This is a genomic window from Terribacillus saccharophilus (genome assembly GCF_046592595.1).
GTDB classification, from domain to species: domain Bacteria; phylum Bacillota; class Bacilli; order Bacillales; family Amphibacillaceae; genus Terribacillus; species Terribacillus saccharophilus_C.
In genome coordinates this window covers 56,375-111,634 of record NZ_JAWVPF010000005.1, presented here as the reverse complement: position 1 = coordinate 111,634, position 55,260 = coordinate 56,375, and the positions used below count along the sequence as shown (strand labels likewise).

Genomic DNA, 55,260 nt, shown 5'->3' with positions numbered 1-55,260 from the left:
CACCTTCATCTATGCCGGTAATTACGTCGTTGAACTTATCACTATTCTTATCATCTATTTCATCGCATCCTGGTTATTAGACAAAAAAGTAGAGGTGTAGAGCATGACCGATACATTTCAATCATCCCAGCCGATATATCTGCAGCTGGCTGATCGGCTGAATAGACAAATTGTCAGCGGCGAATTGAAGCCTGGCGACAAGCTGCCTTCCGTACGGGAAACGGCAGTTTCATCGAAAGTAAATCCGAATACGGTACAGCGGACGTACCGCGAACTGGAGGCATCGGGAATCGTGGAATCACGCAGAGGACAAGGAACATTCGTGACGGAAAATAAGGATATTCTGCTTTCTATACGAGAGAAGCTGAAGCAAGAGCAAATACAGAATTTTATTCAAGTTATGCATGACATGGGTTATCGAAATGAAGAAATAACAAAAGGGCTGCAAACCTATCTGGAAGGGGACACAGCAAATGATTGAATTCAAAAATGTGTCAAAGCGGTACATGACGAAAACAGCATTGCGCGATGTAGATCTAAAACTTGATAAAGGAAAGATCATTGGCCTAGTCGGGTTAAACGGGGCAGGTAAATCAACGACGATGAAGCTGATCGCGGGGCTGATCAATCCAACCAAGGGGTCCGTAGAACTGGAAGGTGAAAAAGTGACGCGCCGGATCGCGTCAAAAGTCAGTTATTTATCTGAGCTGGATGAGTATTACTCCTTCTATACCGTCCAGCAGACAATTGATTTCTTTGCGACCCAATTCCCTGATTTTAATATAGAAAAGGCAGAAGAAATTCGTGCATATATGAATCTGGACGCCAATACAAAAGTGAAACATCTGTCCAAGGGAAATCGAGGCAGGCTGAAAATCATCCTCACGCTGTCCAGGGAGGTGCCGGTCCTGTTGATGGATGAGCCGCTTTCAGGGTTGGATCCGCTTGTGCGGGATTCCATTGTAAAAGGTCTTATCACTTTCGTGGATACGGAGAAGCAGCTTGTGCTCCTTTCCACGCATCAAATCATGGAAGTAGAAATGATTCTTGATGAAGTGATTGCTATCAAAGATGGTGAGCTAGTGGATCATAGGAACGTAGAAGAACTGCGCTATGACGAGCAGAAGGGCATATTGGATTGGATGAGCTCAATCTATGAGTAAAGAAGCATTGCAACTCTTATTACAAGCAAAGGAGCGAAAAAGCATGCAAAAACAGCCAGCAGTTGAAATCAAGCAGGTTACCAAAGTGATACGTGGACGAAAGATTATAGACCGTATCAATTTTTCCATCTATCCTGGTGAGGTGTTCGGCTTTCTAGGGCCGAACGGCGCCGGTAAAACAACGACAATCCGTATGATTGTCGGGCTAATGGGCATTACAGATGGAGATATTCTTATCAAAGGAAACAGCATTAAAACGTCGCATGGTGCTGCCATGAAACACATCGGTGCCATTGTGGAGAACCCGGAGATGTATAAGTATCTCTCTGGTTATCTGAATCTTGTGCATTTTGCGAGAATGAGTGATGGTGTAGATAAGAAGAGGATCGATGAAGTTATCGAGCTTGTAGGCTTGAAGAATCGGATCAACGACAAGGTGAAAACATATTCCCTCGGAATGAGACAGCGTCTCGGTATTGCACAAGCGCTGCTGCATCGCCCGGATGTACTTATCCTGGATGAACCAACAAATGGATTGGATCCAGCTGGGATTCGAGAGATGCGGCATTATATCCGCAATCTGGCTGAAAAAGAAGGCCTTGCCGTTATCGTATCCAGCCACTTGCTGAGTGAAATGGAATTGATGTGTGACCGAATCGGGGTCTTGCAGCAGGGCAAGATGCTTGGAGTGCAGCAAGTTCATGAAATGTCGAGTGAGCAGACACAAATGGTCAGCTTCCAGGTAGAACCATTGGAACAGGCAGCGATTGTCCTCCGTGATATGGGCAGCAAGCAGCCGCAGATCAAGGATAAACAAGTCTTTGTCGAGCTGACGCGTGATGAAATTCCAGCGGCTGCTGCAAAGCTTGCCAAGGAAGCAATCAGCATTTACGGTATCCAAGCAGAAACAAAGACATTGGAAGATACATTCCTGGAATTGACTGGAGGGAAGGAAATTGTCTAAATTCATCGGGTTGGTCCGAAATGAACATATGAAAACATTTCGCCGGCTATCGACGTGGATCATGCTGGGAATTGCAGCTGCTTTGCTGATTACGATTGCAGCTTTTACAGCGTATTATGCTGAGGACAGCAGCGGAGACTGGCGAGCGGATACTGAACAGCAGATGCAGGATTTACAGACGCAAGTTGAAAATGGTGAAATGGACGCCGCATCTGTACAACAGGATCTGGCTGCCATGCAATATCAGCTGGATCAAGACATCGCACCAGTGCAAAGTGATTCACTTGCTTCTTATGTGGAAAGCGTCATGTATTATTGCGCACCGCTTCTCATCCTTTTTATCGCTATCATTGCAGGGGGACTTGTTTCTACAGAATTTGGTACAGGGACAATAAAACTATTACTTACTAAAACTCCTTCCCGTTTCAGTGTGTTAACTTCCAAGTATGTAAGTATGTTCATCACGACAGTTATCTTCTTTGTATTCTTTATTGGATTTTCCTTTATTGTCGGCGGTCTCTTCTTCGGATTCAATGGATTTGACGCGAAAAGTGTGATTTTTGATAATGGAGAAGCTGTGACGAATAATATATTGGCTTCTACCATGAGAGATTACGGACTGAACTTTGTCCAAACATTCATCTATGCAACTATTGCATTTGCTCTATCTACCATCTTCCGTAACACAGCCTTGGCAATTGGATTTTCCATCTTCATTTCCATGTTCTTCCCGACCATCAGTTTCATACTTTCCAGATATGAATGGTCGAAGTATATCTTATTCAATAACGTGGATCTGACAGTATATAACCCAGGTAATACACCAATCGTGGACGGCATGACACTGGGCTTCTCAGTTGCGGTAATGGCAATCTATTTTGTCATTATCACTTGCATAACTTGGTTGAGTTTCATGAAACGAGACGTCACAGCTTAAGCACTTCAGTTGCTTTATGTTTAAATTAGCGGTAAAAAGGAATTAGTAATACTGTATGCAGTTTTTTCAAACTAATAAACGAAATAGGAGTGAATTAACATGAGTGACGTATTATTCACATCTCACGCAAAAGCAACTGGCGGTCGTGAAGGCCATGTAAAATCTGACGATGGTTTGATCGATCTTGACCTTGTCCAACCGGGAAGCAAGAAAGATCGCGAAGGTTCCAATCCGGAACAACTATTCGCAGCGGGCTACTCTGCGTGCTTCGACGGTGCTTTCAACCATGTTGCAAGACTAGAGCGCAAACGCGTTGAGACAGAAACTTCTGTTGATGTCAGCCTATTGAAAGATGGCGAAGGTTTCAAAATCGCTGCTGCTATCACTGTAGACGTAAAAGGTGTTTCCCAGGAAGAAGCGGAAGATCTATTGGAAAAAACACATCAGTTCTGCCCTTACTCCAAAGCAACTCGCGGCAACATCGATGTTGATTTGAAAGTAAATGTTGTAGAATAACAAGCAAAAAACCACTTCCTATATAGGAAGTGGTTTTTCTATGCTCATTTTTTTCGCTGGAATAAAAACTTAGCCAGCAATGTCTGACAGATGACGAATATTCCGCCGACTGCCCAGTAGAGCGGCAGTACAGCTGGGGAACTGAAGGAAATAAAGCCGATCATGAGCGGAGATATGAGGCCGATCATACGGGCTTGCTGCCTTCTGGCTGGATCTACGCCAATTTGGGAAACGCGATATTGCAGCCAATAGACGGCCATTGCGATACCCATAAGAGCGATATCTGGTGTTCCAAGATTAAACCAGAGGAAATCATGTGTCGCAATTTCAGGTGTATTCCGAATAGCTGAATAGAAACCGAATAAGAATGGCATCTGGATCAGCAACGGCAGACAGCCCATTGCAGAAAATGGATTCATGCCGTGCTTCCGATAAAGTTCCATCATTTCCTGCTGCTGCTTCTGTTTGGATTGCGCATCCGTTTTGGTTTTGTATTTCTCCTGCAAAGCATCTAATTCTGGTTTGAATAGCTTCATCTTTTCTTGCGTTTCATACCCTTTTTTCTGCTGCATCAGCATGAAAGGCATCAATATGAGACGCACCGCCAACGTGATCAGAATGACACTGATCCCGTAATCGTCATTGAAGTTACCAGCAATCAGTTTGATCAAGTAAGAAAATGGACTGATAAAGTAGTGATTAAAGAATCCTTCGCTAGATGCGCCCCCGCTGCTGCTTTGGCATCCTGCAAGCAAGACTATCAGAGTGATGGAGCTTAAAATAATACCGTACTTTTTAAAGAATGTGGATACAGATGTGCGTTGCAAATCGTTTTTCCTCCTTGTTGTATCGATTGGTTATCTGGATACAAACAAGAAGCTGCTTCGCCATCATCATCCGGACCATCCTTCCGCATGGTAGTGCGAGCGAGCCAATGAACGATCGGCCTGCTGTAAGAAACAGTAGTAGGAGTATGCGATTGCCAGCTGTCTAAAGTACAGACATGCTGCCATTGCATCGCATCACTAGCACGAAAACGACTCGTAACTTTCGTTGTTGTTCTATGCGCCAGGATAAACGTCATTGTCAAACCAATATAAAAGACCAACGACGTAAAATCATCGGCGAACATATTCCAAAAAGCATACAGCATCTGTATACACCTCCTTCCGTTCCTTCTATTTTCCTATAGATATAGAAAGTTGTCAAAGCTGCGCAGGTATTTCCGTTTGTTTGGAGAAATGGCTAAGAGAAGCGTTTTCTCTGCTAACAGCGGTTTATTTGAACAGTTTTATGACGGAGGGGGACGAACATGATAAACTGGTTAACAAGACTACAAGCTGCAGAGGTGAAACCGATGTTCAAGATACGCGAAGCAAAGGTCTCGGATTATGACCAAGTCGCTGTTCTGTACAAGGAACTATACAATACGCATTACACAAATCAGCCGGAGCATTTTGCCAAAAAGGCAGAACCGCTGGATCAGCACGTGTTTGAGAGCAATATATACTTAGATAACAAAAAAGTATTTCTAGTAGAAAAATCAAAGGAAGTAATGGCATTCGCCACGATACGGGTAACGAATGAGACTATCTCGCATAATGCACACATATTTATTGAAGAATTCTGCGTTCGCTCCGATATGCGCGGCAAAGGGATCGGCGGTCATCTATTTGAAAAGATCAAGCGCTACGGAAAGAAGATTGGGGCATCGGAAATAGAGCTGAATGTTTGGAACTTCAACAACCGGGCGGAAGATTTCTATGTCAAAATGGGTATGCAAACACGCTCTAAGCGCATGGGAATTACATTGAAATAAGCAGATAATTGTCGAATCAGCCCCTCGTTCAGAGGGGTTTTTCTATGTCAAGCAAAAAAGTTTAACTTTTGTAAATATTTATGTAGCCAAGCTTATTAGCTCCACTTATAATAATCTGGAATTACATAAATATATTTCCAGGAGGATACATACGTGACAAAGAAGCTATTGGTTGGAATAATCATGGTTTTGCTTTGCCTGCAAGCAGTAGCACCACAGACAGCATTTGCTGCTATTAACCAAAAAGATCTGGAAGCCTATGCGGCTGAGTTTGGTACAGATGTGGAAGGCTTGAATCGCTATCTAGTAGATTTTGAGTGGGGAACAATTGAGGAAATGGAAGCGAGCTCCATCGATGAATTGCGTGAGTCGCTGGGAGACCCTGTAACAGATGAAAACTTACAGTTGTTCTTTGATGAAACTGGTTTTACTATAGACCAATTGAATAAGAGATTGGAAAAAATGGGTCTGGCAGACAAAGGATATACTGCAAATGATATCTTACTTTATTCCGATTTATACTGGGTAATGGGTGAGCCAGTGAATGCTGAGAACTTGCAGTTCTTAGCAGAAGAAGTTGGTTTATCAGAAAAGGAACTTGCGGATTTGTTCAGTGAAAATGGATTGGATCTTTACAGTTATGAAACGATGGAAGATATCTATGAAGTAATTTACAACGATATAAATGGTGTATCATTGTATTTCCTATTGCAGGAAGTAGACATGACCCGGGAAGAGCTGGACCAACTATTAACTGCCAACGGAGTTACTATAGAGGACTTTTCCAGCTATGATGAATTAGCGTCATTCATCTACACAGAAAGTGGTTATGAGTTTGAGATGGAATGGGAGTCAGTGGGTTCATTCTTACAAGCAATCGGTATAAGCAAAGATGAATACCGTAACTTTTATGACCATCTTAATAAGGTCTTGAGCAATATGGACGATGCGTTCTTTGAGAGACTTTTCGAATTGTATGAACGCTTAGAAGCATTTGTTGACTTCGAAACAATCAACGAATTAGATGATACGCAACGTGGTGAAATTGTATCAATCTGGCACGAAGTCATGGACCTATTCGAACTAGATGCTAGATTCTATTTGGTTGATGGGGAAACTAAAAAAGAAGTCTCCATTGAGGAATTATCTCAGATAACGGATATCTCGAATCAGATCCTGTTTGTCGAGCTGTATGACTCCGAAGGAAATCTATTAATGAACTTCTCTTTAACAGGTGAACAAGTAAATCAAGATATTTTTAAACTTCCGACTGCTGTAGAGCAACCGAAGCCAGTTGCAGAAAAGCCGGCAGCAAATCATGAAGCTCCAATAAAAGAAAAAGTAACAGTCACTCCAACGAAAACAGCGACAGAGACAGTAAAAGAAGAAGGCAAACGTCTTCCGGATACAGCTTCTCCTGTTGGTAATATTCTCGTGACTGGTGCTGTATTAATGGCTGCTGGAGCAGCGTTATACGCATGGAACCGACGTAAGAAACATAGTAATTGATAACGAAAGCACCATGGATCATTTGATTCGTGGTGCTTTTTCTATATAAAAATGAAACAATATGACAAGGTGCTCCGTACATATTATGGAAAGTGGCAAAATTGTTACAGGGAAAGGGTGAACGAAATGACAGAACCGGCGATGCAGCTGATCGGCCTGAAGAAGCAGATCGGCTCTAAACTGATTGTGAAGGGATTGGACTTTGACATTCAGCCGGGTGAGGTATTCGGATTCCTCGGACCAAACGGAGCGGGTAAGACAACGACAATCCGGATGATGGTAGGCTTGATCCGGATTACGGAAGGTGACGTGCGGATTCAAGGAAAAAGCATCAAGACGGACTATAAAGAAGCAATTCGGCATGTTGGTGCAATTGTCGAGAATCCGGAGTTATATGGGTTCATGTCCGGGTACAAGAATCTGCTTGTTTTTTCAAGGATGATTCCCGGGATATCGAAGGAACGCATCGATGAAGTGGTGAAGCTGGTAGGGTTGGAGAAACGCATCCATCAGAAAGTAAAGCGGTATTCCTTAGGTATGCGTCAGCGGCTAGGTATTGCACAGGCATTATTACATAATCCATCTATCTTGATATTGGATGAGCCGACGAATGGATTGGATCCGTCAGGAATCAGGGAAATCCGTCAGTATATCCGCAAACTAGCAGAACAAGAGAATGTGGCCGTCATTGTCTCCAGTCATTTGCTCTCGGAAATGGAGCTCATGTGTGACCGTATCGGCATACTGAAAAATGGAGAACTTGTCAGCATCCAGCGAATCCAGAATGCCGAAGAAGATACACCGGCTGAAGTAGTGCAAATTGATTGTCCGGCAGTACATCACGAAAAAGCACAGCGTCTCTTGCAGGAGCAATTCGGGGTCACAGCAATGGCGAGCGGCGAGAAATTGACATTCCCGATAACGCGGGAGGAAATCCCATCCATCATTAAAGCGCTGGCTGTAGCCGATATCGAGCTGTATGGTTTCGCGGTGGAACGGAAGACGCTAGAGGATAAATTCTTACATGTGATTGGAGAGAATGTCATTGAGTAACTTTTTCCAGCTTGTTCGAAACGAACAAACGAAGCTGTACAGCCAGCTGTCGACATGGATCATGCTCGGCATTCTTATAGTGGTAGTACTTGGCTTTGCAATTTTGATGCGGACAGCAGATGGCTTTGTATCAGATTATGATGATGCGACGTGGAAGCAGCAATTGCAAGAGGAGAACGAATCACTTGCGGAATTCGACCCTGCTGACTCGAATATCCTCATCAATAACTACCGGATTGAGAATGACTTAAAGCCTGAAGGAATGACGGCTTGGGAATTCCTTTACCAAGGTAATCTAATTACAAGTGTGCTCAGCTTGCTGACAATCATAGTTGCTGGCGGGATAATTGCCAATGAGTACCGTTGGGGAACAATCAAGCTCTTATTAATCCGTCCGGCAACGAGGACGAAGATTTTCTTTGCTAAGTATACAAGTGTTTTGCTATTTGCCTTGACTGCATTGATTGTCTTATTCATCTTCTCTTGGTTGTTTGGCATGTTGTTCTTCGGTCTGGGGGGCGACGGTTCCATGCTGCAAGTGAAGGATGGAGAAGTTGTAGAGATCTCTGTATGGACGCGAATAGCGCAGGACTATGGCCTGCAGCTGGTGAAATTGGTTGTATGGGCAACGTTTGCCTTCATGATCTCAGCCGCACTTCGCAATGGTGCTTTGGCAATCGGAACGGCTATATTCCTTATGTTCGTCGGAAGCTCAGTCATTCCGTTCATTTACGATAAGCCATTTGCAAAATATGTTCTATTCTCGAATCTGGATTTGACTCAATTCACAACGGGTATGAAATTAATTGACGATTTAACGCTTACATTCGCGGTAGTGACCATAATTGTGTATTATCTTATCTTTTTGGTCGTAGGATGGGTATTATTCGCTAAACGCGATGTAGCAGGTCATTAAAATAAGAGAGGGGAATTGAAATGGTAAAAAGAACAGCAGAAAAAGTTTTAGTAATCATAGGGGCAGTAATATTTCTCATTTCATCAATCACAACGGCAATTGGATTAGGCGCATCAGATACATCAACCGCCAATCAGCTTTCAGAACTGGGTTATACGCAACAAGAAGCTTCACTCGTTGCGGATTTGGCTGGCGGACTCTCAATCTGGTTCCTCATTGTCTTTATCATTTGTGCCATCCTTGGATTTGTTTCCTTGCGTATGCTCAAACCTGACAGACAGGCAAAAGGTGCAGGTATTTTGCTTATTATAACTGCAGTGCTTGGTACAATCCTGACTATCTTCACTGGCTTCATCAGCGGGATCCTTTACTTGATCGCAGGTATCATGGCGATTGTGCGAAAGCCTGTTGAGCAATATAATGATAGAGGAGAAACGTATTAAGAAGTAACGCAGGAAGGAGGGTTGACATGTTGAAACGAACAGCGGAGAAGGTACTTGCCATCATTGGTGCAATTGTCTTCCTCATTACTGCGGTCATGACAACAGTTCAGGTTGCTACATACGATCCAGAGGCTGCCCGTGAACAGATCCTGGAAAGCGGAGTTAATCAGGCAGTTGATACTGGTATGATTGCCGATATCGCAGGTTCCATTGGAATTTTTGTCATTATCGTGAGTGTCATTAGTTCCATCTTAGGCATTTTGGCAGCAGTTAAGCTAAAGGCGGATCGTAGGCAGACTGGGCTTGGTGTCATGCTTATAATCGTGGCATTAGTAGGTTCTATTGGTACTTTCCTATCTGGCTTTATCGGCGGGATGGTTTATATCATCGCGGGCGTCATGGTGCTGGCGAGAAGACCTGCAGATGAAGGCAGATAGTAAAAAGGAGAGAATCTTGTGGTAAACCGTACTGCAGAATTGGTTTTAGGGATTATTGGTGCTGCTTTTCATGCAATAGGTGCTATTTTGGGAATTATCTATATCTTTGCAGTTGATGAAGCGGCAGAAAGAGACTTATATAATAATCCAGAAGTATCGATGGAAGAGGCGGATTCAGCTAGCTTTTTAGCAGGAGCTATAGGATGGTATTTCGTGGTGGTTTGTATTGTTGCAATCATCATGGGCGTTATAGGAGTGATTATCCTTCGGCGGAACGGAAGATCAGTAGCTTCTGGAGTTCTATTCATCGTGGCTGGTGTTTTGTCATCTGTGCTGTCCATTTTCCTGTTGATAGTACCAGCAATTTTATATATTGTTGCAGGTATCCTTGCAATAGTCCGAAAACCAATTGACACAAACGATAACACGATAGAGAGCTATTAAAATGTAAAAGGAGCACTGCGGAAAAAAGCAGTGCTCCTTTTTATATGGATAGTGCCAGGAAAGCGAACAATATGCCGATGATATAACTGCTCACCAGATAAGTGATTGCCAAGGCGATTCTCTTTTTGCTTCCCAAATTAGCTATTTCCAGGAAAAAAGTAGAGAATGTCGTAAATGAACCGAGAAATCCGATAGCGAGGAAATTCTGCCAGTTCATCCCCCAATCAGCCCGAAATACAAGCCCGATTAAAAAGGAGCCTGTGATATTGATCAGGAAGGTCCCGAGAGGGAAGGCCTTCTGCCATGATGTCTCTACTCTTTTGCTTATTTCGTAGCGGGAAATTGCTCCAAGCCAGCCGCCCAGAAGTATACAGAGAATACTCATATGGATTGCTCCTTTTGGACGGGACTCGGAGAAATATGAAGACCGATCAGAATTGCACCTAAACCACCTGCTGTACTGCAGGCGAGATAAATTAATCCGATACGTGTCATGCCATCTTGGACGAGAAGCGCAGTTTCCAGACTGACTGTCGAAAAAGTTGTAAATGCTCCGATCATGCCAGTCGTCAGTGCTTTGGCAAATGCGGATTTATCCGCAAAGTAACGACGCTTCAGAAAGTTGGTCAAATAACCCATAGCGAAACAGCCAATAATATTGATGCAAAGCGTGCCCGACGGAAAACTGCCTGTATGCGGCACCAATGTTCCAATCAAATAACGAAGAAGCGCACCAATACTGCCACCGCAGCCAATTGCAAGATACATTTTCATACACAAACCTTCTTTTTCCGCATATAATGCTCTATGCCTGTATTATACCCCATTATCTGTGTTACGCTAATAGGACTGATTCAGAGGAAAGGTAGTTTGATTATGATGAAAAACGCGGCGATTCTAAGTGAGGAATATTTTTTATCTTACTTTCGTCTGCTGATGAATACGCGCGGCTGTACTGCAGAAGAAGCTTATCAGCTTACTGTCGAGCAGATTTTTGAGGGGGATATCAATCTCTTTGGCGAAGATACCAAAAAGAATTTCAAACTTGCCTATCAAGCAATCAAAGGAAACTGACGCTTCCTGACATGCTCTATTTGACATTGAGAATGGTTATCAATTAAAATGGGAGCAGATGAAGGGAAGTGAATGAAGGTGGCAAGTGTACTGATAGCATTCACCAGTATGTCAGGCAATACGGAAGAAATGGCTGACATTATGGAACAGACGTTGGAAGAAAAAGGAGTCGAGGTGACGAAACTCCAAATTGATATAGATCAGTTAGATGTTTTTACGATGACCGACTATGATGGCATCTTAATGGGCACCTATACGTGGGGCGATGGAGATATCCCATACGAAATCGAGGATTTCTACGATGAGCTCGATGACATCGAATTGGATGGCAAACCGGTTGCCCTTTTCGGATCTTGTGATTCTATCTATGCAAGCTATGGTGCTGCAATTGATACATTCCAGGATAAATTCAAGGAGCGCGGAGCGGAAATCGTTCTTGAAACTTTGAAGGTTGACTTATCTCCTGAAGATGAGGATATCCGTAACTGTCAGGAATTCGCTGCATCGTTTGCATCGGTAGTGGATAAAGAGCATAGCATTTAAAAAGCAGTCTGCTTCATGCAGACTGCTTTTTATTTTTTTATATATAAAGGTTTATGTAGAATAATGTCGAATAAATTCGGGTATAGGAACGGATAGGGGGTAGGACTATGGACATATTTCAGGTAGTAACAAAGAACCATGATGATATGATTGAGATAACTGATTCCATTCAGCGCTATATCCAATCAATTGGCGTACAAGAAGGGATAGCAGTGATTTCCTCTTTGCATACGACTGCGGGTATCACAGTAAATGAGAATGCTGATCCAGATGTGAAGCAGGATTTTCTCCGCAGGCTCCGGGAGGTATATCCTTGGGAACATGAATTGGATTTGCATGCAGAGGGAAATACGGCGGCCCACCTCAAAACAAGTACAGTCGGACATGCCCAGACAGTGCTTATCTCAGAAGGCAAGCTCGTATTAGGAACATGGCAAGGCATTTATTTTTGTGAGTTCGATGGACCGAGGTCGCGGAAATATGCAGTTCAAGTTCTCCCGTCCGGAAGGGAGGGTGCATGATGGAACAGCTATCTGTATGTGCAATGTGCGGGACAGTCCTTGATATACCGGAGAAGGGTGAATTGCTGATGCGGTCACCAGTATCATATACGAATCCATCCCTCGGCAGTCCGCTTGAACAGGAAGATACATATACGATTTACCAGTATTTCAGTTTACAGCAGCTAGAGCAAATGCTCTTGTCCATACGCAATCAAAGTACAACCGGTGTAAGGTGCACCGTTGCAAAGAAAGTAACCAACAGCTACCCAATGGTATCGGTCGAGGAGCTTCTCCAACGCGTACAATTTCCGCAATTCACCGAAATAATCCAAAAGGGGGCATTTCAATCTTTTCTGCAGCCAATCATATCCATGAAGGATGAGGGAATTTTCGGATATGAGCATTTGCTGCGTGCAGACAAACGGGAAGTTTCACCTGCTGCACTGTTTAATTTTGCGGCTGAAGCAGGACTCACCAGCATGCTCGACCAGCGAGCGAGAACGTCTGCAGTAAGGAAAAGGGCACAGGAAGCTGTACCTGCTGGAGTAAAGAGCTTTATCAACTTCCTGCCATCAACCATTTACAATCCAGACTTCTGTCTAAGGCAGACGTTCCGTACAGTCGATGAATATGGAATAGATCCGAAAGACCTTGTATTCGAGGTGGTTGAAACAGAGAAACTGGATGATGTTGCCCGCCTGCAGCGTATCTTCAAACGGTACAAGCAAGAAGGCATGATGGTAGCCTTGGATGATGTTGGGGCAGGTTACTCCACGCTAGAACTGCTCAAAGAACTTGAACCAGATTTCGTGAAAATAGATAGAGCATACATATCCTATTGCGACAGTGATCCACAGAAACAAGAATTCCTGTATAAAGTAATGAGTGTTGCCGGTCTCCTAGGCACGAAGGTGCTGGCCGAAGGAATCGAAAGACAGGAGGAACTGTCTTTCTGTAAGCAGATCGGCATGGATTTGGCCCAAGGTTACTTCATTGGGAAACCGAGTTCTAATGCTGACTCAGGAGGTTTACTGTTTCCTTCGAGGTAAAAATAGTTATGACAGTTACTCCATTATCGATCGGAATAAATACGATCGATAATGGAGTTTTTTGCTTTATTTACAGAAAAACAGGTCAAAATATTTGACATTTCATAAAAATCACTTCAAGTTCCTTAAACCCTGCCGATATATTGAAAGTCATTATACAGAGTTGAATAGCTGTGTAATAGCTATTATCAGGGGGATACTGAAATGAAATTATTAAAGAATGTGAGAATCAGGACAAAAATGCTTATTTTAATCCTGGTTGGAGCAATTGCTCTCGGTATTGTAGGGACAGCTGGTATATTTTACACACGAGAAATGGCAAGAGAGGCTGAATTGATGTACAAAGATAAGCTGCTGCCTAACTTATCTTTAAGCCGAATCAGCGAGAACAATCAAGCAAACGATGCATACATTTTGGAAATGATGCTCACCTCAGACGAATCAAGAAATGATGAGTTGAGTAACATGCTTACTTCATCCATTGTGGAAATTGATAAAGAAATGGATAAACTGGAGCATAGCTATATGTCCCCAGAGGGAAAGGAAATATTTGAGAACTATAAGAAAGAGCGAGAAGGTCTACACGAAATCCGAAACCGTGTTATGCAATTTGCACTAGAAAATCAAAACGATGAAGCGTATGAGCTCTTTGTCGATGAACAAATACCGCAGCGTACAGTAGTCAATGATATTCTAAAAGAATTGCAAGCGCAGAATACGAAAGAAGCAGAGGAATCTTATGAGCAGGCAACGAAGGATGTAAAAGAGGCCACTATTATATTGGCATCCGTTATAGGTGTAGCTTTAGTACTTTTGATTGCAATCGGAATCCTAATATCGAAGCTGATCGTCTCTCCGGTAAAAGAGCTTCGCAACTTATTGGGCAAAGCGGCAGATGGAGATTTCAGCTCGGATGGTTCGTACCAAGCTAAGGATGAGATGGGTGAATTGACAGCCTCTTATAATGCTATGGCAGATGGTATGCGGTCTATCATCCGTGTGGTGAATGATACATCCCAGCAAGTGGCTGCATCTGCAGAAGAATTAAGTGCTAGTGCGGAACAAAGCAGTTCATCTTCTGAACATGTCGCGAAAACGATGCAGGAGCTGGCAGAGGGTTCAGTCCAGCAGCTTGAGCTTGTTACAACGGCTACAGGAATAGTCGGGAATATGGAACAGCATACGAGTAAGCTGGCGTCCAATGCCCAGAATGTAGAAGAAGCAGTAAAGAAGACATCTGAACTATCTGTTCAAGGGGGACATGCAATCAAGGATGTAAATGAACAGATGAACACGATCACTTCCCATGTGCAGGAGCTGTCTGCTTCCATTGACAGTTTAAACAAGCGGTCTAGGGAGATCAGTGCCATTACGAGTGTTATTACGGATATTTCTGCACAGACAAACCTTCTTGCATTGAATGCAACGATCGAGGCTGCTCAAGCCGGGGAACATGGCAAAGGCTTTGCGGTAGTCGCGGATGAGGTGCGTAAATTGGCTGAGGAAACAAGGGGAGCGGCAGGGCAGATTGCTGCTTTGGTCGGCTTTATCCAGCAAGATACGACGAGAACCATCGACCTGATGCAGCATGCAGCAGAAGAGGTGCAGGCAGGCACGAGGGTTGTGGACCAAGCGGGCGGTTCTTTTCATCAGATTGAAACTGCAGTTGCGAGTCTGGTTGATGAATTCAAAGAAGTGAGAGTTGCGTTGGAAGGTATGATCGCAGGCACAGATTCAGTCAATATGTCACTTGGGGATGTGAACGGAGTGGCAGAAGAAGGAGCAGCCTCAACGGAAAGTGTGTCAGCTGCGACAGAACAGCAGCTGGCGGCTATGCAGGAAATAGCGGCATCATCCAGTTCCCTTGCATTTATGGCAGAGGAGCTTCAAACCGCTATTGCTCGTTTCCGTGTAAGTTAATTGACTAAAAAATAGTAAGCGATAAAGGATAAAATAATTAGCAGGAAAACATAAATCATCCATTTCACATGGAACCCTCCTCTAAGAAGTAGACGTATACTTCCTGGAAAAGGGTTCATTTTTTTACATTGTTTTCATTCAAGCTGTGCATACTACTTGCAGTATGTACAAAGGAGGCAATGTAATGGATGCTTTTCAAGCAGGAGAGATCGTCTATGTGATTATCCGCAATCCCCATGCACAGGGAGTAGCCAATATACAAGAGGCAGCGGTTGTCCATAACCCGGAGAAACCAGGAGAACTGGCATTGTTTGTGTATGAAACCTATTATCCGCTCAATGATGAGGTGGCGGTTTACCAGGATCTTGGCGAAGCGGAAGAAGCATATGTGTCCGCCTTTGGCCTGACTGATGGAGGCTATTATGGTTAAGCCGTTTGTGCCGCAGCTTGTGTATATAGAGCCTAGGGCATTGGAATACCCGCTTGGTGTGAAGCTTAGGAATAAATTCAGGGATATGGGAGTTGAGATACGTGAGACAACTTCCCATAATCAGGTCCGCAATCTTCCTGGCGATAATGATTTCCAGAAGTATCGTACCGCCAAATCGACTTTGGTCGTCGGTGTGCGGAAAACATTGAAATTCGATACATCCAAACCATCAGCTGAATATGCGATTCCATTTGCGACAGGCTGCATGGGGCATTGTCATTATTGTTACCTGCAAACGACAATGGGATCCAAACCTTATATCCGCACATATGTAAATACGGATGAAATATTTGATGCTGCAGAGCAGTACATGCAGGAAAGAGCTCCTGAAGAGACGCGGTTTGAAGCTTCCTGTACGTCAGATATCGTTGGTATTGATCACCTGACACACACATTAAAACATGCAATTGAATATTTTGGCCGTTCCAAGCACGGACAGCTGCGCTTTGTAACGAAATTCGCCCATGTGGATCATTTGCTGGATGCAGACCATCAGGGACGGACGCGTTTCCGTTTCAGCATCAATGATGATTATGTGATCAAGTACTTCGAACCAGGCACATCACGATTGAAAGATCGTATCGAAGCCGCAGTGAAAGTGGCAGAGGCTGGGTATCCGCTCGGATTCATCGTCGCTCCGATTTATTTACATGACGGCTGGCAGACAGGTTATCCGGAAATGCTCGAGCACCTGGAAGCTGCATTGCCTGCCCATGCGAAAAAGAACCTGACCTTCGAGTTGATTCAACATCGATTCACAAAGCCGGCAAAGCGTGTTATTCAAAAGAATTACCCGATGTCGAAGCTGGAGCTGGATGAAACCAAGCGAAAATACAAATGGGGACGTTATGGCATCGGCAAATACGTCTATCAGAATGAAGAGCAAGAAGAAATTAAAGATGTAATAGGAAGTACAATTTATAAGATGTTCCCGCAATCCAGAATAGAATATTTCACGTGATTCATTGGTTGACAATCACATCTGTGCATGTGATAGTTAAGGGGACAATTGAATTTTGAGGAAGTCCACTAGGGGTGCCATTAGGCTGAGATAAGAGTGATCTTGATCCCTTTGAACCTGATCTGGTTAACACCAGCGTAGGGAAGTGGAGCCGGATTCGTGTATTTTCTGAACACATGACTATACGAGTCGCTCCATACTTCTGGAGCGGCTTTTTTATATGGCCGGCGCCAACCCCCCTTCCGACGGGCTTTCTCCAATAGGAGGAGAAAAACATGTTTTCTGCACAATTGAGAGAAGAAGCAAACCCGGTATTTGAAGCGATTTATGCACATCCCTTTGTAGAAGGAGTGGCGAGTGGTCATGTGCCGCGTGAGGCATTGATCCATTATGTGAAAGCTGACTATGAGTATTTGACCGCATTTGCCCGAATCTATGGCTTGGCAGTCAGCAAATGTGAAACGCGTGAAGAGATGGAGTTCTATCAGTCCCAAATTCATTTTGTCCTGCACAGTGAGATTCATCCGCATAACGTCTTTTGCAAAGTCGCAGGTGTACGGTACGAAGACCTGCAGCGCATGACTCCTCCTCCAGCAGCTGATCATTATATTTCACACATGATGAACAGTGCTGTACAAGGAGATATCGGAGAGCTGATGGCAGCGCTTCTGCCTTGTCCATGGACGTATCAAGCACTGGCATCTCATATTATGGAAACAAAGAAACCGGATGCATCCAATCCGTTTTTGGAATGGATACAGTTTTACAGCAGCAGGGAAGATGGCATGCCGGATGTGACAGCAGAGCTTAGCAAGCGACTGGACAAGTGGGCCGAGACAGCGGGATCTGCTGCAAAAGAACGTGCACGGAAAGCTTTTCTGAAAAGCTGTATGCTGGAGCATAGTTTCTGGGAGATGGCTTCCGCCCAGCAGGACTGGATGATTCCGTTGAAAGGGGCGTCCGTTCATGCCTGATATCAAGAGCGCTTTGACAATAGCTGGAACAGACCCTTCAGGAGGAGCCGGGATCCAGGCAGATCTGAAAACATTCCAGGAGCTTGAAGTATACGGAATGAGTGTGGTCACCTCACTCGTTGCCCAAAACACGACAGGAGTGCAGGCGGTTCATCATATTCCAGTCGATTTCCTGGAACAGCAGCTCCAATCGATTTTCTCTGATATTACCCCTGCGGCTGTAAAATCAGGGATGATTGCATCAGAAGAGATGATGCGCTGCGTAGCTGCTGCGCTTACTAAATCAAAGGCTGCTTATGTGATGGATCCTGTTATGTATGCCAAAAGCGGACACGCACTCATGGGAGAGGATTCCCGTGATGCACTGAAAACACATCTTGTTCCTTTAGCTGCACTTATCACACCCAATATACCGGAAGCAGAAGAACTTACGGGTATCCATATTGAAGATGAAAACAGCATAAAAGCAGCAGCTAAAATAATCGTCCGTGAGTATGGAGCAAAAGCTGTCCTGATGAAGGGCGGTCATATGGAAGGGGCATCAGCAGCAGACTGGCTCTACGATGGAAACAGCTTCACCGCTTACACTGCTGAACGTATTCAGACAAAGCATACCCATGGAACAGGATGCACATATTCCGCAGCGATAACCGCAGAGCTGGCTAAAGGCAGATCTCTGCAAGAAGCAGTCCGGGTTGGTAAGGATTTTGTGACAGATGCGATTATGTATTCGCTTCAGCTCGGAAAGGGAAATGGCCCGACAAATCACTGGGGATACCGTCTGCAAGGTGTTCCAGTCCAGGAGGAACAGCATAATGAAGTATACTGATGTGATAAAGCACGTCCGAGAAGTGAATCCATTGATTCACTGCATTACCAATCAGGTTGTGATTAACTTTACGGCAAATGGTCTGATTGCACTTGGTGCTTCCCCAGTGATGGCGTCAGCTAAGGAAGAAGCGGCGCAAATGGTGCAGCATGCGCAGGCGCTGTTAGTGAATATCGGTACATTAGCCGCAGCAGATGTAGAGGCGATGATTTTAGCCGGTAAGGAAGCCAACAGACTTGGAATACCAGTCATATTCGATCCCGTCGGTATAGGTGCCACAGCGTATCGGACAGAAACGGCCCGTCGCATTTTGACTGAGGTGGATATCGCTGTCATCCGAGGAAATGCAGGTGAAATCTCTGTTCTTAGCGGCACGTCAGTCAAAGTGAAAGGTGTAGACGGTTCGGAAACTGGTATTTCACCTGGAGCTGTGAAGCAGCTGGCCAGAGAATTGGATACGATTGTGATTGCAACAGGGGAAATAGATATCCTTTCAGATGGGAACCATACGTATAGCGTTGCTAACGGGCATAATATGCTCAGTAAAATAACTGGATCAGGCTGCTTGCTTGGTGCCGTTGTAGCAGCATGTGCAGGAGTAGCAGACAATATACTGGAAGCATGTATCGGTGCTCTTGCCTTCTATGGGATTGCAGCGGAGGAAGCTGCCAAGATCTCAGAAGCTCCAGGAAGTTTCCAGGTCGCATTTCTAGACCAGCTTTATTTGCTGGGAGATCAAATGATTGATTCGGAAAAGGTAGAACGATTCGAGGTAAAAGCATAAAGAAACAATCAGCAGGAGTATGCCTGCTGATTGTAGGTTTCTACTTCTCTGGATGAGGGTGGGGGCCATGCCGATGCGGCTTTGGTATAAAGCCATCCTGCTCTAATTGTTTGAACCTTTGATCCAAATGCTTCTCGATTTGGTCTGCTTTTTCTTCAGAGAAGACACCATATTCGACGTACTTCTCGATAATTTGCTTTTCTTGCTCTAATGCCTGTTTTTGCAAAGCTGCTATTTCCTGCTTCTGTTCAGCTGTCAGCACATCGGCAACAGCCTTATCAGCAGCAAAACCAGCAGCTGGATTGGTAACAACCAATCCGACACATAGAGCGATTACTACAGCCCCGGCTTTCATCCATTTCAACTTTATCATCTCCTTGTTCAAAGCTTGGGCTTACTTTACGCAGTTTTGGGATTGCTATCCACCTTCCACACTTTTTCCTAATTTAGGAGCATGTGATATCAACCTGAGGATTGAGAACTTATTCGACACATAATGGGGATGTGAACGTCTTAAATGGAAAAGGAGTAATAAACATGAAAGAAGAATTGGAGCTATATTTCATCATGGGCAGTCAAAATTGCCAGGATAAGGATCCGGAGGACATACTGGAACAGGCGCTTGAAGCTGGTATTACCATGTTTCAGCTTCGGGAGAAAGGTGAAGGGGCTGCGACTGGACAGGAAAAAAGACAGCTGGCTGAACGTTTGCAGGCCAGATGTCGGGCACACAGCATCCCATTCATCGTTAATGATGATGTGGATCTTGCGATCGAAATAGGTGCAGATGGCGTGCATATCGGACAGACAGACGAAGCAATGCAGCAAGTAAAGGCGCGCTGTCCAGAGCATTTCATTATTGGTGTGAGTGCTCAAAATACCGAGGAAGCTAAAAAAGCGATTCAGGACGGAGCCCACTATATCGGAGTTGGGCCAATTGCCGCTACTCGCACAAAGATTGATGCTGATTTCCCGATCGGCCTGACAGGTCTGCGGGAGATCCGGAAACAAGTCGGTGACTTTCCGATCGTCGCAATCGGCGGTATCAATCAGAAAAATGCTGAAGCTGTCCGGCAAGCAGGGGCGGATGGTATCTCGTTCATTTCTGTCCTGACCAAAGCGGCGGATATCCAGCGGGCAGTAAATGAATTAAAAATGAAGATGGAAAAGGTGCACAAGTGAGTGCATCTTTTTTAATTTGGCGGAATTAAAATGTAAGGATTTGGTCACAATTCGTTCTATACGCTATCTGTATTCTCTTATACGATGAAAGGGACACTTAAAAATTGGAGTGGTAAATTTGAAGAAGCCAATGTTGGTCTTGCTGGCATTGTTCTTATATATGCTGCCGCAGACTGTGTCCGCCCATGCAGTACTGACGGCATCGGATCCAGGACAGGGTGATACAGTGACAGAGAGCATGGATGCCTTCACTCTGACGTTCAATTCGGATGTGGAGGATGTAGTTGAGACGAAAATAAACGTCGATGGACAAGCTCTCGCCACTGACTCTGCAGTCATTGATGGGACAACTGTTACTGTTCCATTAGCTCAGGAAATGATTGATGGAGAATATGATTTCAGCTATAAAGTGATTTCAGCAGATGGGCATGAAGTCGGGAATACAGTCTCCTTTACAGCAGAAGGACTTGTTTCCGCTGAAGATAGTGATAACAGCGTAGAAGAATCAGCCGGAAATAGCGAACAAAATACACAAGTGAACGAACAGAATCAAGCAGCTGCAGAAAAATCACATGAAGAAGAAGGTTCCGATACAGGTTTCATCACGACGGGATTGGTAATCATAGCCTTGCTTTGTGCCGCTGTATTGTTCTTCACTTATCGTAAAAAGGACTAACCTGCCGTGATTCTAGTTCCATTGTTGGAATTGCTGTCGTATATCGCTTTTTCTTTTATTGCTGGTCATCTTGTTTTTCGGTTAATACGTAAGGAGAAAGCAGCAATCCAGACACCGCGAAGTGACGTATTAGCTGCAGCAGCCTCTGCTGCGCTCGTTACGAGCGGCCCTGTTATTAATCTTGTTTCCCTGATCGGTGCACAGAATGGTTATGGACAGGCATTGAGCCAAGTGTTATTCCATTTCACAGCTGGAAGAGTCTGGATCGGCATCTTTCTTCTGGCTATCTGTGTATGGCTGCTGCTTTATTTCAACAAATCTCCGTTTCTCACGCTCATCTTGTTCCTTGGCATGCTATTTCTTAGTGCGTATGGCAGCCATACAGCAACAGAGGGTGGTGTAATCGGTGCTTTTGTGCATTTTGTCCATTTTGGGGCTGCTGTTTTCTGGGTCGGTGTACTGATTCATGTTTGTTTTTATGCACCAGAACAATTCAGTTGGGAAAGTTTCCTGAAGTGGTTTACGCCATTTGCCATGCTGCTTGTAATGCTAGTCATAGCCAGCGGTATAATGGTCATGCTGTTTGCGATGGATATTCGAAACTACGGAAATGCACTGATGCTGACATATGGTCAGATGCTGTTTGTGAAGCACATCGTTTTTATTCCGGTACTGGTATTTGCTGTTATCAATGGTATTCTGGCACGAAAAGCTTATCGTGATCCTGCGTTTCGTCCGCTTCATTGGATCCGCGCCGAAGCGGTCCTGCTCGCAATTGTGTTTATCTGCACAGCGATACTTGGTAATTCTGCTACGCCAGCAGATATTCCAGCAACCCTAAGCAATGAGGGTGCTGCGCCGATATTCGGCAGCATTTTTCCTGCTGTGACTGCTGGAAGTGTCGCAACCTGGCATTGGGGTGTGCTTGGAGTTGTGTGCTTTATCGGATTTGGCTTGTTTTTGGCCAGTATTGTTTATCTTTTCAAAAAAAGGGCTGCAGCAAGCTTTGCATTGGCAGCCGCGTTTGCTGCTTCGGCACTTTTGTACGCTGCCATAATGACTAGTTTGCAATTTTGATAGAATCATATAAAGGCATTATTCCTCCTTTGGTCACGGAAAGTTTACGCTAGGCAAACATTCTGCGGGAAAAAGGAAAAAGAAATTGGGATAATGTCTTTTTTTGTGTGCCATTGTCGTCTGTTTTCCCAATACATTTCCAAGTTGGCCTATGCTAGATTAACTGTAATAGTTTCTGAGAGTCTCAAGGACAGAACGCCCGGACTCCACTTCAGTGACTATAAAATCTAGCGAGGTGATCGAATGAAAAGAAAACTGGCAAGTGTTGCTGCTGTCGCAATGATAGGATTATCTGTGTTCCAGCCGTTACAAGCTGCAGCCGCTCCTGATGAAACGGCAAAGAATCAGGAAATCCGCGTTCTTGTTAAGCAGAAGGACGGTGTGTTTTCCACTCAAGCTACAGATAAAGTCAAGGAAGAGCATGGTGTTCGCAATAGCTTCGGTAAGGAAGGGTTTACTACGGAGGTATCCAAAAAAGACCTTAAGGAGCTAAAAGCTGACAAAGCCTTGGAAGTAACGGAAGTAAGTGTATATACGAAGCAGGAAGTATCTGAAAAACGGGATGTTTCGGCACAAGCGGTTTCTGATCGCACACCGTGGGGAATTCAAGCAATTTATAATAATCCATCCATTACTAGTACAAGCGGTGGAAATAATATCAATATCGCTGTGCTTGATACTGGTACATCTGTCAACCACCCTGACCTTGCTGCCAATGTGGAGCAATGCGTCGACTTTACCCAAGCATCCAGCGGACAAGTGAATGGTACTTGTGTCGATCGTGATGGGCATGGTACGCACGTTTCTGGTTCTGCACTTGCCAATGGCGGAAATGGTTCAGGCATCTTTGGTGTGGCACCGCAAGCAGATCTTTGGGCATACAAAGTACTCGGTGATGATGGACGCGGCTATTCCGATGACATCGCAAACGGCATCAGGAAAGCTGCCGATGATGGAGTCAACAGCGGCGAGAAAGTCGTCATTTCGATGTCCCTTGGCGGCGGCCAGGATTCTCTCATCTCCAGTGCAGTACGCTATGCGAACAGCAGAGGTGCACTAGTTATCGCAGCATCTGGTAACTCAGGTCCTTATGAAGGCTCCATCGGCTATCCTGCTGCACTGCCGGAAGCTGTTGCAGTAGCCAACCTGGAGAACCGTCAGCAAAACGGTACATACCGAGTTGCCGATTCCTCCTCCCGAGGCTACAGTCGAACAGATGGTGATTATGCCATCCAGACAGGTGATGTGGAAGTATCTGCTCCAGGATCAGCGATTGTTTCCACTTATCTAGGAAACACGTATGCGTCTCTGACTGGTACATCCATGGCAACACCGCATATCTCTGGTCTGGCAGCAAAGATCTGGTCCGAAAACACTAGCCTGAGCAGTTCTCAAGTAAGGCAAACATTGCAGTCACGTGCTCGTGCCAATGATATCCTTGGCGGCTATGGTGCTGCCAGAGGCGATGATTATGCCTCTGGATTCGGGTTCCCGCGTGTGCAATAGTCCAGCAGAATGATCGAAGAAGGCCCCTATAGCAGGGGCCTTCTTTTTTATAGTTTCTCAGGTAATTTCCATACAAGCAGACAGGAAACGCTGGCTATACACCCTCCGATTACAATGGTTGCACCTATGCCTAGGGACTCTGATAATAGACCAGCACAAACAGAAGCAACTGGAAGCAAGGTAAACGTAATGAAGCGGGATGTGGATTGGACGCGACCTAGCAAATGCAATGGTGTATAGCGCTGCCGAATTGTTTTGATGATCGGGTTAACGGCACCAGCTGCTGCTGTTCCAATCATATTGAAGCAGGCTGCCAGCCAGATAGTATCTGTCAGCCCGACACAGATGATAGATAAACCGCCAATTATCTTAGCAGCAAATAATATCTGTCTGTAAGTAGAGAAGCGATCAGCAAAGAAACCTAGAGATGTACCTAGAATGGCTCCGATTCCACCAGCAGATAATACAATGCCAAGCAGCAATGGATCTTTTGTGAGTTGGTTGACATAGATGACCAGCAAAACAATGAGAAATTGAATGCCGAAGTTGGAGATTAGTGAAATAAGATTGGTGTACCAAATCTCTTTCTGTTTATAGATGAAAGAGAATCCTTCCTTCAGCTCGTGTATGTAAGAGGATGGGGAAAATGTTCTTGAGCTCGAAGTATGTTTTTCGTAAGGCAGCAAGAGAACTAGCAAAACGGCAAGCAAGGATAATCCGCTGACTGTCAGTAAGCTGTAAGAGGTACTGAAGAAGAGGATTACACCGCCAATACTCGGGCCGATCACGATAGTAAGCTGAAGCAGGATGCTTTCTATACTGTTGGCATAGTGAAGCTGCTGTTTGGTTACTAGATACGGAATGGCGGTGAACTGTGCTCCTTGATAAAATTGCCCAGCTAGACCAATACACATGGATAGGATACTGATAATCAAAATACTTAACTGCCCCGTAACAGCGAGGACGCTTAATAGAAGAAAACAGAGAAAGCGGACTAAGTCAGCAATCAGCAGCACATGCTTCCAATTCGAACGATCGAGCAAGGGACCGATAAGGGGCTGCAGCAGCATTGTCGCCCGTTCAGCTGCGACGGCAATCGTTACGGCTATAGCGGAAGAAGTCACTTCCAGTACAAGCAGCGGCAGCAGGATGCTGTAAACTTGTCCAGCCAAAGAAGCCATTGTGGTGCTCATCATCAGACGTGATAGCGGGTGAGTCAGTGTTATTTTCTGCATGGTGCTGTAATCACTCTCCTAAAAATGACTGCAGCTCATGATCCAGGGAAGCAATACTATCTTTATTTGCGTAATAGGTTTGTTTGTTTGATTCAATTAATCCAGCGGACTTGAGCATTTTCAAGTGATGGTGCAGTGTGGATTTCGCGATGGAAAGCTGCTCGGTTAATTGCTGGAGTGTTTGTTCACCGTCCATTAATCGCTTCAGCAAGTTCAGTCTGGTTGCATCACCTAATGCTTTATACTTTCGCACAAGCATCGTATCGGGGTTATATCTATTATCAGGATCGATGCTATTAGCATGAATTGGGTAATAGAAAACCTTGGTACCGGGAAGGTCTGCGCTGACGGTCCATGGTCTGTAGTAGAAATGAGGGATAAACAATATCGTATCTATAGCATCTTCTGGCTTATAGCTTGTACTGTTTGTCACCCATCGTATGAAGGCTGGTTTATCCATTGCGTCCAGCTTTTGTTTTTTATTCGAGATATCTCGTTCCAGCATATCCTGCAAAACCTTTTCCTCTGGTCTGATTACTTCTTCCATCCATTTTTCCATAACAGAAATCAAGTGTTCTTTCAGGCAGGATATATCTGCATTGGCTATAAAAGCGATATAATCTGAGAAGAAAGGGTTATCTGCGGTTACTTCTTGCAACGTGGCCAAAGAGCTTTCATTACCCTGAGCAGCCAGTGTTCGATGTTTCTCGAATGCGCTTCCGATGTAGGGAAGACTTTGTTCTCGTAATATCTGTTCCGGCATATTGGAGACCAAAGCTGACCATTCCTCTAAGGTTGTGGCATTTGAGTGGTGTAGCAGCTGAAGCAGCGTCTTCCAGGTGTTGCATTGATGAATCTTTTCCAGTTCGACCTGAAGCCCATCCGAAAAGCCATTTTCGGGTTCATCCCACATTCTTTCCACGTGCTCAAGAGTCCCTGCCAAGGAGTCATTCGTAACAGCAGCAATGCCTAACGCAGCTTCCCACAGCAACGACGTTTCAAATAGAATGGTATAATCATGCTTTGCTTTAAAACCTGTCTGAATTATCTGCACCTCTATCACCTCATAAATATTCTATATTATTAGAATATTAAATTCAACAAAAATCGAACAAAGGATTTGATACATGTTGAACTATCATCGCGCATTTGGTGTATACGCTGTTATCCATAATAAGGACAAACTGCTTGTCATCCAGAAAGGCAGTGGTCCATATATAAATCGCTTTGATTTGCCAGGAGGAAGTCTGGAAGCAGGGGAAGGTTTGTTGGACGCTGTCATTCGTGAAGTCAAGGAAGAAACGGGCTTGACCGTTCTAGTGAAGAAGCAGATTGGTGTTGTCGATTTTAAGCTCCCGTGGCAGTGGAAAGGATTTACGCATGTGCATCATACAGCTGTTTTTTATACAGCACAGGCAATTGGGGAACTGCGGGTGCCAAAGCAGTTTGCAGGGCAGGATGCGGTAAGGGCAGAATGGATCCCTATTATTAAGATGTCGATTACGAACAGCTCACCATTGGTTATGCAGGCAATCCAATGGCTGCTGACGTCTGAAATCCCCTTAGAAACAGTTGTCTATCCAGAGTGGGAAATCAAAGAGGAAAGTTTCCGGGAAGGAGATCAGGGTATTAGATAAAGAAAAAGAGGGTGCAGCTTAGGTGAAAAAAGCAGGTTTGTATGCATTCAGTTTGTTGTTAATTGTGGCTGGTATTTTGCATTTTGTATTGGATGATGGTTTTGTTGCCATGCTGCCGGCATATGTGCCGCTGCGCTACACATTGATTTATCTAACCGGCATAGCAGAGATTCTCCTGGCTATTGGCTTACTCGTACCTGCTACAAGGAAATTAACTGCTATCGTCACCGTCATTTACTTGATTGCCATCTTTCCGGCGAACATTTACAGTGCCGTTTATGATATTCCGATGCCGGGCTTTGAGGAGACAAACCAAGCACTTCTTTATGCTCGCCTTCTTGTACAGCCGGCACTTATCTGGTGGGTTTGGAAGGTGACAAGATAAAAACAAATCTTGCAACTCGACAAAAGGCTTTGCATATAGTGGGAATATCATGTATGCAGAGGTGACCTATGCGCTCCATCAGTTTGTGTATGATCGTCAAGAATGAAGAAGAAGTACTGGCTGGCTGCTTGGAAAGCGTTCAGGATTTAGTGGATGAAGTCATAATCGTGGATACAGGCTCCACTGATCGGACGAAGGAGATCGCATCAAATTACACGTCACATATTTTTGATTTCGAGTGGGTAGATGATTTTTCGGCTGCACGCAATTACAGTTTTGATAAGGCGACGGGAGATTATATTCTTTGGCTGGATGCTGATGATATATTGCTCCCGAAGGATCAGGAAGCTTTCCGGACTTTATGGGGTGATTTGACAGACGAAGTAGACGTTGTATCGATGTATTACCATACAAGTTTGGATAGTGAAGGACGGCCCCTATACTTGTATAGAAGAAATCGAATTGTGAAACGGAGTAAGAACTTCCGCTGGCGTGGTGCAGTGCATGAGTACTTGGAATTTGGCGGAAATATCGTAAATTCAGAAATAGCTGTCACGCATCGCAAGAACGATAAAACGTTCACGATTTCAGATCGCAATTTACGGATCTATGAGTCCTACGTCGCTTCCGGCAGGGAACTCACACCACGCGATATGTTTTATTATGCAAATGAATTGAAGGATCATGGAAAGTTCGAGCTGGCTAAGTCTTATTATCTAGCGTTTCTTCAATCAGAGAAGGGCTGGGTCGAGGATAATATTCGGTCATGTCAATATCTGGCCGATTGCTGCAAAGCCGAAGGAGATTCAGATGGTTATCGTATGTACTTGTTTGAGTCTTTTCGGTATGATCGCCCGCGGCCGGAATTCTGCTGTTTGATCGGCGACTTACTGACAGAGGATCGAAACTATGATGCAGCAGCCTACTGGTATCAACAGGCATTGGATTATGAAGGGAAGGAGCTGCCGGGCTTCAGTGTACCAGCTTATACGACATGGTATCCGTATTTGCAGCTGACGCTTTGTTACTCCCGGATTGGTCTGCTCGATAAAGCGGAATCAGCGCACAAAAAAGCTGTGTCATATAACCCGGATCATCCAAGTATCCGTCATAATACAGCTTTCTTTGAGGAGCTCAGTCTTTAATTTCCTTTTGGTGCTTCCTATGTCATAATACGTACTATCAAGGAAAGATATGGAGGATTAGATGTGGCATTGGATATAATTGCTTGGGTTATCATTGCGGTGGCATTCATCGCTAGTTTTGCAGGGATTGTTTATCCCGTCATTCCATCTCCGCTGATGCTATGGATTGGATTCCTGGTTTTCCAGTTTATGCTTAGTGATGGGGATTTATCTGTATTCTTCTGGATAGCGATGGTTATCCTGACGGTGGTATTGATCATCTCGGATATTATTGCTAACAGTTATTTCGTTAAAAAATTCGGCGGCAGTAAATGGGGCGAGCGAATCGCAGCGATTGGTGTAATTGTTGGTTCCTTCATCATCCCGCCTTTTGGTATCATTGTCGTACCGTTCGTTGCTGTGCTTGTCACGGAACTTGTACAAAAAAGAACACCGAAGGAAGCCATCTATTCTTCCATCGGCTCATTGCTTGGCTTCCTTGGCGGATCAATCGCTAAGATCGTTATTCAGTTGATTATGATTGTATGGTTCTTTATAGCGGCGTTTGTATAAAAGAAAAGCGAGCATCTCTGCTCGCTTTTTCTTATGCGTATTCTGTTTTTTGTAATCTCATATCGAAGATGTAATAACCGAATGGAATAACGGATGCAAGCAGGGCTAGGATTGCCCATTTCAATCCCCAGCCAACCTTTAAGGTCGTGTAGCCGGTCCAAATGACATACAGGACGAATAAACCGCCATGGATGGCACCTATGTAGGTGACGAAAATCGGTATATCCATCATGTATTTTAAAGGCATTGCCATGAACAATAACAAAAGCAAGGAAGTCCCTTCGAGAAATCCGATAATACGGAACCATTTCAATGTCGCTTGCATGAAAGCCCTCCCAAAAACTATTTGTAATTAGTATAAGCAAGCTTGCCCCTATTTACCACTCTTCGAGAGAACTTGTCATAACATTGTCAAAATATCATTTCACATCATAGATGGACGGACGTCTGTCCTGGAATACAGGGATGCGGCTTCGTACGTCATCCACTTGATCAAGATCTGCTTGGCCATACAGGATGGTCGGTTCCTCGCCGGCTTCAGCGATGATTTCGCCCCATGGACCTATAATCAGGCTGTGCCCGGCAAATTCATTTGCAGGGTCACTTCCTGCGCGATTGCAAGCAACTACATAGCACTGGTTTTCGATTGCACGGCTGAGCAAAAGCGCACGCCAGTGATCCAGCCGCGGCTTCGGCCACTCCGCAACGACGAAGAGCACTTGCTGATCGTGGATCATATGCGTACGGATGAATTCAGGAAAACGGATGTCATAACAGATGACACCAGCTGCTCGTTTATTTCCAATGGAAAAGGAAGCAGATCTGTCGCCTTGGCTGAGAAATTTCTCTTCATCCATCAGTCGGAACAGATGCGCCTTATCATACTCATGGAGCAGCTCACCTGCTGGTCCGAAGACAAGCATCGTATTATAGACACCTGTGTCGGTCTGCTTGGCAATGGAACCGGCGATGATGTATTTTTGATATTTTTCAGCTAATCTGCTGATGAAGCGCTTGGTCGTTTCGCCCTCTGCATCACTGATGCTATCAAGCCTTGTCAGGTCATAGCCGGTTGTCCAAAGCTCAGGCAGCACGAGGACATCGGCATGTTCCTGTGCTTCATTTATTAAATCTTCCACTTTGCTGTAATTGGCTTGGGGATCACCAAAAACGATATCATGCTGAATTAAAGCGAGTTTCATTGTGTCACTCCTTTATTTGCCGCAACGAATGTCTCGACACTTCGCATAGCTTCCATCACTTGATCCGAATCGGAGACATGCATGAAATGAATGGATTCCCCCGGAGCGACAGCGCCGTCTGCAGCAACTTTCATTGCTTTATCCAGATTTTCCTTTACACCAAGTTCTTTAAGCACAGTTGGCAATCCGAGCTTTTGATAGATCGGAAGCAAAGTACGAATCTCTTCGAATTTTTCTTCTAGTGCAAGCTGAACCAGGATACCGTAAGCAACTTTATTTCCGTGCAGCTGCTCATGCGTTTCTGCAAGTCTTGTCAGTCCGTTGTGAATGGAATGAGCACCTGCGATTCGCCCATACTCATCTCCGAAGCCGCCAACCATACCGCCAGCCATGATGATTGTTTCTGCAACACGCAAAAATGTACTATCAGCACGTTTGCTTTGCAAAGAACAAATAGCTGCATCTCCTTCGGCAATCAGGATGTCCCTGCATAACTTAGCAGCGTTGCGGGATATTTGGACAGCAAGCGGCTGATCCGTCATGTTTTCAGTAAGTGCATCCGCCTCGTACCATTTAGCCAATGTATCGCCGATCCCGGCAATCAGATAGGAGGCAGGTGTAGTAAGAAGCAGTTTTGGCTCGACTAGCAGCATAAATGCACTGCGTGGGAATACAGTATATTCGACAAAGTTACCTGCTTCATCATAAAAAACGCTGAGTGAGGCCCATGGCGAGCAGTTAGAAACGATCGTCGGAATCAGGATTACCGGCAATCCTGCATCATTGGCTGCAGCTTTGGCGGTATCCAACACTTTTCCGCCGCCGACACCGATTATAAATTGAGCAGCTTCGTCTGCTGCGATACCTGCCAGTCTAGCTGCTTCTGCATGTGTGCACTGGCCGTTATATGCAACTCGTTTCACTGGTAAATCAATCGGATCCAAAAATGGGGAAGCTGCTTTCCAGGATGCATCACCATGGATAAGCAATCCGTTTTTCCAATTCAATTCCGCCAGCCGTGCTGGAAGTGTTTCCAGTATGTTATCCTCACAGACGTAATAGTTCGGAGCGCCTTTTATGTTGATGGTCATGTTGTCACCTCATTGATTTTTTACATAAAAAAACTCTTCCAGACGAATATGGAAGAGGGGAAGGCATGTGTGTAGTCCCCTTATCCCTCAGCGTCTCGCTGTTGGAATTAGCACCGTGTGCAAATGCACCGGTTGCCGGGCTTCATAGGGCCAATTCCCTCCGCCTTCTCTTGATAAGAGTGTGTGATTCATGTATGATTTGTTCATTATCGCATTCTATTTCCAACACTGTCAAGATTGGTAATAGTCAGAATAGGAAGCGCGACACAACAGGAGAGTGAGTAAGATGGATTTTCCGTTTTCGGATGCATTGAAACGATTGCCGGAGCAGTTTTTTGCCGGCTTAGTACATAAGATAGGCTTACTGGAAAAAGAGGGGCACGATATCATCAAGCTCGGACAGGGGAACCCTGATTTGCCGACGCCGCAGCATATCGTGGATAAATTGAAAGAAGCCGCTGATAATCCGGCTTATCATAAATATTCACCATTCAGAGGCTTTGATTTCCTTAAACAGGCAGTATGTGACTTTTATGATCGGGAATACGGTGTAAAGCTAGATCCTGCAACAGAAGTGGCCATCATGTTTGGCTCTAAAACAGGTTTGGTGGAGATCAGTCAATGTCTTTTGAATCCAGGTGATTTGGCACTGCTTCCGGATCCGGGGTATCCCGATTATATGTCCGGAATCGAACTTGCACAAGCGCGGACATCGCTCATGCCATTGACTGCTGAGAATGGATTCCTGCCTGATTATGATGCTATTCCTGCGGGTGATCTGGAAGAAGCAAAGCTAATGTTCCTGAACTATCCGAACAACCCGACTGCTGCAACAGCAGATCGGGAGTTCTTCGATAAAACAGTGGAACTGGCAAAGGAACATAATATTTGTGTGCTGCATGATTTCGCTTATGGTGCACTTGGGTTTGATGGAGAAAAACCGCAAAGCTTCCTGCAATCCGAGGGCAGCAAGGAAGTCGGCATTGAAATGTACACCTTATCCAAAACGTATAATATGGCCGGCTGGCGCATCGCTTTTGCAGTCGGTAATGCATCTGTGATTGAAAGCATCAATCTAATCCAGGATCATGTTTATGTAAGTTTATTTGGCGGCATGCAAGAGGCGGCTGCTTATGCGCTGACGGCGGACCAGACATGCGTGGATGAACTCGTTCATACGTATGAAAGCAGAAGGGATGCTTTCATCGGCCATTTACGTGCAATCGGCTGGGATGTACCCGAACCAAAAGGAACCTTCTTCGTTTGGCTGCCAGTTCCTCAGGGTTACACTTCTGAGGAATTCGCTGATCTGCTGCTCGAAAAGGCACATGTTGCGGTTGCGCCGGGCAATGGCTTTGGAGAATATGGAGAAGGATACGTTCGTGCAGGTTTATTGGATACAGAGGAAAGATTACTGGAAGCAGCGATGCGAATCGAAAAGCTCGGTATCTTCTCAAAAGCATAAGAAAGAGCCAGTCCCGGGGGACTGGCTCTTTTGTTGTCAGCTGGTCACCGCACAGCGATTGGGGCCGGATTCGATATCGGCTTCGTCTGTACTGTCAATGACAGCTTTACCTTGATTGGCTTCCCTTATCAGCTGGTAGCTGTTCGGCTGCTGTGCCGGAATACTATCCAAGACGGAGGAAACAAATTTTCTTGCATCCTGCAGCTGCAGTCTCGGATTTTTTCTGTATAGGTCTTCCATGCGTGCTTGGACTGTGCCGTCACTTCCGATTTCTGTAAGCTCGGAGAAATGGGCAGGGAGGACGATCAAGTCCAGCGACAATAATGGGAACTTTTCGTATAAAGTGTCGTGAAGATCCTGTACCCATTGCTCGGCTTGGCCAGCTAAATCGGGACGGCCAATCGATTCGGTAAAAAGCGTATCCCCAGATAGCAGGAATGTGTCATCAACGACAAAACTGATGCTACCTTCTGTATGGCCCGGTGAAGCAACGCAGCGCATGCCTTCTTCCGGTTTACCAAACGGAATCGTAATCCCGTCTTCTAAAGGAGAGAAGGTGAATGTCACTTCTTTTCCATCAGCAGCAGGGAACCAGTAAGTCGCTCCTGTTTCTTCTGCCAGCTTTCGTCCGCCTGACAAATGATCTGCGTGAAGATGGGTATCAAGTACATGTTTGATTGTCCAGCCGTTTTCTGTTGCGAAGGATGTATAGGCTTCTGTGAACCTGGCTGGATCTACTACGGCTGCTTCTCCATTGGAGACAACCATATAAGAAAGGCAGCCTTTCCCGATCCGCATGAATTGATAAATCTCTCCACCATAAGTTAGATCACCGACTTTTCGAGGACTGATTGTTTCTCCCCAAGCTTGCATGCCGCCGACGACATGGACGATATTGTCCATTCCTGCTGCTTGTAAGAGGGAGACGGCAGTCTGGGCCGATTTGCCTCGATAACACATGACATAGACAGGATCATTTTCTGGCAGTACTTTACGAGCTTGATTTGGATCTGCTTTGATAGCAGCAAATGGAACATCATATCGTTTGACGCTGTCAGCATCAATCGCCCAATCCTGAACGTCTGGCACTTGCCGGATATCAAGCAGATGAACGGTATCTTTCGCTTTTATTTTTTCTGCCAGTTCTGCTGTTTGCAATGGATTCATGCAATCGTCTCCTTTAGAAATCTTTTTTGATTATAGGAAGGAGTAATTTGACTCCTTTCTTATTCACGGGGAAAATCCTGCTGTCAGCTAGCAGGTGGCTTGCATAACCTGCTGTACCGGCAAGCTGGGTGCCGAACAGGGCGGTCTCTTGTTCAAAGAATGTCATCAATATGTAGAAATAGATCAGTCCGATCAAGGTGTGCGTATAGGATCTGTGGGCAAGGAAGGATGCAATCCCAATATAACATCCGCTCATGACTACCCATGTGTGCCCCGTGTACAATCCGGTCAGCAGCACAGCGATGCCTGTAATCAGCAGCATGAACTTCTTATTGATTACGCGGGATAGAACCATAATTCCTGCCCCGATCGCTAATCCGATATAACGATCTTGGCCAAATAAATTCCACATACTATATAGAATGAGCAATAACCCGATAAAAATTGTAATATTGCGGATGGCTTTGTGTGAAAAAGTGATACGGTTAGAGAGGATACCGCCTGTATCCAGATCAGGTACAAGAGCTGCAACGGCTGCTGTACACGTCATTGTCACCGTTACAGCGCCTTCAGCATCCAAGGCGGTGGCACTGGCGAAACCTGCGCCAGCTCCGATTAATAAATGTGTGATTCCTTTCATTCTAGCTGTGCCTCCAAAAGTTAGTCTTTAAAAGCATACTAGAATCTTAATGTCATGGCTATCCGTATTGTTTCTGATGCGCTTTTTTACGGGAAAGATAATCTTCATCTTCTCTTATTTCATCCCACTTTTTTTTGAAGATCTGAGCGGAAGCTGCTTTTTCTTCATTGATTTGCCGGTCGTGCCTTTCTGTCTTGTCTGCATCCTTGTATTTCTTACCGCCTTTATAATTGGCATATCTGCGAGCCCGGGTATAGCCCATCTGAATGTATTTCCTGGCCATATCCATCCCGACAAAATCATCCTGTTCGCGATATTCCTCAAACATTTCTGCAATTTTCCTGCAGGACTCCTCTGCAATTTCCGGAGTCTTGAAGCGCCAATGAGGAAGGATTTCACTTTTATAAGGCTCCACCATCAGGACGCCTTGCTCACCGCGGCCAACACGATATTTATCCGGATGTTTGCGAAAATCGGTCGAGGCGTCAAAATGATCGTAATAGCCCATTTCCATCCTCCTGTCTTTGTTGTTAATGTATATAGTTACCGAATGTGCTGTATGTGAAACGCGATTTTTTCTTATGGTCATAGGAGGCAGCCGTCCTCGTTTGTGATAAAATGAAACCAATGGTCTCACGTCAGAAAGGAATGGTTACAGGTGGGTAAAACAAAAGTAGGAATCGTCTTCGGCGGAAAGTCCGCGGAGCATGAAGTTTCTTTACAATCTGCAAAAAATATTGCCGATGCAATTGATAAAAATAAATATGATGTTGTTCTGATCGGAATCGATAAAGAAGGAAAATGGCAGCTGAATGACAAGGCAGATTATCTGCTGAACGCACATGATCCTAAAAATATCGAACTGAAGCCTTCCGGGCAAGGTATCGCTGTTGTACCTGGTTTGAAGGAGAAGCAGCTTGTCAATCCAAGTCAAGGCGCTGTCCTTGATCAAGTGGACGTTATCTTCAGTATCCTTCATGGTACACTTGGCGAAGATGGCAGCATGCAAGGGATGCTGCGTATCGCCAATCTCCCGTATGTAGGCCCGAACGTACTAAGTTCAGCAGTATGTATGGATAAAGATATCGCGAAGCGTCTATTGAAGGAAGCTGGTATCAGAGTCGCAAATGGTTTCACCTTCAAAAAACGCCAGCTTGGCTCGATCCGTTATGAAGAAGTGGCAAAAGTACTGGGCAGCACAGTCTTCATCAAGCCTGCTAACCAGGGATCCTCTGTCGGCGTAAGCAAAGCGAAAACAGAAGAAGAATTCTACAAAGGCTTGGAAGAAGCTTTCCGTTATGATACGAAAGTTCTTGTCGAGGAAGCAATCGCCGGCCGTGAAATCGAAGTAGCTGTACTTGGCAATGAAGAGCCAATCGCTTCCTTACCAGGAGAAATTCTGCCGAAAACAGAATTTTATTCTTATGAATCCAAGTACATCGACGAATCAGGAGCAGAGCTTGCTATCCCCGCCCAGCTTTCAGAATCTGTTACAGAACAAGCAAGGAAGCTGGCGGTCGAAGTATTCCAGACACTTGATGTTGAAGGGCTTGCACGGGTTGACTTCTTCTTGACGGAAGAAGGCGAATTCGTTGTGAATGAAGTGAACACACTTCCAGGCTTCACGAAAATCAGTATGTATCCAAAGCTATGGGACATCACTGGCATTTCCTACCCAGACCTCATTGACCGTCTGATTCAGCTTGCTATTGAGCGTCATAAACGCGATAACGAACTGAGCAACGCAGCTTTTCAGCAGCTTTGATTGATTCCTGAATAGAAGTCCTAAAAAAAGAAATCTGGACTAGGAGGTATACTCTTCAAGTCCGGATTTCTTTTTGTTTGGGAATGAATTTACATTCTGGAGGCTTATGAGAGCAGAGGATTGTATAAAAGAATTTGAGGATGAATATAGAAGAAAACTGGCTGATTTGGAATTGCTAACAAAGAGAAAGTCTGCTATTCAGCGTAGGAAATACGCGGAGACTCCCGCGGGAGGAAGGCCTAGGTGAGACCCCGGAGTGCGTCAGCACGAGGAGGCACACCAGCCGCCCGCAGGAAAGCTGAGTGTATTTCCGAAGCGGCATTCAGATACTATTTCCGTGGTTTTGACAATTTATTTACTCGTCTTTCCATATGCAATTGTACCTAACTGTGATACAATGAACTGCAGAAAAGAATAAAAAATCCAGGCCATCCTGGGAGAGGTTCTAGCACAACCCTCTATAAAAAACTAAGGAACTATATCCTTGGGTATAGTCTTTTTTATTTTTTTATGGATAATTGGCAGCCTCTTCCTATTGGAAGGGGCTTTTTTAATGGATTGTCTGGAAAAAAGGAGAAACGAAATGAAGAAGGGTAAAGCCATCGTCGTATTCAGCGGCGGTCAAGATAGTACAACTTGCTTGTTTTGGGCTATGGAACAGTTCGAGGAAGTGGAGGCTGTTACGTTCAACTATAACCAGCGCCACAGTTTGGAAATCGAGGTAGCCGAACAAATAGCGAAAGAACAAGGTATCAGACATCATGTATTGGATATGTCTCTATTGAATCAGCTTGCACCAAACGCATTGACAAGAGATGATATCGAAATCGAACAGCAAGAAGGGGAACTGCCGTCCACATTCGTACCGGGACGTAATCTAGTATTTCTATCCTTCGCAGCTATCCTGGCACATCAAGTGGGCGCAAAGCATCTTGTAACAGGTGTATGTGAAACTGACTTCAGCGGCTATCCAGACTGCCGTGATATCTTTGTGAAATCACTGAATGTATCTCTCAATCTATCAATGGATAAAGATTTCGTCATCCATACACCGCTTATGTGGCTGGATAAAGCTGAAACATGGGAACTGGCAGATGAGCTTGGGCAGCTTGATTATGTAAAAGAAAAAACACTTACTTGCTATAACGGTATCGTTGCTGAAGGCTGCGGAGAGTGCCCAGCTTGTAAGCTGCGCCAAAATGGTCTTGATCAATATGAAGCGAAAAAGGCGGCACAAGTATGATTCAGCAAATATATCCGCAAGTGCAGCATGATTACTCTTACGAACTAAATAAGGATCTGCATTTCGCTGCAGCACACAGCATCCAGCATCCAGATGCCGGCAAATGCCAGCAAGTGCATGGCCATACGTACTTCGCCAATGTGACCATTGCCGGAGATGAATTGGATGACAGTGGATTTTTATTCAATTTCTCTACAATCAAAGCATTGATCCATAAGAAATTCGATCATACCCTCTTAAATGACCACACAGATGTTTTCGGAAAAGACGATTTCCCGACAACAGAAGTGATGGCGCGTAAAATTTATGAATTGATTCAACAAGAGCTGGACCAGCTGCCTCATCAGCCCAAGTGCCTGCAAGTTTTCTTGCGTGAGACACCGACCAGCTATTGCGTATATCGACCAAAGCGAGGAACAAACAATGGCAAGTAAATTTCCGGTTTTAGAAGTATTCGGTCCAACCGTGCAGGGAGAAGGAATGGTTGTCGGACAGAAGACGATGTTCGTCCGCACAGCAGGCTGTGACTATAGCTGCAGCTGGTGTGATTCTGCCTTTACATGGGATGGATCAGCCAAAGATGACATCCGGCAGCTGACTGCCGAAGAGATTTGGGACCGATTGGAGGAAGTGGGCGGAGATCGTTTCCGTCACGTAACAATCTCTGGCGGTAACCCAGCACTATTGAAGAATCTAGGAGAGTTTACAGAGCTTCTGAAAAAGAAAGAAGTAAAAGTAGCTTTGGAGACTCAAGGAAGCCGGTATCAGCCGTGGTTCCTTGAAATCGACGATCTTACTATATCTCCTAAGCCGCCAAGCTCCTTGATGAAGACAGATTTTCATCGTCTTGATGAGATAATCAACAATTTGAGAGAAGCGGGACGTCTTATGCATGTGAGTCTGAAGGTTGTTATCTTCGACGAGGAAGACTTGCGTTATGCAACGAATGTTCATAAACGTTATCCAGATGTGAGTTTTTATGTGCAAGTAGGTAATCATGATACTGCTACATTGGATGATGCTGCATTGAAGGATGCTTTGCTGTCCAAATATGAATGGCTGATTGACCAGGTGTCTGCTTCCAATGAATTGAATCATGTGCGTGTCCTGCCGCAGCTCCATACACTTGTATGGGGAAATAAACGCGGTGTATAAACAAAAAGACGAGTGTTATACTCGTCTTTTTTTTATACCCAAGTGTAGGCAGGCACCTCCTATTCACAAGACTAATAGAATACCAAGTCGTTAAATTAATAAAAAATGCTTGAATTTATATTAGTAATAATGCATAATAATTCACATAAATAAATCGAGCATTCAGCACGGAGAGGGAGATTCATAATGGCAAAGGATAAAATCGTACTCGCATACTCTGGTGGTTTAGATACTTCTGTAGCAATCAAGTGGCTGCAGGATAAATATAATTATGATGTTATCGCAGTGGGTTTGGATGTAGGTGAAGGTAAAGATTTGGATTTCGTCCAGGAGAAAGCATTGCAGGTTGGTGCTATTAAATCGTATACAGTGGACGCAAAGGCTGCATATGCTGAGGAATATGTACTTCCAGCATTGAAAGCAAATCTGCTTTATGAAGGAAAATATCCGCTGGTTTCTGCACTTAGCCGTCCTTTGATCGCAAAAGTGCTGGTAGATATTGCAAAAGAAGAAGGAGCTGTGGCGGTAGCGCATGGCTGTACGGGCAAAGGAAATGACCAAGTGCGTTTTGACGTAAGCTTCACAGCGTTGAATCCAGACCTGAAGATTGTTGCTCCAGTACGTGAATGGGCAATGAGCCGAGATGAAGAGATTGAATACGCAGAAAAGCACGGTATTCCAGTTCCTGTTGGGAAAGAGAGCCCATACAGTGTCGATCAGAATCTATGGGGACGCTCCAACGAGTGCGGTATTCTGGAAGATCCATGGGAGCAGCCGCCAAGTGACGCATTCGGATTGACTGTTGATCCTGAAAATGCGCCAGATGAAGCGCAGATTTTAACAATTACATTCGAAAAAGGGAAACCAGTCGCACTTGATGGAGAAGACTATCCATTGGATGCACTTATCTTGAAATTGAACGAAATCGCAGGTAAACATGGTGTCGGACGTATCGATCATGTCGAAAATAGATTAGTAGGTATCAAATCTCGTGAGATCTATGAATGTCCGGCTGCAGTGACATTAATTGCTGCGCATCAGGAATTGGAAGCTTTGACGATGACACGTGAAATCTCCCAATTCAAACCAATCGTCGAGCAAAAACTTGCACAGACAATTTATGATGGTCTATGGTACTCTCCGCTGACTAAAGCGCTGCAGGCATTCATTGAGGAAACGCAGCAGACAGTCTCCGGCAATGTAAAAGTGAAACTGTACAAAGGACATGCACTTGTTGTAGGCAGAGAGTCTGCAGAATCTCTATACAGCTTTGATTTGGCAACGTATAAACCAGAAGATAAATTCGATCATGATGCAGCACTTGGATTCATCCAGCTTTGGGGACTTCCGACGAAGGTTCAGGCAGAGGTTGCGCGTCAGCAGACAGTACCAACGGAGGCTCCCTCACTACTGAAAATCGATAAAAAAGAAGCTGTGAAACAATGAAGCTATGGGGAGGAAGATTCACGAAGCCGACCAATGAGTTAGTAGACGCCTACACTTCCTCCATCGGCTTTGATCAAAAACTGGCTAAATATGATATTCAAGGCAGTCTGGCGCATGTCGCGATGCTCGGCAAATGCGGCATCATCGAACAGGATGAAGCTGAAACGATTGCTGATGGATTGAAGCAGGTGCTGAATAAAATCCAGGCCGGAGAAGCAACGCTCTCGCAGGCGGATGAAGACATTCATATGAATGTGGAACGGTTATTGATTGAACAAATCGGCCCAGTAGGCGGGAAACTGCATACAGGCAGAAGCCGAAATGACCAGGTTGCATTGGATATGCGTCTGTACTTGCGGGAAGCAATTGTGGAGATTATCGGGCTGCTGGGTGCTGTGCAGACAGCACTGACGGAACAGGCAAAACAGCATCTGGATACGATTCTTCCGGGTTATACCCACTTGCAGCGGGCGCAACCGGTGCTGTTCAGTCATCATCTTATGGCTTACGCTTATATGCTGCAGCGTGATGTAGAGAGGCTGCAGGACAGCTGGAAACGCGTGAACAAAATGCCGCTTGGAGCAGGTGCCCTGGCTGGAACGACATTCCCGATTGATCGGCATTTTGTAGCGGAGCAGCTGCAGTTTGATGCTATTACCGAAAATAGTCTGGACAGTGTAAGCGACCGTGACTTTGTAGTAGAGTTCTTGTCTGCTGCAAGTTTGATAAGCATGCATCTGTCACGGCTTTCGGAGGAATTGGTTCAATGGTCTAGCGCGGAGTTCAATTTCATAGAATTGGATGATGCGTTTTCCACCGGCAGCAGCATGATGCCGCAGAAGAAAAACCCTGATGTAGCGGAACTTGTCCGCGGTAAATCCGGCCGTGTCTTCGGGCATTTGATGGGCATGCTGACAACTCTGAAAGGATTGCCGCTTGCTTATAATAAAGATATGCAGGAAGACAAAGAAGGCATGTTCGATACAGTGGAGACATTGAAAGGTGCACTTGGTCTTTTTGCACCGATGATCGAGACGATGCATGTGAAGCAAGACAATATGTATCAAGCTGTTCGGAACGATTTCTCGAATGCAACAGATCTAGCTGACTATCTTGTAGCAAAAGGGATGGCATTCCGGGAATCGCATGCTGTTGTCGGGCAGACAGTGCTGTACAGTATCGAGCAGGGGAAATATTTGCTGGATCTCGGTCTGGAAGAGCTGCAGCAGTTTTCCAGTCTGATAGAAGAGGATATCTACGAAGCACTTGCACCGGAAACAGTCGTTGCAGCCAGGAATATCCCTGGGGGTACGGCAAAGGTAAGGGTTCAAGAGCAAGTGGATGATATAGAAGCCTTGCTGGAAACGAATAGACAGTGGACAGAAGAGCAGGCTGCTAAACTGGAGGGGTGAGCAGCTGCTCACCTTTCTTTTGTTATAAATGCATAAATATTAACTATAAAGAATAAAGATAACGTTCGTTTCGGAAAGGAGCAGCATGATGGAAGAGACAAAAGGTTATTTGATGCTCAGTACAGGAGATATTTTGGAAGGTGTCTGGCTGGGGGAAACAACGGAATCAGACGGAGAGATGGTATTCAATACAGCGATGACAGGCTATCAGGAAGTGATGACAGATCCGTCCTATGCGGGACAGATTGTAACGATGACGTATCCATTGATCGGAAATTATGGTTTTAATGCATATGATAAGGAAAGTCACACTCCATCCATTCATGGGCTTGTCATCTCGACACCATGCGAAACGCCGGCTCATTATCAAGCAACTCAGACACTGCAGGATATTGCGAATGAGCATAACTTTCCTATCCTTGCACAGGTGGATACACGAAAACTGACGAAGATCATCCGTAAGCATGGGGACGTGTATGGAAGGATGACTAAAACACCTGGAGCTGTTCCGGAAAAAGCGAAAGTATCCGAAAAGATTGTAGAAAGTGTATCTGTGAAAAAAGCGCAGTTCCACCCGGCAGAGGGTCAGGCGGCTGCTCATGTGGCAATCATCGATTACGGCTATAAGCATTCGATTCGGGATATGCTGCTGGAAAATAACTGTGACGTCACAGTCTTTCCATTCGATACGACGCTTGAAGAGCTGATAGATGCAAAAGTGGATGGTGTATTGCTTTCGAATGGTCCTGGGGATCCAAAATCCCTTCACTATTTAGCAGGCGAAATCAAAAGGATAGCAGAATATTATCCAACTTTAGGAATCTGTCTTGGGCATCAGCTGCTGGCACTTGCATTCGGCGGTAATACAATGCGGCTGCCTTATGGACATCGGGGGAGCAATCATCCGGTCCAGCATCTGCCTAGCGGAAAGGTTTCCATCACTTCCCAAAACCATGGATATGTTGTCGATGAAGCTTCTATTTCACAGTCCTTGTGGAATATCCTTTACAGCAATGTGAATGATGGATCGGTAGAAGGGCTGCAGCACTGCTCAAAACCGATCATGAGTGTCCAATTCCACCCAGAGGCGCATCCCGGCCCAAGTGATACGTATGATGTGTTCGAACAATTTCTGAATTCGGTACGGAATAGAGGAGTGACAGCATATGCCTAAGCAAGATCACATCAAGAAAGTCCTTGTCATTGGTTCTGGTCCTATCGTTATCGGGCAGGCAGCAGAATTCGATTATGCAGGCACGCAAGCATGCCTTGCTTTGAAAGAAGAAGGGGTAGAGGTCATCCTCGTAAATAATAACCCTGCGACAATCATGACAGATCAGGCATTTGCCGATCAGGTATATTTGGAGCCGTTAACCTGTGAGTCCTTGACCAATATTATCGAAAAGGAAAGACCGGATGGCCTGCTGCCTACTTTAGGCGGCCAAACCGGTCTCAACCTGGCTGTAAGTCTGGATCAAGCAGGCGTACTGGAAAAGTACAGCGTTACATTGCTGGGTACACCGCTTGATGCAATTCAGCGCGGAGAGGATCGGGAGCTGTTCAAGCAAATGATGGAGGATATCAATGAGCCTGTCCCGGAAAGTCTTCCGATCACGTCAATTGAAGAAGCGAAAGCTTTTGCGGAAAGTACAGGTTTCCCGATTATCATCCGTCCTGCCTATACATTAGGAGGGGCCGGAGGCGGAATCGCGAACGACCTGCCAGAACTTCTGCGGTATGTAAAGAGCGGAATTCAGGCAAGTCCGATAAATCAGGTGCTGATCGAGCAGAGTGTGAAGGGCTGGAAGGAACTCGAGTATGAAGTGATGCGGGACGCCAATGACACGTGCATCATTGTCTGCAACATGGAGAATATCGACCCTGTCGGAATACATACAGGAGATAGTATCGTTGTCGCGCCATCTCAGACATTGACAGACAGACAGTATCAAATGCTCCGGACAGTCTCATGTAAAGTCATCCGTGAGCTGGGTGTCGTTGGAGGCTGTAATATCCAGTTCGCATTAAATCCGCATAGCGATGAGTACGTTATTATCGAGGTGAACCCCCGTGTGAGTCGTTCCAGCGCTTTAGCCTCCAAGGCAACAGGCTATCCGATCGCCCGTATTGCAGCAAAGCTGGCTCTTGGCTACCATCTGCATGAGGTACCGAATCCGATTACAGGAGATACATTTGCCAGCTTCGAGCCCGCGATTGACTATGTAGCGGTGAAAATACCACGCTGGCCATTTGATAAGTTCACCCAGGCTGATCGTCTGCTTGGAACACAAATGAAAGCAACGGGCGAAGTAATGGCGCTTTCGCGTAACCTGCCGGCCGGTCTGCATAAAGCGATACGTTCCTTGGAAATCGGCTTGGAGGAATTCCGTTTGCCATCAGTTGAAGCTTGGACGGATACAGACCTTGAAAAAGGACTTAAAGATGCGGACGATCGCAGACTGTTTCTGCTTGCGGAAGCACTTCGACGGGGAGTATCGATTGAGACGTTGCATGAGTGGACAGAAATTACGACATTCTTTCTCCATGAGATGAAACGGATTATTGATGTGGAGCAAGAATTGAGAGATGGTGGCTGGCAGCCGGATGAGGTACTTCTCAGAAAAGCAAAGACACTGGGCTTCAGCAATGTTGCCTTAGCAAGAGTCCTGGAGCAGCCACTGGCAGCAGTAGAAGGACTAATCAAGGAACAGGAAATCAAGCCTTCCTACAAGATGGTCGATACGTGTGCGGCTGAATTCTCTGCGCAAACTCCATACTTCTATTCCAGCTGGCAGGAAGAAGATGAGGTTGAACCTTTATCGGCATCAGATAAGAAAGTTGTGGTACTAGGTTCAGGACCAATCCGGATCGGGCAAGGTGTGGAATTTGATTTTTGTTCTGTGCAATCGGCTTTATCCTTGCGGGAACAAGGCATTCGATCTGTTGTCATCAATAATAATCCGGAAACCGTGAGTACGGATTTCAATACAGCTGATCACCTGTATTTCGAACCGCTGACAAAAGAAGATGTATTGCACATTATCGAAAAAGAACAAGCAGACGAGGTGCTCGTACAGTTCGGTGGACAGACAGCGATCAATTTAGCAGCAGATTTGGAGGAAGCTGGCGTAACAATTGCTGGAACGAGCACATCTTCAATAGATCGCGTAGAGAATAGAGAAGCTTTCTATGATTTGCTGCATTCACTGGACATCCCGCATATTCCGGGTACGACAGTGATGGACACTGCTTCATTACATGAAGAGGCTCGTCAAATCGGCTACCCGATTTTGATCCGCCCATCTTATGTAATTGGTGGTCAAGGAATGGTCATCTTGCATTCTGAAGATATGCTGGAATCTTATTTACATGATTTGCAGCAGCAAATCCATACATCCCGCCTTTTCCCGCTGCTTCTTGATAAATATGTTCCAGGCATGGAGGTAGAGGTGGATGTTGTTTGTGATGGTGCAGATATCCTTATCCCGGGCATCTATGAACATATCGAACCGGCTGGAATTCATAGCGGAGACAGTACAGCCATTTTCCCTGCTCCTAGCTTAAGTGAATCCGAGAAAGATTTGATTGTCAGCTATGCAAGCCGAATCTCGGATGCTCTTCAAGTGCAAGGCATCATGAACATTCAGTTTGTGTTTAGCGAAGACCGCAGCATCCTGCATGTCCTGGAGGTTAATCCGCGTGCATCCCGTACAGTTCCAATTTCCAGTAAAGTGACGGGAATCCCATTGGTGGACTTAGCTACAAGAGTGCAGATGGGAGAAGCTTTGCAGGATTCTGGCTATTCACTTGGACTGCAAAAAGAAATACCTTTCTTTGCCGTTAAGCTGCCTGTTTTTTCGACCACTAAATTGGCAGGTGTCGATCCGCTCCTTGGACCTGATATGCAATCGACGGGAGAAGCAATTGGATTAGGCAAGACGGTGAACGAAGCATTGAACAAAGCATTTGGCTGGAAGGAAAAGACGCTCCGGTCTTTGACAGATAATGCGCAAGTTTTATTAGATGTAGAATCCTCCGATTTGGCCGGTCTGGAAGAAATACTCGGACAGCTGCAAGCAAAGGTTATCCTGACAGAACAGACTGCAGCTATTCTGCCGGATAGTACGTCATTCGAGGTCGTTTCCTATGAAGAAGCAATCCTATTGATTGAGGATCAGAAAATGACAGCTGTTTGCAGTACAAGAAAAGGATTCCAAGGTATCCGTGAATCAGCATGGAAGACGGAGACACCGTGTATGACCAGTTTGCCGACGATGCAAAGCTATTGGTTGGCTAGCCAGGAAAAATTGCCTGCCAGCTTGTCGATGTCGGATTATTTGGAGCAAGCGGAAAAGGAGCATGTGTAATGAAACAGATGATAGAACAGCACACTTTGGCAGGCAAAAGCCTGTTATCACTGCAGGATTTGACGAAGGAAGAAATTCTTTATGTACTGGATCTGGCTGCTGAGCTGAAAAAACAGCATCAGAAAGGCGAGCTGATTCAGCCGCTGGCGGGAAAAACCTTAGGAATGATTTTTGAAAAGTCATCCACACGGACGCGTGTTTCTTTTGAAACAGGAATTTATCAGCTTGGAGGAATGGGTCTTTATTTGAACTCAAAGGATTTGCAGCTTGGCCGCGGCGAACCAGTTGCCGATACGGCGAAGGTTCTGTCTGGTTATCTGGATGCTATCATGATTCGTGCTAATTCTCACAAGATGGTGGAAGAGCTGGCAGCACATGCTACTATACCGGTGATCAACGGCTTAACGGATTTGTTCCATCCATGTCAAGCTCTGGCTGATTTACAGACGATTTTGGAGCATAAAGGGACATTGGAGGGCATTAAACTTGCTTATATCGGTGACGCGAACAATGTAGCGAATAGTTTAATGATTGCAGCTGCGAAAACAGGTATGCAAATTCGAATTGCAGCACCTGCTGGATACCAGCCGCTCCCGGAAATCGTTGAAAAAGCGAAAGAGATTAGCATTGACCCAGATTTTCTTCTTATCACAGAGAGTCCCGAAGAAGCTGCGGCAGGTGCAGATGTACTTTATACAGATGTCTGGACGAGTATGGGGCAAGAGGAAGAGACAGCGGCTAGACTGAAAGCTTTCCAAGGATTCCAAGTGAATGAAATGCTTATGGATTCTGCTGACTCAGATGCTATCTTCCTGCACTGTCTGCCGGCACACAGGGGTGAAGAAGTAACAGCTGCTGTCATTGATGGACCGCAATCGGCAGTATTCCAGGAGGCTGAAAACCGCCTGCATGCCCAAAAAGCGCTGATGCTTGCTGTTATGGGAAAATAAACGATAAAGAAAAGAAACCGTTTAAAAGGCGGTTTCTTTTCTTTATCTATGCGTTCACAAGGCTGGGAAAATCATGTAGACTAAAGAGTATATGTCCACTTACTCTACGTAGGGGACTTCTAGGATACAGGAGAGAATACTTACTATGTTAACTTACGTAGCGCCGGCTATCTTCCTGGCGTTTGTCTATCTATTGTCTATCATTCCGTTTCACCAGACGGTTGGCATTACCAAGAAACAACATTTATTGATGGCATCATTTGCTATCTATGTGATTGCGGTCATTTGTCTTACATTTTTCCCATTGCCTGTGGATCAGAATCTTATTGAAGAAAACCAGCAGCTCGAAACAAGCTACCGCTGGAATACATCACCGCTCACATCCATTATGCAAATCTGGCATACAACACAAATCGATGGTTTTGGATATGGACTGGCTCTTAAAAATCTAGGAGGGAATATCCTCTTATTTGTACCGCTCGGCTTTTATTTGCCATTACTTGTTCGCCGGACCAGGTCTTTCTTTATTGTTGTTCTGTGCGGGCTTGTATTCAGTACAGCAATTGAGTCAACACAGGGTCTCCTTAATTATTTTGTAGGCTATAATTATCGCTCTGTCGATATCGATGACATTATCCTGAATGTATTAGGAGCTATGCTGGGATATGCATTCTACTGGATTGCTCTTCGTCCTTTATTGAAAAGGGGCAAGCTGTAATCAGCTTGTTTCCTGATGGGAATCCTCTTTGAATCCAAGCAGTTCCGGTGACAGGGAGGCTAGTGGTCCCAGTTTCCGTAATTTCGGATACAAAAGCCACGATACGGAAAGTAAGGCAAGGCCGCTGCCTGCGGCGCAAAAGACCCAAGACAAGGGGATAAGTGTGGCTGCATAACCGCCTGCTAATGAACCGATAGGCATTGCAATTGTACTGAAACTTGCACTTGCGCTGGTCACCCTGCCAATCAGCGAAACTGGAACCAAAGTTTGTAACATTATTGCAAAGGTGACATTGATACAGCCGACAGGTATCCAAGCAAGTCCATAAAGAATCACACTCAACCATGTCCATGGAACGAAGGCAGCTGCGGCCCAAATTGCAGAAGCTGCCAGCATGGTGAATATGGTCGCTTTGCCTATAGGGAGTCTGCTAAAGGAAGATGCTAATAGCGCACCTATTAGAGCGCCACAAGACATAGCGGCCAAATACAAACCGTATACCGCAGCTCCTTGTTTCTCATCTGCGAAAGCAGGCATTACCGCCATGGCGGCACCAATTGCCAAATTGCATAATACCGCCCCAAAGAGTGCAGCAGCCAGAATTGTTGTGAAAAGGATCTTAAGTCCTTCTTTAAGTTCCATGATGTAAGTACTGAAGACAGAACGCGTATTATCGGCTTTGCCGGTTTGCGCTTTTTGGTGTGGGATTCTTAAGAAGCTGAATAAAAGGAAAGCGATACAGAAGGCGAAAGAGTCGATGATGAATAATAATGTTGTCCCGAAGGCAGCAATCATCACGCCTGCAATGGCATTAAAGATGAGATCGACCCCTTGGTAAGCAAAGGAGAATAATGCATTACCAGCAGGGAGTTCTGCTTTTTTCAGAACGATTGGTAATGCCTTTGTTTCTGTCGGATATGCAAATGCGTTAATAAAAGTCAGAATCGGCATTATGACGAGCAGCAGTGTTACAGATAGAAATTCCAGCCAAGCTGCAAGTGGAATCAGCAGTATAAGCACAGCTTGCAGTGCTTGTGTCCACATCAGCGTGCTGCGAATCTGCCATCGATCAACCAGTGGCCCAATCAGGAACTGCAACAGATTCGGGATTTGTGTCAGGGCTCCGGCTAGACCTGAGTAAAATGTGCTGCCGCTCAGATCATAAACGAGCCACATGGCCGCGATGAAATAAATGCTGTCTCCGATATTGCTGACAATTCTTCCTGAGAAAAGCAAGCCATAATTTCGCTGTTTAAGAATAGCAAGCATCCTCAATCTTCCTCTTCCATATCGATTTGATCAAACGATGGTGTATCGATTTCAAAACCGAAAGCAGAAAAATGATACAGTTTGCCATTCGGGTCATTCTCTGCTGCTTCGCTCTTTTCACGCAATGTCTCCATCAAACCAAATAAACCTTGAATGAACTCCCTAAAATCGGCTTCAGTGGCACTAATTTCCCAAATGCTTCCGACTTTATCCCAGTCTTTCGGATCAGTAGAACCAGCTGCTTTGGCGAAGGATGATTCGGGTGCTGTCAGGATGGATGATTTCGTCTTATTAGCCATTTGTACATAAAGCTGTCTCGTTGATTCGCTTAGTTCTTCTGCGTAAGGCAGCAAATCTTCGGATGGAAAGAAGCCCCTGGCTGCAGCTCGATAGAATTTTTGTACAATCCCATTTTTTTCTTCTGTGCGAATCACTTCAATCAATCCGTTCTTTTCCAGCTCTTTCAAATGATAGTGGATTTTTGGCCTGCTCGTTTCCAGTAAGACGGCAAGCTGCTGGCCGGTATAAGATGTTTCGACTAACTTCATAATCATCTCTGCACGCAGCGGATCACTGATTGCTTTCAGCTGCTCAAAGGTTGTCAAAGCCATTGCTTGTTTCATTTGGTTTCCTCCTCTGTAAACATTTATTGAACGGTCAACTTTATTTTACGGCTTAAGTGTATTATCAGTTCCACATATTGTCAATCTAATTTTCAGACTTTTTTCCTGCTGTACAACTATATAAAAAATATGTTAAGGTAGTATCAATCGAATAGGTTTTCTCTTGGGGCAGGGTGAAATTCCCGACCGGCGGTGATAGGCAGCTCAGCTGTCTTCAGTCCGTGACCCGTTTTTATAACGGTGGATTTGGTGAGATTCCAAAGCCGACAGTAAAGTCTGGATGGGAAAGAGGAAACGGCGTGCTATCCACACGCCACCAAAAGCTTTTCGTCGACTGACGATAGCTTGTTTCGCTATACTTTTAAAGCCAAAGCCCCAGAATCCAATATTCTGGGGCTTTTTATATGAAAGTTAGTTCTATGTAGGAGCAAAATTGGCAGCAGCCAGCTTGCACCTTATTTGAGTCACTCATTATCAAAGAAAATTGGTAATGAGATTCTGGAAGGTTACATCCCCGTTTAACCGTCACATCGTCCCGAGACGGTAATATTCCCATTCGTAATGCATGATACTAAGCATGACATTTCTTGTTTCCTTGAGAAGCGCACAGAGAAAAGGAGGAAAAAAGTGTTTACTGGAATCATTCAGGAAGTAGGCAGCATGATTGATGTTAAAAAACAGAATAATGCCATGCAGCTCACAATTGCCAGCGAAAAATTGACGAAGGATATGCACATAGGAGACAGTATCGCTGTTAATGGTGTCTGTCTTACAGTTACTAGTTTCACCCCGCATGCTTTCCAAGTAGATGTTATGCCGGAGACGTATCATTACAGTTCTTTGTCTCATTTGCAAAGTTCCGATGCAGTGAACCTGGAACCTGCTCTGCAGCCTAATGGAAGACTGGGTGGCCATTTTGTGAGTGGTCATGTCGATACGACGGGATCAATCCTTTCGATTCGAGATGAGTCAAATGCGCGCTATATTGATATTGCTGTAACAAAAGGGCTGCAATACTTAATGCCCAAAGGCTCCATTTCTGTTGATGGCGTGTCATTGACCGTTTTTGAAGTCAGGGAAGATACGTTTACCATTTCGTTAATTCCAGAAACAAGGAAAGCAACAATCTTAGGTGATAAGAAAGCTGGCGATATGGTGAATCTCGAATTTGATCAGCTTGCCAAATACATGGAACGGCTGCTTGAGCACCAAAAAAGCCCTCAGCCTTCAGGCATTACAACAGAGACATTAGCACAGCACGGATTCCTGGATTAGGAGGAAAATGAATGAAAACGACAATAGACAGTGCAATAGAATACTTAAAAAGCGGCAAAGCCATTATCGTTACAGACGATGAAACAAGAGAGAACGAAGGAGATTTGCTAGCTCTAGCAGCATATGCAAGCCCGGAGACAGTTAATTTCATGGCTTCTGTCGGAAAAGGTCTGATTTGTGCACCTATTTCCCGGGAAATTGCCGAAAGATTGGATTTGCCCCCGATGGTAGCTACCAATACAGATCCACATGGGACAGCTTTTACTGTCAGTATCGATCATATTGATTCCACTACTGGCATAAGTGCGTTCGAACGGTCTCATACGATTTCCAAGCTGGCTGACTGTGCTAGTAAGCCAGCTGACTTCCAGCGTCCGGGGCATATTTTCCCGCTGATCGCCCAGCAAAACGGTGTACTGGAGCGACCTGGGCATACAGAAGCAGCGGTTGATCTGGCTAGACTGGCAGGAACAGCAGAAGCCGGCTATATATGTGAAATCATGAATGAGGACGGCACAATGGCGCGTATGCCAGAACTTATGAAGCTAGCAGAAATACATCAGCTCCCGATCATCACAATTGCTGATTTAATCACGTATCGGCAGCAGCATGAGGTTAAGGTAGAGAAATAGAACGCGAAAAAGGCAAGCTGGTGAAGTAAGCACAACTATAAAAAGAGGACTGAATGTCCGAAAAATAAAGGAGTAATCACATGGTTAACGTATTGGAAGGAAATGTAGTAGGATCAGATTTGAAAATAGGTATCGTTGTGGGAAGATTTAATGAGTTTATCACAAGCAAGCTATTGAGCGGCGCAATCGATACGCTAAAGCGCCACGGTGTCGATGAAGCGAAAGTGGATGTAGCATGGGTGCCTGGAGCATTTGAAATACCGCTTGTAGCCGAAAAACTTGCCCAGAGCAATAAATACGATGCTGTTATCACATTAGGCACCGTCATCAAAGGTTCTACACCACATTTCGATTATGTCAGCAATGAAGTGGCAAAAGGAGTAGCAAGTGCTGCCAGCAAGGCTGGAATTCCAATCATCTTTGGTGTGTTGACAACCAATACGATTGAACAAGCAATTGAGCGGGCTGGTACGAAAGCAGGCAATAAAGGCGCTGAAGCAGCGGTCTCCGCGATTGAAATGGCCAATTTACTAAAACAGATCTAAGCAGAAGAAGCAGGGGGTGACTCCTGCTTCTTTTTCATATGTAGAAAATAATATATATTTGTGGTGGGGGTGCTTGTATGAAGATGCATTTTGAATCCACAGGTAATACGGATAAACTTACGTTGCCTCGCAAAATACATATCATTGGTTCTGTCGCCAGCGGAAAGACAACCTTGGCCAAAGAAATGTCCAAACTGCTAGGTGCTGCCCATTACGAACTGGATAATGTTGTTTGGAAGCGTTCGGCAGAGGGAGACATCCGCCGTTCTGACAAGCAAAAGAAAGTGATTTTGAAAGATATCATTTGTTCGGATTCTTGGATTATCGAGGGGGTCCATACAGATGATTGGATAGAAGACAGTCTTCTGCATGCAGAATTGATCATCTTGCTGGATCCAGCTTACGGGATTAGAAATATCCGGATTATCAAGCGCTTCCTGCGCCAGAAATTAAACATAGAGGAAGCTAATTATACGCCTTCATTTCGTATCTTTCTGAACATGTTTAAATGGAATCGCTATTTTGAGCATACAGCTAAGCCTTTCATTTTTAGTAAGTTTTCCGCATACGGTCATAAGATGATCATGGCAGAAAATAAAAGCGATGTAATTGAATTTTTGACCTATATAGAAAGGCATTCTGGAGCAGGCTGACGAGCCTGTTTTTTTGTTTTTGGAAAAAAGATGCAGAAATTACTTTGACACGCAGAGTAATGTGTTTTATGATTACTTTATCAGATAGAGTAATTTTGAAAGAAGGGGTAGCGTATTCGCAGTGATACAATTCGGGGGCATTTGGATTCCATTATCCTTCGTCTGCTGATGGATGGAGATAAGTATGGTTACCAGATTTCGAAAGACATAGCAGCATGGACGCACGATGCATTTCAAATCAAGGAGGCAACACTGTATGCAGTCTTCCAGCGGCTGGAACGACGAGAATTAATCGAGTCTTATCAGGGAGAGAAGTCGCATGGGGGCAAGCGTAAATATTATACGATCACGACGCTTGGGAAGGCTTATTTTCATGAAGCGGCGAAAGAGTGGCGAGAAGCAAAACAACTAATTGATGTATTTATGGAGGGTGTTTGATGCAAAAGATCGATACGTATGTAGAAGAACAGTTTGCCGATTTGCCGGATACGGAACAAGTGATGACTTTGAAGGAAGAAATAAAGGATTCAATGGAAGAGAAAGCTGCAGATTTCATGCTTGAAGGTAAAACAGAAGAAGATGCGGTCAATAAGGCGATTGTTGATTTCGGGAATTTAGCGGAAATTAAAAAGGAATTCCTTCTCAAGCAAGTGCCGCAAGAGAAACCAGATAAAAAGACGAAACAAAAGGAAGATATGAGTACATTGAATCTCGGGTTTTCCATTTGTGGAAGTGTGTTGATCATTGCGCTGCTCGTTTTTGTGAATATGTATTATACACCGTATGAAATCTGGTTCGTCTTCCCGACATTCGGTATCCTTTGGTGGCCGGTAAGTATGGTCTTTGTCTGGATGAAAGCTAGGAAAAGGAAGGTGATGCAGCGATGAAGCCATGGAGATTGTTCGTTGCATTTATGCTGCTTAGTCTGGGTGGATTTTCTGTATATATCAACCTGATGACCACGCCGGAGGAAATTTGGTATACGTATAGTTTGGGTGCAGGTGTCATTGCTGCCCTTCAGATTCTATTCCCAAATCAGATGACGGTAGTAACGTGGCTGTCAGCAATTGTTATTGGAGCAGTATTGATAAATGAAAATATGTCTGATTCACCTTCGACACCATGGTATTTGTACACATTGGGTGCGTTGGCGTTATGGGGAGTTGCTGTTATGCTTCGGAAACATTTGGCAAATATCGGCGTAGCTCTAGTCGTCAGCTTAGCTGTCTGTGTATATTATTTCGGGCTGCACCAGTATTTTGGTCATGAAACCCCTTGGTACGGTTTCGTTATCTTCGCGATGAGCTGGTGGCCGCTTTCCATCATAGGCCAACGCAGCTCCAGTTTATTCTTCAGCGTATTGGGCTTTGGTGCACTCAGTGTGTTCTTCCTGTTTGTGAATGTAGCCTATTCTCCAACCGTGATCTGGGCGATTTACCCTATTTTCGCCGTAGCATGGTGGCCGTTGGCAGCTTATTTCTACAGTTATCGACGTCACATCAGCAGATAAAAAAGACACCCTCCAGGGGTGTCTTTCCGTTTATCTTGAATACATATTCTTGGTTAGTTTACTGAGAAAACTGCTTGGCAGGAACTTCATGAGCAAAACGGCTGCATGGATGTTCGCAGAAGGGAAGACAACGCGTTTTCCTTTTATGAATCCAAGGAAGCCTTCCCTTGCTACATCCTCCGGTGCATCACGGAATGAAGACATGATTTTGTCATTGCCGGCACGCTTGAAGAATTCGGTCTGCGTAGGACCAGGGCAAAGTGCCGTAACAGTTACGCCGCTGTCTTTCAATTCCTCTGAGAGTGCTTCCGAATACCGCTGAACGAATGCTTTGGATGCATGGTATGCCGCCATATACGGACCAGGCAGGAAGGCAGCCATGCTGGAAATATTCAATATCCCATTCGGAACATTCTTGAATGGGGAGTGAATGATATCATCGATGAACAGACGAGTCAGGTTTGCCAATGAAACCATATTCAGATGCAGCAGCTTTTGCTGTGTCTCAAAGCTCGTATCCTCGAATTTGCCGCTAAGTCCGAAGCCGGCATTATTCACAAGCACCTCTACCGTTTTTCCTTCATCACGAATCTTTTGGTACAGTTCATATGCACTGTTAGGTACGGACAAATCATGAGGAATGACAGTCACATTCGAATCTTGCAGTTCTGTTTGCAGGGATAGGAGTTTGTCCTTCGAACGCGCTACGATGATAAGATCATAGCCCGCCTTAGCGAACCATTTCGCTATATGGTAGCCGATTCCGCTGGAAGCTCCTGTAATTAGAGCAGTTGGTTTCATTGTGATTCACCTCATTTTGACAATCTTTATAAATATGTACCCTGTTGCCGGGCGGAAGAAACGCTATCTGTTTCTAGTATACCCCTTGCACCGTTTGGTTACCAACTGGTTGCAAGGTTTTTCTCTGGAGAAGAAAGGGAAAGGGCTTACAAAGGAAGAAGGAGGGAAAGTGATGGTACAGAAAAACGGTGCGAAAGGCGATAAAGACAAGCATGGCTTCTCCAAAGCAGAGAGTGAAAATCGGGAAGAGCAGCTAGAAAATAAACAGGATATGCTCGTAGACGATATACCTGTGGATGAAGTAGAACGAGATTTGGAGGATGATCGGCACAAACACCGCACAAAGCAAGCTTCCAATTCAGATCCGGAAGACTGAACCTGCATCCATTAGATGCGGGTTTCTTTTATAAAAAAGCAGATGCGTCATGTAGACATCATCTGCTTGGCTGTTCGAGCAGTTTTTCGATTGCGGGTTTCATATCCATCGGACTGGTTTTTGGCGCAAATCGTTCGACGACATTTCCATCTGCATCTATGAGAAACTTTGTGAAGTTCCATTTGATACTCTTGGAGAATAGCCCGCCGGCTTGGCTCGTCAGATGCTTATA

The 55,260-nt window shown here is 44.9% G+C and carries 66 protein-coding genes, 1 pseudogene and 4 riboswitches (2 of these 71 only partly in view); of the genes and pseudogenes, 50 read left to right on the top strand and 17 right to left on the bottom strand.

All coding sequences use genetic code 11. From position 1 onward, the window contains the following. The 6 genes from SFC25_RS09840 to SFC25_RS09815 form a co-directional block, all read left to right on the top strand. On the top strand, positions 1–100 hold the final stretch of the coding sequence (locus SFC25_RS09840) for a hypothetical protein (protein WP_411215096.1). 686 nt of this gene lie to the left of the window's left edge; the window shows 100 of its 786 coding nt (coding positions 687–786); its start codon lies off the left edge, out of view; it ends in the stop codon at positions 98–100. Positions 101–103: 3 nt separating this feature from the next. Beyond that, positions 104–481 (top strand): GntR family transcriptional regulator, encoded by a 378-nt coding sequence (locus SFC25_RS09835; protein ID WP_411215095.1) that lies wholly within the window; start codon positions 104–106, stop codon positions 479–481. Further along, on the top strand, positions 474–1,163 hold the full coding sequence (locus tag SFC25_RS09830) for an ABC transporter ATP-binding protein (protein WP_411215094.1): 690 nt from the start codon (positions 474–476) through the stop codon (positions 1,161–1,163). Before SFC25_RS09835 ends, SFC25_RS09830 begins: the two co-directional genes overlap by 8 nt. A 43-nt stretch (positions 1,164–1,206) precedes the next feature. Continuing rightward, positions 1,207–2,127, top strand: a complete 921-nt coding sequence (locus SFC25_RS09825; protein WP_411215093.1) for an ABC transporter ATP-binding protein — start codon at positions 1,207–1,209, stop codon at positions 2,125–2,127. Continuing rightward, a complete protein-coding gene (locus SFC25_RS09820; protein WP_411215092.1) occupies positions 2,120–3,064 on the top strand; it encodes an ABC transporter permease in 945 nt (314 codons plus the stop codon). The genes SFC25_RS09825 and SFC25_RS09820 overlap by 8 nt, the downstream gene beginning before the upstream one ends. A 99-nt stretch (positions 3,065–3,163) precedes the next feature. Continuing rightward, positions 3,164–3,580, top strand: a complete 417-nt coding sequence (locus SFC25_RS09815) for an organic hydroperoxide resistance protein (RefSeq protein WP_411215091.1) — start codon at positions 3,164–3,166, stop codon at positions 3,578–3,580. A 44-nt stretch (positions 3,581–3,624) separates the two neighbouring features. Here SFC25_RS09815 and yidC read toward each other — a convergent pair whose 3' ends face one another. Next, positions 3,625–4,407 (bottom strand): membrane protein insertase YidC, encoded by a 783-nt coding sequence (gene yidC / locus SFC25_RS09810; RefSeq protein ID WP_411215090.1) that lies wholly within the window; start codon positions 4,405–4,407, stop codon positions 3,625–3,627. Further along, entirely contained in the window at positions 4,356–4,733 is a 378-nt protein-coding gene (locus SFC25_RS09805; RefSeq protein WP_411215089.1) for a hypothetical protein, read from the bottom strand. Before SFC25_RS09805 ends, yidC begins: the two co-directional genes overlap by 52 nt. A 159-nt stretch (positions 4,734–4,892) precedes the next feature. On the opposite strand from SFC25_RS09805, the gene SFC25_RS09800 reads away from it, so the two are divergent. From SFC25_RS09800 to SFC25_RS09770, 7 genes are all read left to right on the top strand, one after another. After that, on the top strand, positions 4,893–5,399 hold the full coding sequence (locus SFC25_RS09800) for a GNAT family N-acetyltransferase (RefSeq protein ID WP_411215088.1): 507 nt from the start codon (positions 4,893–4,895) through the stop codon (positions 5,397–5,399). Positions 5,400–5,552: 153 nt separating this feature from the next. Further along, positions 5,553–6,908, top strand: coding sequence for a processed acidic surface protein (locus SFC25_RS09795; RefSeq protein ID WP_411215087.1), 1,356 nt, complete (start codon positions 5,553–5,555; stop codon positions 6,906–6,908). A gap of 126 nt (positions 6,909–7,034) precedes the next feature. Beyond that, complete coding sequence (locus SFC25_RS09790) at positions 7,035–7,961, top strand: ABC transporter ATP-binding protein (RefSeq protein ID WP_411215086.1); 927 nt, start codon at positions 7,035–7,037, stop codon at positions 7,959–7,961. Further along, on the top strand, positions 7,954–8,877 hold the full coding sequence (locus tag SFC25_RS09785; RefSeq protein WP_411215085.1) for an ABC transporter permease: 924 nt from the start codon (positions 7,954–7,956) through the stop codon (positions 8,875–8,877). Before SFC25_RS09790 ends, SFC25_RS09785 begins: the two co-directional genes overlap by 8 nt. A 20-nt stretch (positions 8,878–8,897) precedes the next feature. Next, positions 8,898–9,320, top strand: coding sequence for a DUF4064 domain-containing protein (locus SFC25_RS09780; protein ID WP_411215084.1), 423 nt, complete (start codon positions 8,898–8,900; stop codon positions 9,318–9,320). 26 nt (positions 9,321–9,346) lie between these two features. After that, positions 9,347–9,757, top strand: coding sequence for a DUF4064 domain-containing protein (locus tag SFC25_RS09775; protein WP_411215083.1), 411 nt, complete (start codon positions 9,347–9,349; stop codon positions 9,755–9,757). Between the two features lie 18 nt (positions 9,758–9,775). Then, a complete protein-coding gene (locus SFC25_RS09770; protein WP_411215082.1) occupies positions 9,776–10,201 on the top strand; it encodes a DUF4064 domain-containing protein in 426 nt (141 codons plus the stop codon). 40 nt (positions 10,202–10,241) lie between these two features. Here SFC25_RS09770 and crcB (SFC25_RS09765) read toward each other — a convergent pair whose 3' ends face one another. Together crcB (SFC25_RS09765) and crcB (SFC25_RS09760) are read right to left on the bottom strand one after the other, a co-directional pair. Continuing rightward, a complete protein-coding gene (gene crcB / locus SFC25_RS09765) occupies positions 10,242–10,586 on the bottom strand; it encodes a fluoride efflux transporter CrcB (RefSeq protein ID WP_411215081.1) in 345 nt (114 codons plus the stop codon). Continuing rightward, positions 10,583–10,975 carry a fluoride efflux transporter CrcB gene (gene crcB / locus SFC25_RS09760; protein WP_411215080.1) on the bottom strand — a complete coding sequence of 131 codons (393 nt, stop codon included), beginning with the start codon at positions 10,973–10,975 and terminating at the stop codon, positions 10,583–10,585. The genes crcB (SFC25_RS09765) and crcB (SFC25_RS09760) overlap by 4 nt, the downstream gene beginning before the upstream one ends. A gap of 102 nt (positions 10,976–11,077) precedes the next feature. Between crcB (SFC25_RS09760) and SFC25_RS09755 the strand changes: the two genes are divergently transcribed. From SFC25_RS09755 to thiM, 10 genes are all read left to right on the top strand, one after another. Further along, positions 11,078–11,275: a hypothetical protein gene (locus SFC25_RS09755; protein ID WP_411215079.1), complete on the top strand. Its 198-nt coding sequence runs from the start codon at positions 11,078–11,080 to the stop codon at positions 11,273–11,275. Positions 11,276–11,353: 78 nt separating this feature from the next. Further along, positions 11,354–11,818, top strand: coding sequence for a flavodoxin (locus tag SFC25_RS09750; protein ID WP_411215322.1), 465 nt, complete (start codon positions 11,354–11,356; stop codon positions 11,816–11,818). 107 nt (positions 11,819–11,925) lie between these two features. Beyond that, on the top strand, positions 11,926–12,339 hold the full coding sequence (locus SFC25_RS09745; RefSeq protein WP_411215078.1) for a secondary thiamine-phosphate synthase enzyme YjbQ: 414 nt from the start codon (positions 11,926–11,928) through the stop codon (positions 12,337–12,339). Further along, entirely contained in the window at positions 12,336–13,370 is a 1,035-nt protein-coding gene (locus SFC25_RS09740; RefSeq protein WP_411215077.1) for an EAL domain-containing protein, read from the top strand. Before SFC25_RS09745 ends, SFC25_RS09740 begins: the two co-directional genes overlap by 4 nt. A 204-nt stretch (positions 13,371–13,574) precedes the next feature. Continuing rightward, positions 13,575–15,290: a methyl-accepting chemotaxis protein gene (locus tag SFC25_RS09735; RefSeq protein ID WP_411215076.1), complete on the top strand. Its 1,716-nt coding sequence runs from the start codon at positions 13,575–13,577 to the stop codon at positions 15,288–15,290. 184 nt (positions 15,291–15,474) lie between these two features. Beyond that, complete coding sequence (locus SFC25_RS09730; RefSeq protein WP_411215075.1) at positions 15,475–15,720, top strand: transcriptional regulator SplA domain-containing protein; 246 nt, start codon at positions 15,475–15,477, stop codon at positions 15,718–15,720. Continuing rightward, a complete protein-coding gene (gene splB / locus SFC25_RS09725) occupies positions 15,713–16,741 on the top strand; it encodes a spore photoproduct lyase (protein WP_411215074.1) in 1,029 nt (342 codons plus the stop codon). Before SFC25_RS09730 ends, splB begins: the two co-directional genes overlap by 8 nt. Before the next feature lie 60 nt (positions 16,742–16,801). Next, positions 16,802–16,902, top strand: a riboswitch (TPP riboswitch). Positions 16,903–17,016: 114 nt separating this feature from the next. Then, positions 17,017–17,715: a thiaminase II gene (gene tenA, locus SFC25_RS09720; protein ID WP_411215073.1), complete on the top strand. Its 699-nt coding sequence runs from the start codon at positions 17,017–17,019 to the stop codon at positions 17,713–17,715. Beyond that, positions 17,708–18,544 (top strand): bifunctional hydroxymethylpyrimidine kinase/phosphomethylpyrimidine kinase, encoded by an 837-nt coding sequence (gene thiD / locus SFC25_RS09715; protein WP_411215072.1) that lies wholly within the window; start codon positions 17,708–17,710, stop codon positions 18,542–18,544. The genes tenA and thiD overlap by 8 nt, the downstream gene beginning before the upstream one ends. After that, entirely contained in the window at positions 18,531–19,328 is a 798-nt protein-coding gene (thiM, locus tag SFC25_RS09710) for a hydroxyethylthiazole kinase (RefSeq protein WP_411215071.1), read from the top strand. The genes thiD and thiM overlap by 14 nt, the downstream gene beginning before the upstream one ends. A 40-nt stretch (positions 19,329–19,368) precedes the next feature. On the opposite strand, the gene SFC25_RS09705 is transcribed toward thiM, so the two are convergent. Further along, on the bottom strand, positions 19,369–19,683 hold the full coding sequence (locus SFC25_RS09705) for a YckD family protein (RefSeq protein WP_411215321.1): 315 nt from the start codon (positions 19,681–19,683) through the stop codon (positions 19,369–19,371). A 182-nt stretch (positions 19,684–19,865) separates the two neighbouring features. Between SFC25_RS09705 and thiE the strand changes: the two genes are divergently transcribed. The 4 genes from thiE to SFC25_RS09685 all read left to right on the top strand — a co-directional run bounded on the left by thiE (position 19,866) and on the right by SFC25_RS09685 (position 23,769). Next, positions 19,866–20,510 (top strand): thiamine phosphate synthase, encoded by a 645-nt coding sequence (gene thiE / locus SFC25_RS09700; protein ID WP_411215070.1) that lies wholly within the window; start codon positions 19,866–19,868, stop codon positions 20,508–20,510. 118 nt (positions 20,511–20,628) lie between these two features. Next, positions 20,629–21,186, top strand: coding sequence for a copper resistance CopC family protein (locus SFC25_RS09695; protein WP_411215069.1), 558 nt, complete (start codon positions 20,629–20,631; stop codon positions 21,184–21,186). A gap of 6 nt (positions 21,187–21,192) precedes the next feature. Then, positions 21,193–22,263 (top strand): copper resistance D family protein, encoded by a 1,071-nt coding sequence (locus SFC25_RS09690; RefSeq protein ID WP_411215068.1) that lies wholly within the window; start codon positions 21,193–21,195, stop codon positions 22,261–22,263. Positions 22,264–22,506: 243 nt separating this feature from the next. Then, a complete protein-coding gene (locus SFC25_RS09685; RefSeq protein WP_411215067.1) occupies positions 22,507–23,769 on the top strand; it encodes a S8 family serine peptidase in 1,263 nt (420 codons plus the stop codon). 47 nt (positions 23,770–23,816) lie between these two features. On the opposite strand, the gene SFC25_RS09680 is transcribed toward SFC25_RS09685, so the two are convergent. Beyond that, entirely contained in the window at positions 23,817–25,004 is a 1,188-nt protein-coding gene (locus SFC25_RS09680) for an MFS transporter (RefSeq protein WP_411215066.1), read from the bottom strand. 10 nt (positions 25,005–25,014) lie between these two features. Further along, the gene (locus tag SFC25_RS09675; RefSeq protein WP_411215065.1) at positions 25,015–26,058 is read right to left on the bottom strand and encodes an ArsR/SmtB family transcription factor; all 1,044 of its coding nucleotides are present in this window, start codon (positions 26,056–26,058) and stop codon (positions 25,015–25,017) included. 73 nt (positions 26,059–26,131) lie between these two features. On the opposite strand from SFC25_RS09675, the gene SFC25_RS09670 reads away from it, so the two are divergent. From SFC25_RS09670 to SFC25_RS09655, 4 genes are all read left to right on the top strand, one after another. Further along, positions 26,132–26,641 carry an NUDIX hydrolase gene (locus SFC25_RS09670; protein WP_411215064.1) on the top strand — a complete coding sequence of 170 codons (510 nt, stop codon included), beginning with the start codon at positions 26,132–26,134 and terminating at the stop codon, positions 26,639–26,641. 22 nt (positions 26,642–26,663) lie between these two features. Next, complete coding sequence (locus SFC25_RS09665; protein WP_411215063.1) at positions 26,664–27,026, top strand: DoxX family protein; 363 nt, start codon at positions 26,664–26,666, stop codon at positions 27,024–27,026. A gap of 68 nt (positions 27,027–27,094) precedes the next feature. Further along, positions 27,095–28,171, top strand: a complete 1,077-nt coding sequence (locus SFC25_RS09660) for a tetratricopeptide repeat-containing glycosyltransferase family 2 protein (protein ID WP_411215062.1) — start codon at positions 27,095–27,097, stop codon at positions 28,169–28,171. Between the two features lie 69 nt (positions 28,172–28,240). After that, on the top strand, positions 28,241–28,723 hold the full coding sequence (locus SFC25_RS09655; RefSeq protein ID WP_411215320.1) for a DUF456 domain-containing protein: 483 nt from the start codon (positions 28,241–28,243) through the stop codon (positions 28,721–28,723). 31 nt (positions 28,724–28,754) lie between these two features. Here the strand turns inward: SFC25_RS09655 and SFC25_RS09650 are convergent, their stop codons facing one another. From SFC25_RS09650 to SFC25_RS09640, 3 genes are all read right to left on the bottom strand, one after another. Beyond that, complete coding sequence (locus SFC25_RS09650; protein WP_411215061.1) at positions 28,755–29,048, bottom strand: DUF3817 domain-containing protein; 294 nt, start codon at positions 29,046–29,048, stop codon at positions 28,755–28,757. 94 nt (positions 29,049–29,142) lie between these two features. Then, positions 29,143–29,925, bottom strand: a complete 783-nt coding sequence (locus SFC25_RS09645; protein ID WP_411215060.1) for a carbon-nitrogen family hydrolase — start codon at positions 29,923–29,925, stop codon at positions 29,143–29,145. Continuing rightward, entirely contained in the window at positions 29,922–31,016 is a 1,095-nt protein-coding gene (locus SFC25_RS09640; RefSeq protein ID WP_411215059.1) for an iron-containing alcohol dehydrogenase family protein, read from the bottom strand. The genes SFC25_RS09645 and SFC25_RS09640 overlap by 4 nt, the downstream gene beginning before the upstream one ends. A 77-nt stretch (positions 31,017–31,093) precedes the next feature. Further along, a riboswitch (SAM riboswitch) is annotated at positions 31,094–31,196 on the bottom strand. Positions 31,197–31,302: 106 nt separating this feature from the next. On the opposite strand from SFC25_RS09640, the gene SFC25_RS09635 reads away from it, so the two are divergent. Further along, a complete protein-coding gene (locus SFC25_RS09635) occupies positions 31,303–32,481 on the top strand; it encodes a pyridoxal phosphate-dependent aminotransferase (protein ID WP_411215058.1) in 1,179 nt (392 codons plus the stop codon). A 36-nt stretch (positions 32,482–32,517) separates the two neighbouring features. On the opposite strand, the gene SFC25_RS09630 is transcribed toward SFC25_RS09635, so the two are convergent. The 3 genes from SFC25_RS09630 to SFC25_RS09620 are packed head-to-tail and all read right to left on the bottom strand — an operon-like array spanning position 32,518 to position 34,802. After that, entirely contained in the window at positions 32,518–33,648 is a 1,131-nt protein-coding gene (locus SFC25_RS09630; RefSeq protein ID WP_411215057.1) for an MBL fold metallo-hydrolase, read from the bottom strand. A gap of 13 nt (positions 33,649–33,661) precedes the next feature. Then, positions 33,662–34,288, bottom strand: coding sequence for a metal-dependent hydrolase (locus SFC25_RS09625; RefSeq protein ID WP_411215056.1), 627 nt, complete (start codon positions 34,286–34,288; stop codon positions 33,662–33,664). 58 nt (positions 34,289–34,346) lie between these two features. Then, the gene (locus tag SFC25_RS09620; RefSeq protein WP_411215055.1) at positions 34,347–34,802 is read right to left on the bottom strand and encodes a DUF4385 domain-containing protein; all 456 of its coding nucleotides are present in this window, start codon (positions 34,800–34,802) and stop codon (positions 34,347–34,349) included. A gap of 144 nt (positions 34,803–34,946) precedes the next feature. On the opposite strand from SFC25_RS09620, the gene ddlA reads away from it, so the two are divergent. The 10 genes from ddlA to SFC25_RS09570 all read left to right on the top strand — a co-directional run bounded on the left by ddlA (position 34,947) and on the right by SFC25_RS09570 (position 47,344). Then, the gene (gene ddlA, locus SFC25_RS09615; RefSeq protein WP_411215054.1) at positions 34,947–36,053 is read left to right on the top strand and encodes a D-alanine--D-alanine ligase; all 1,107 of its coding nucleotides are present in this window, start codon (positions 34,947–34,949) and stop codon (positions 36,051–36,053) included. Positions 36,054–36,486: 433 nt separating this feature from the next. Next, a riboswitch (PreQ1 riboswitch) is annotated at positions 36,487–36,531 on the top strand. A 105-nt stretch (positions 36,532–36,636) separates the two neighbouring features. Next, positions 36,637–37,296 carry a 7-cyano-7-deazaguanine synthase QueC gene (gene queC / locus SFC25_RS09610; RefSeq protein ID WP_411215053.1) on the top strand — a complete coding sequence of 220 codons (660 nt, stop codon included), beginning with the start codon at positions 36,637–36,639 and terminating at the stop codon, positions 37,294–37,296. Beyond that, positions 37,293–37,730 carry a 6-carboxytetrahydropterin synthase QueD gene (gene queD, locus SFC25_RS09605; protein WP_411215052.1) on the top strand — a complete coding sequence of 146 codons (438 nt, stop codon included), beginning with the start codon at positions 37,293–37,295 and terminating at the stop codon, positions 37,728–37,730. Before queC ends, queD begins: the two co-directional genes overlap by 4 nt. Then, a complete protein-coding gene (queE, locus tag SFC25_RS09600; RefSeq protein WP_411215051.1) occupies positions 37,720–38,451 on the top strand; it encodes a 7-carboxy-7-deazaguanine synthase QueE in 732 nt (243 codons plus the stop codon). The genes queD and queE overlap by 11 nt, the downstream gene beginning before the upstream one ends. A gap of 186 nt (positions 38,452–38,637) precedes the next feature. After that, entirely contained in the window at positions 38,638–39,897 is a 1,260-nt protein-coding gene (locus tag SFC25_RS09595) for an argininosuccinate synthase (RefSeq protein WP_411215050.1), read from the top strand. Beyond that, the gene (gene argH, locus SFC25_RS09590; RefSeq protein ID WP_411215049.1) at positions 39,894–41,309 is read left to right on the top strand and encodes an argininosuccinate lyase; all 1,416 of its coding nucleotides are present in this window, start codon (positions 39,894–39,896) and stop codon (positions 41,307–41,309) included. Before SFC25_RS09595 ends, argH begins: the two co-directional genes overlap by 4 nt. A gap of 88 nt (positions 41,310–41,397) precedes the next feature. Further along, positions 41,398–42,483, top strand: a complete 1,086-nt coding sequence (locus SFC25_RS09585; RefSeq protein WP_411215319.1) for a carbamoyl phosphate synthase small subunit — start codon at positions 41,398–41,400, stop codon at positions 42,481–42,483. Next, positions 42,476–45,676 carry a carbamoyl-phosphate synthase (glutamine-hydrolyzing) large subunit gene (gene carB / locus SFC25_RS09580; RefSeq protein ID WP_411215048.1) on the top strand — a complete coding sequence of 1,067 codons (3,201 nt, stop codon included), beginning with the start codon at positions 42,476–42,478 and terminating at the stop codon, positions 45,674–45,676. Before SFC25_RS09585 ends, carB begins: the two co-directional genes overlap by 8 nt. A gap of 8 nt (positions 45,677–45,684) precedes the next feature. Further along, positions 45,685–46,626 (top strand): ornithine carbamoyltransferase, encoded by a 942-nt coding sequence (gene argF / locus SFC25_RS09575; protein WP_411215318.1) that lies wholly within the window; start codon positions 45,685–45,687, stop codon positions 46,624–46,626. Between the two features lie 145 nt (positions 46,627–46,771). Beyond that, on the top strand, positions 46,772–47,344 hold the full coding sequence (locus tag SFC25_RS09570) for a VanZ family protein (RefSeq protein ID WP_095269598.1): 573 nt from the start codon (positions 46,772–46,774) through the stop codon (positions 47,342–47,344). On the opposite strand, the gene SFC25_RS09565 is transcribed toward SFC25_RS09570, so the two are convergent. Together SFC25_RS09565 and SFC25_RS09560 are read right to left on the bottom strand one after the other, a co-directional pair. Next, complete coding sequence (locus SFC25_RS09565; protein ID WP_411215047.1) at positions 47,345–48,613, bottom strand: MFS transporter; 1,269 nt, start codon at positions 48,611–48,613, stop codon at positions 47,345–47,347. Between the two features lie 2 nt (positions 48,614–48,615). Further along, complete coding sequence (locus SFC25_RS09560) at positions 48,616–49,236, bottom strand: ArsR/SmtB family transcription factor (protein WP_411215046.1); 621 nt, start codon at positions 49,234–49,236, stop codon at positions 48,616–48,618. 155 nt (positions 49,237–49,391) lie between these two features. Continuing rightward, a riboswitch (FMN riboswitch) is annotated at positions 49,392–49,532 on the top strand. A gap of 331 nt (positions 49,533–49,863) precedes the next feature. Here SFC25_RS09560 and ribE point away from each other — a divergent pair. The 7 genes and pseudogenes from ribE (at position 49,864) to SFC25_RS09525 (ending at position 53,851) form a co-directional block, all read left to right on the top strand. Then, entirely contained in the window at positions 49,864–50,511 is a 648-nt protein-coding gene (ribE, locus tag SFC25_RS09555; RefSeq protein ID WP_411215045.1) for a riboflavin synthase, read from the top strand. A gap of 11 nt (positions 50,512–50,522) precedes the next feature. Continuing rightward, positions 50,523–51,140 (top strand): annotated as a pseudogene (ribB, locus tag SFC25_RS09550) (3,4-dihydroxy-2-butanone-4-phosphate synthase); the annotation flags it as partial. Between the two features lie 83 nt (positions 51,141–51,223). Then, entirely contained in the window at positions 51,224–51,688 is a 465-nt protein-coding gene (gene ribH / locus SFC25_RS09545; RefSeq protein WP_411215044.1) for a 6,7-dimethyl-8-ribityllumazine synthase, read from the top strand. A gap of 77 nt (positions 51,689–51,765) precedes the next feature. Beyond that, a complete protein-coding gene (locus SFC25_RS09540) occupies positions 51,766–52,341 on the top strand; it encodes a P-loop NTPase family protein (protein WP_411215043.1) in 576 nt (191 codons plus the stop codon). 141 nt (positions 52,342–52,482) lie between these two features. Then, complete coding sequence (locus SFC25_RS09535) at positions 52,483–52,779, top strand: PadR family transcriptional regulator (RefSeq protein ID WP_411215042.1); 297 nt, start codon at positions 52,483–52,485, stop codon at positions 52,777–52,779. Next, on the top strand, positions 52,779–53,228 hold the full coding sequence (locus tag SFC25_RS09530; protein WP_411215041.1) for a permease prefix domain 1-containing protein: 450 nt from the start codon (positions 52,779–52,781) through the stop codon (positions 53,226–53,228). The genes SFC25_RS09535 and SFC25_RS09530 overlap by 1 nt, the downstream gene beginning before the upstream one ends. Beyond that, positions 53,225–53,851, top strand: a complete 627-nt coding sequence (locus tag SFC25_RS09525) for a hypothetical protein (RefSeq protein ID WP_411215040.1) — start codon at positions 53,225–53,227, stop codon at positions 53,849–53,851. The genes SFC25_RS09530 and SFC25_RS09525 overlap by 4 nt, the downstream gene beginning before the upstream one ends. Before the next feature lie 30 nt (positions 53,852–53,881). Here SFC25_RS09525 and SFC25_RS09520 read toward each other — a convergent pair whose 3' ends face one another. Continuing rightward, a complete protein-coding gene (locus SFC25_RS09520) occupies positions 53,882–54,652 on the bottom strand; it encodes an SDR family NAD(P)-dependent oxidoreductase (protein WP_411215039.1) in 771 nt (256 codons plus the stop codon). A 172-nt stretch (positions 54,653–54,824) separates the two neighbouring features. Here SFC25_RS09520 and SFC25_RS09515 point away from each other — a divergent pair, with 172 nt between their 5' ends. Next, positions 54,825–55,028, top strand: coding sequence for a hypothetical protein (locus SFC25_RS09515; protein WP_095224027.1), 204 nt, complete (start codon positions 54,825–54,827; stop codon positions 55,026–55,028). 58 nt (positions 55,029–55,086) lie between these two features. On the opposite strand, the gene SFC25_RS09510 is transcribed toward SFC25_RS09515, so the two are convergent. Further along, positions 55,087–55,260: the final stretch of a glutathione peroxidase gene (locus SFC25_RS09510; RefSeq protein WP_411215317.1), read on the bottom strand. 315 nt of this gene lie beyond the right edge of the window; the window shows 174 of its 489 coding nt (coding positions 316–489); its start codon lies beyond the right edge, outside the window; the stop codon is at positions 55,087–55,089.

Bases quoted from the DNA above. Each gene is read 5' to 3' on its own strand.
- SFC25_RS09835 (WP_411215095.1), top strand. From the start codon at position 104: ATGACCGATACATTTCAATCATCCCAGCCGATATATCTGCAGCTGGCT.
- SFC25_RS09830 (WP_411215094.1), top strand. From the start codon at position 474: ATGATTGAATTCAAAAATGTGTCAAAGCGGTACATGACGAAAACAGCA.
- SFC25_RS09825 (WP_411215093.1), top strand. From the start codon at position 1,207: ATGCAAAAACAGCCAGCAGTTGAAATCAAGCAGGTTACCAAAGTGATA.
- SFC25_RS09815 (WP_411215091.1), top strand. From the start codon at position 3,164: ATGAGTGACGTATTATTCACATCTCACGCAAAAGCAACTGGCGGTCGT.
- SFC25_RS09805 (WP_411215089.1), bottom strand. From the start codon at position 4,733: ATGCTGTATGCTTTTTGGAATATGTTCGCCGATGATTTTACGTCGTTG.
- SFC25_RS09800 (WP_411215088.1), top strand. From the start codon at position 4,893: ATGATAAACTGGTTAACAAGACTACAAGCTGCAGAGGTGAAACCGATG.
- SFC25_RS09790 (WP_411215086.1), top strand. From the start codon at position 7,035: ATGACAGAACCGGCGATGCAGCTGATCGGCCTGAAGAAGCAGATCGGC.
- SFC25_RS09780 (WP_411215084.1), top strand. From the start codon at position 8,898: ATGGTAAAAAGAACAGCAGAAAAAGTTTTAGTAATCATAGGGGCAGTA.
- SFC25_RS09775 (WP_411215083.1), top strand. From the start codon at position 9,347: ATGTTGAAACGAACAGCGGAGAAGGTACTTGCCATCATTGGTGCAATT.
- crcB (WP_411215081.1), bottom strand. From the start codon at position 10,586: ATGAGTATTCTCTGTATACTTCTGGGCGGCTGGCTTGGAGCAATTTCC.
- crcB (WP_411215080.1), bottom strand. From the start codon at position 10,975: ATGAAAATGTATCTTGCAATTGGCTGCGGTGGCAGTATTGGTGCGCTT.
- SFC25_RS09755 (WP_411215079.1), top strand. From the start codon at position 11,078: ATGATGAAAAACGCGGCGATTCTAAGTGAGGAATATTTTTTATCTTAC.
- SFC25_RS09745 (WP_411215078.1), top strand. From the start codon at position 11,926: ATGGACATATTTCAGGTAGTAACAAAGAACCATGATGATATGATTGAG.
- SFC25_RS09740 (WP_411215077.1), top strand. From the start codon at position 12,336: ATGATGGAACAGCTATCTGTATGTGCAATGTGCGGGACAGTCCTTGAT.
- SFC25_RS09735 (WP_411215076.1), top strand. From the start codon at position 13,575: ATGAAATTATTAAAGAATGTGAGAATCAGGACAAAAATGCTTATTTTA.
- SFC25_RS09730 (WP_411215075.1), top strand. From the start codon at position 15,475: ATGGATGCTTTTCAAGCAGGAGAGATCGTCTATGTGATTATCCGCAAT.
- splB (WP_411215074.1), top strand. From the start codon at position 15,713: ATGGTTAAGCCGTTTGTGCCGCAGCTTGTGTATATAGAGCCTAGGGCA.
- tenA (WP_411215073.1), top strand. From the start codon at position 17,017: ATGTTTTCTGCACAATTGAGAGAAGAAGCAAACCCGGTATTTGAAGCG.
- thiD (WP_411215072.1), top strand. From the start codon at position 17,708: ATGCCTGATATCAAGAGCGCTTTGACAATAGCTGGAACAGACCCTTCA.
- thiM (WP_411215071.1), top strand. From the start codon at position 18,531: ATGAAGTATACTGATGTGATAAAGCACGTCCGAGAAGTGAATCCATTG.
- SFC25_RS09705 (WP_411215321.1), bottom strand. From the start codon at position 19,683: ATGAAAGCCGGGGCTGTAGTAATCGCTCTATGTGTCGGATTGGTTGTT.
- thiE (WP_411215070.1), top strand. From the start codon at position 19,866: ATGAAAGAAGAATTGGAGCTATATTTCATCATGGGCAGTCAAAATTGC.
- SFC25_RS09685 (WP_411215067.1), top strand. From the start codon at position 22,507: ATGAAAAGAAAACTGGCAAGTGTTGCTGCTGTCGCAATGATAGGATTA.
- SFC25_RS09680 (WP_411215066.1), bottom strand. From the start codon at position 25,004: ATGCAGAAAATAACACTGACTCACCCGCTATCACGTCTGATGATGAGC.
- SFC25_RS09670 (WP_411215064.1), top strand. From the start codon at position 26,132: ATGTTGAACTATCATCGCGCATTTGGTGTATACGCTGTTATCCATAAT.
- SFC25_RS09660 (WP_411215062.1), top strand. From the start codon at position 27,095: ATGCGCTCCATCAGTTTGTGTATGATCGTCAAGAATGAAGAAGAAGTA.
- SFC25_RS09650 (WP_411215061.1), bottom strand. From the start codon at position 29,048: ATGCAAGCGACATTGAAATGGTTCCGTATTATCGGATTTCTCGAAGGG.
- SFC25_RS09645 (WP_411215060.1), bottom strand. From the start codon at position 29,925: ATGAAACTCGCTTTAATTCAGCATGATATCGTTTTTGGTGATCCCCAA.
- SFC25_RS09640 (WP_411215059.1), bottom strand. From the start codon at position 31,016: ATGACCATCAACATAAAAGGCGCTCCGAACTATTACGTCTGTGAGGAT.
- SFC25_RS09635 (WP_411215058.1), top strand. From the start codon at position 31,303: ATGGATTTTCCGTTTTCGGATGCATTGAAACGATTGCCGGAGCAGTTT.
- SFC25_RS09630 (WP_411215057.1), bottom strand. From the start codon at position 33,648: ATGAATCCATTGCAAACAGCAGAACTGGCAGAAAAAATAAAAGCGAAA.
- SFC25_RS09625 (WP_411215056.1), bottom strand. From the start codon at position 34,288: ATGAAAGGAATCACACATTTATTAATCGGAGCTGGCGCAGGTTTCGCC.
- SFC25_RS09620 (WP_411215055.1), bottom strand. From the start codon at position 34,802: ATGGAAATGGGCTATTACGATCATTTTGACGCCTCGACCGATTTTCGC.
- queC (WP_411215053.1), top strand. From the start codon at position 36,637: ATGAAGAAGGGTAAAGCCATCGTCGTATTCAGCGGCGGTCAAGATAGT.
- queD (WP_411215052.1), top strand. From the start codon at position 37,293: ATGATTCAGCAAATATATCCGCAAGTGCAGCATGATTACTCTTACGAA.
- queE (WP_411215051.1), top strand. From the start codon at position 37,720: ATGGCAAGTAAATTTCCGGTTTTAGAAGTATTCGGTCCAACCGTGCAG.
- SFC25_RS09595 (WP_411215050.1), top strand. From the start codon at position 38,638: ATGGCAAAGGATAAAATCGTACTCGCATACTCTGGTGGTTTAGATACT.
- argH (WP_411215049.1), top strand. From the start codon at position 39,894: ATGAAGCTATGGGGAGGAAGATTCACGAAGCCGACCAATGAGTTAGTA.
- SFC25_RS09585 (WP_411215319.1), top strand. From the start codon at position 41,398: ATGGAAGAGACAAAAGGTTATTTGATGCTCAGTACAGGAGATATTTTG.
- carB (WP_411215048.1), top strand. From the start codon at position 42,476: ATGCCTAAGCAAGATCACATCAAGAAAGTCCTTGTCATTGGTTCTGGT.
- argF (WP_411215318.1), top strand. From the start codon at position 45,685: ATGATAGAACAGCACACTTTGGCAGGCAAAAGCCTGTTATCACTGCAG.
- SFC25_RS09570 (WP_095269598.1), top strand. From the start codon at position 46,772: ATGTTAACTTACGTAGCGCCGGCTATCTTCCTGGCGTTTGTCTATCTA.
- SFC25_RS09565 (WP_411215047.1), bottom strand. From the start codon at position 48,613: ATGCTTGCTATTCTTAAACAGCGAAATTATGGCTTGCTTTTCTCAGGA.
- SFC25_RS09560 (WP_411215046.1), bottom strand. From the start codon at position 49,236: ATGAAACAAGCAATGGCTTTGACAACCTTTGAGCAGCTGAAAGCAATC.
- ribH (WP_411215044.1), top strand. From the start codon at position 51,224: ATGGTTAACGTATTGGAAGGAAATGTAGTAGGATCAGATTTGAAAATA.
- SFC25_RS09540 (WP_411215043.1), top strand. From the start codon at position 51,766: ATGAAGATGCATTTTGAATCCACAGGTAATACGGATAAACTTACGTTG.
- SFC25_RS09530 (WP_411215041.1), top strand. From the start codon at position 52,779: ATGCAAAAGATCGATACGTATGTAGAAGAACAGTTTGCCGATTTGCCG.
- SFC25_RS09525 (WP_411215040.1), top strand. From the start codon at position 53,225: ATGAAGCCATGGAGATTGTTCGTTGCATTTATGCTGCTTAGTCTGGGT.
- SFC25_RS09520 (WP_411215039.1), bottom strand. From the start codon at position 54,652: ATGAAACCAACTGCTCTAATTACAGGAGCTTCCAGCGGAATCGGCTAC.
- SFC25_RS09515 (WP_095224027.1), top strand. From the start codon at position 54,825: ATGGTACAGAAAAACGGTGCGAAAGGCGATAAAGACAAGCATGGCTTC.